36 protein-coding genes are annotated in these 43,563 nt (G+C 69.1%); 32 read left to right on the top strand and 4 right to left on the bottom strand.

Features of this window, described 5'->3' with window-relative positions; genetic code table 11:
• The 19 genes from HYV14_14645 to HYV14_14735 form a co-directional block, all read left to right on the top strand.
• Positions 1-343 (top strand): hypothetical protein (locus HYV14_14645; GenBank protein MBI2387228.1); only part of this gene is annotated, 343 nt, incomplete at its 5' end.
• A complete protein-coding gene (locus HYV14_14650) occupies positions 340-1,182 on the top strand; it encodes a hypothetical protein (GenBank protein ID MBI2387229.1) in 843 nt (280 codons plus the stop codon). The genes HYV14_14645 and HYV14_14650, both read left to right, overlap by 4 nt.
• 4 nt (positions 1,183-1,186) lie before the next feature.
• Positions 1,187-2,530 (top strand): aspartate aminotransferase family protein, encoded by a 1,344-nt coding sequence (locus HYV14_14655; protein MBI2387230.1) that lies wholly within the window; start codon positions 1,187-1,189, stop codon positions 2,528-2,530.
• 86 nt (positions 2,531-2,616) lie between these two features.
• Positions 2,617-3,513 (top strand): Gfo/Idh/MocA family oxidoreductase, encoded by an 897-nt coding sequence (locus tag HYV14_14660; GenBank protein MBI2387231.1) that lies wholly within the window; start codon positions 2,617-2,619, stop codon positions 3,511-3,513.
• A complete protein-coding gene (locus tag HYV14_14665; protein ID MBI2387232.1) occupies positions 3,506-4,690 on the top strand; it encodes a CDP-alcohol phosphatidyltransferase family protein in 1,185 nt (394 codons plus the stop codon). Before HYV14_14660 ends, HYV14_14665 begins: the two co-directional genes overlap by 8 nt.
• Complete coding sequence (locus HYV14_14670) at positions 4,656-6,047, top strand: inositol-3-phosphate synthase (GenBank protein ID MBI2387233.1); 1,392 nt, start codon at positions 4,656-4,658, stop codon at positions 6,045-6,047. The genes HYV14_14665 and HYV14_14670 overlap by 35 nt, the downstream gene beginning before the upstream one ends.
• Before the next feature lie 148 nt (positions 6,048-6,195).
• Complete coding sequence (bamA, locus tag HYV14_14675) at positions 6,196-8,736, top strand: outer membrane protein assembly factor BamA (GenBank protein ID MBI2387234.1); 2,541 nt, start codon at positions 6,196-6,198, stop codon at positions 8,734-8,736.
• Positions 8,736-9,728: an OmpH family outer membrane protein gene (locus HYV14_14680; protein ID MBI2387235.1), complete on the top strand. Its 993-nt coding sequence runs from the start codon at positions 8,736-8,738 to the stop codon at positions 9,726-9,728. The genes bamA and HYV14_14680 overlap by 1 nt, the downstream gene beginning before the upstream one ends.
• Positions 9,725-10,783, top strand: coding sequence for a UDP-3-O-(3-hydroxymyristoyl)glucosamine N-acyltransferase (gene lpxD / locus HYV14_14685; GenBank protein ID MBI2387236.1), 1,059 nt, complete (start codon positions 9,725-9,727; stop codon positions 10,781-10,783). The genes HYV14_14680 and lpxD overlap by 4 nt, the downstream gene beginning before the upstream one ends.
• A gap of 10 nt (positions 10,784-10,793) precedes the next feature.
• Positions 10,794-11,690, top strand: a complete 897-nt coding sequence (lpxC, locus tag HYV14_14690; GenBank protein ID MBI2387237.1) for a UDP-3-O-[3-hydroxymyristoyl] N-acetylglucosamine deacetylase — start codon at positions 10,794-10,796, stop codon at positions 11,688-11,690.
• A gap of 67 nt (positions 11,691-11,757) precedes the next feature.
• The gene (gene fabZ / locus HYV14_14695) at positions 11,758-12,177 is read left to right on the top strand and encodes a 3-hydroxyacyl-ACP dehydratase FabZ (GenBank protein ID MBI2387238.1); all 420 of its coding nucleotides are present in this window, start codon (positions 11,758-11,760) and stop codon (positions 12,175-12,177) included.
• 4 nt (positions 12,178-12,181) lie between these two features.
• Entirely contained in the window at positions 12,182-12,994 is an 813-nt protein-coding gene (gene lpxA / locus HYV14_14700) for an acyl-ACP--UDP-N-acetylglucosamine O-acyltransferase (protein ID MBI2387239.1), read from the top strand.
• A 3-nt stretch (positions 12,995-12,997) separates the two neighbouring features.
• A complete protein-coding gene (gene lpxI, locus HYV14_14705; protein MBI2387240.1) occupies positions 12,998-13,840 on the top strand; it encodes a UDP-2,3-diacylglucosamine diphosphatase LpxI in 843 nt (280 codons plus the stop codon).
• On the top strand, positions 13,837-14,880 hold the full coding sequence (locus tag HYV14_14710; protein MBI2387241.1) for a Gfo/Idh/MocA family oxidoreductase: 1,044 nt from the start codon (positions 13,837-13,839) through the stop codon (positions 14,878-14,880). The genes lpxI and HYV14_14710 overlap by 4 nt, the downstream gene beginning before the upstream one ends.
• A 17-nt stretch (positions 14,881-14,897) precedes the next feature.
• Complete coding sequence (gene lpxB, locus HYV14_14715; protein MBI2387242.1) at positions 14,898-15,986, top strand: lipid-A-disaccharide synthase; 1,089 nt, start codon at positions 14,898-14,900, stop codon at positions 15,984-15,986.
• Positions 15,983-17,725 carry an ABC transporter ATP-binding protein gene (locus HYV14_14720; protein ID MBI2387243.1) on the top strand — a complete coding sequence of 581 codons (1,743 nt, stop codon included), beginning with the start codon at positions 15,983-15,985 and terminating at the stop codon, positions 17,723-17,725. The genes lpxB and HYV14_14720 overlap by 4 nt, the downstream gene beginning before the upstream one ends.
• Positions 17,722-19,167, top strand: coding sequence for a bifunctional (p)ppGpp synthetase/guanosine-3',5'-bis(diphosphate) 3'-pyrophosphohydrolase (locus HYV14_14725; protein MBI2387244.1), 1,446 nt, complete (start codon positions 17,722-17,724; stop codon positions 19,165-19,167). Before HYV14_14720 ends, HYV14_14725 begins: the two co-directional genes overlap by 4 nt.
• Positions 19,164-19,631 carry a hypothetical protein gene (locus HYV14_14730; protein MBI2387245.1) on the top strand — a complete coding sequence of 156 codons (468 nt, stop codon included), beginning with the start codon at positions 19,164-19,166 and terminating at the stop codon, positions 19,629-19,631. The genes HYV14_14725 and HYV14_14730 overlap by 4 nt, the downstream gene beginning before the upstream one ends.
• On the top strand, positions 19,628-20,134 hold the full coding sequence (locus tag HYV14_14735) for a hypothetical protein (protein MBI2387246.1): 507 nt from the start codon (positions 19,628-19,630) through the stop codon (positions 20,132-20,134). The genes HYV14_14730 and HYV14_14735 overlap by 4 nt, the downstream gene beginning before the upstream one ends.
• A gap of 13 nt (positions 20,135-20,147) precedes the next feature.
• Here the strand turns inward: HYV14_14735 and HYV14_14740 are convergent, their stop codons facing one another.
• The 3 genes from HYV14_14740 to HYV14_14750 all read right to left on the bottom strand — a co-directional run bounded on the left by HYV14_14740 (position 20,148) and on the right by HYV14_14750 (position 22,467).
• Positions 20,148-20,639, bottom strand: a complete 492-nt coding sequence (locus HYV14_14740; protein MBI2387247.1) for a hypothetical protein — start codon at positions 20,637-20,639, stop codon at positions 20,148-20,150.
• Between the two features lie 74 nt (positions 20,640-20,713).
• Entirely contained in the window at positions 20,714-22,249 is a 1,536-nt protein-coding gene (locus HYV14_14745; protein MBI2387248.1) for a hypothetical protein, read from the bottom strand.
• A 17-nt stretch (positions 22,250-22,266) separates the two neighbouring features.
• A complete protein-coding gene (locus tag HYV14_14750; GenBank protein ID MBI2387249.1) occupies positions 22,267-22,467 on the bottom strand; it encodes a 50S ribosomal protein L28 in 201 nt (66 codons plus the stop codon).
• 40 nt (positions 22,468-22,507) lie between these two features.
• Here HYV14_14750 and recG point away from each other — a divergent pair, with 40 nt between their 5' ends.
• The 8 genes from recG to HYV14_14790 all read left to right on the top strand — a co-directional run bounded on the left by recG (position 22,508) and on the right by HYV14_14790 (position 33,767).
• Positions 22,508-24,598, top strand: a complete 2,091-nt coding sequence (gene recG, locus HYV14_14755; GenBank protein MBI2387250.1) for an ATP-dependent DNA helicase RecG — start codon at positions 22,508-22,510, stop codon at positions 24,596-24,598.
• An 88-nt stretch (positions 24,599-24,686) separates the two neighbouring features.
• Entirely contained in the window at positions 24,687-25,199 is a 513-nt protein-coding gene (locus HYV14_14760; GenBank protein ID MBI2387251.1) for a VOC family protein, read from the top strand.
• Between the two features lie 74 nt (positions 25,200-25,273).
• Positions 25,274-25,567: a hypothetical protein gene (locus HYV14_14765; GenBank protein MBI2387252.1), complete on the top strand. Its 294-nt coding sequence runs from the start codon at positions 25,274-25,276 to the stop codon at positions 25,565-25,567.
• Positions 25,568-25,637: 70 nt separating this feature from the next.
• Positions 25,638-27,554, top strand: a complete 1,917-nt coding sequence (locus HYV14_14770; protein MBI2387253.1) for a phosphatidylserine/phosphatidylglycerophosphate/cardiolipin synthase family protein — start codon at positions 25,638-25,640, stop codon at positions 27,552-27,554.
• A 98-nt stretch (positions 27,555-27,652) separates the two neighbouring features.
• On the top strand, positions 27,653-28,525 hold the full coding sequence (locus HYV14_14775) for a hypothetical protein (protein ID MBI2387254.1): 873 nt from the start codon (positions 27,653-27,655) through the stop codon (positions 28,523-28,525).
• Between the two features lie 239 nt (positions 28,526-28,764).
• Complete coding sequence (gene metH, locus HYV14_14780; protein ID MBI2387255.1) at positions 28,765-32,205, top strand: methionine synthase; 3,441 nt, start codon at positions 28,765-28,767, stop codon at positions 32,203-32,205.
• Positions 32,202-33,254 carry a hypothetical protein gene (locus tag HYV14_14785; GenBank protein MBI2387256.1) on the top strand — a complete coding sequence of 351 codons (1,053 nt, stop codon included), beginning with the start codon at positions 32,202-32,204 and terminating at the stop codon, positions 33,252-33,254. Before metH ends, HYV14_14785 begins: the two co-directional genes overlap by 4 nt.
• 33 nt (positions 33,255-33,287) lie before the next feature.
• Positions 33,288-33,767: a hypothetical protein gene (locus HYV14_14790; protein ID MBI2387257.1), complete on the top strand. Its 480-nt coding sequence runs from the start codon at positions 33,288-33,290 to the stop codon at positions 33,765-33,767.
• On the opposite strand, the gene HYV14_14795 is transcribed toward HYV14_14790, so the two are convergent.
• Positions 33,764-39,040 carry a hypothetical protein gene (locus tag HYV14_14795; protein MBI2387258.1) on the bottom strand — a complete coding sequence of 1,759 codons (5,277 nt, stop codon included), beginning with the start codon at positions 39,038-39,040 and terminating at the stop codon, positions 33,764-33,766. The genes HYV14_14790 and HYV14_14795 overlap by 4 nt on opposite strands.
• A 79-nt stretch (positions 39,041-39,119) precedes the next feature.
• On the opposite strand from HYV14_14795, the gene coaD reads away from it, so the two are divergent.
• From coaD to HYV14_14820, 5 genes are all read left to right on the top strand, one after another.
• A complete protein-coding gene (gene coaD, locus HYV14_14800) occupies positions 39,120-39,614 on the top strand; it encodes a pantetheine-phosphate adenylyltransferase (protein MBI2387259.1) in 495 nt (164 codons plus the stop codon).
• A gap of 10 nt (positions 39,615-39,624) precedes the next feature.
• On the top strand, positions 39,625-40,434 hold the full coding sequence (locus HYV14_14805; protein MBI2387260.1) for a protease complex subunit PrcB family protein: 810 nt from the start codon (positions 39,625-39,627) through the stop codon (positions 40,432-40,434).
• 76 nt (positions 40,435-40,510) lie between these two features.
• Entirely contained in the window at positions 40,511-41,806 is a 1,296-nt protein-coding gene (locus HYV14_14810; protein ID MBI2387261.1) for a zinc carboxypeptidase, read from the top strand.
• Complete coding sequence (locus HYV14_14815; GenBank protein MBI2387262.1) at positions 41,803-42,618, top strand: hypothetical protein; 816 nt, start codon at positions 41,803-41,805, stop codon at positions 42,616-42,618. Before HYV14_14810 ends, HYV14_14815 begins: the two co-directional genes overlap by 4 nt.
• 90 nt (positions 42,619-42,708) lie before the next feature.
• On the top strand, positions 42,709-43,563 hold an 855-nt coding region (locus tag HYV14_14820), incomplete at its 3' end, for a hypothetical protein (GenBank protein ID MBI2387263.1).

The following is a 43,563-nucleotide window of genomic DNA, read 5'->3' on the forward strand; positions in this document are numbered from 1 at the left end:
ATGCCGCACGGCGAAGGCGGCCGCCGGGCTGGCTTTAACATCACACGTCGACGACGAGAAACCCTTGTGGGCCGACACCGACGCGAAGGGCCGCGTAACGGCGCTGGGCGCTGACGCCAAGGATAAGAACGCCGTGACTTGCGGCCTTTATTACATGACTCAGAAGGCCGCGACGGCGATGCCTGAAGCCGAACGGCATTCTCGATTAAGGGATTTTTGGCAGGGACTCGTCGCCTCCGGCGAGGTCGTCATGGGCGTGACCCTTTCCAAATCCCTCGACGTCGACCGCCCCGAGGACATCGCCGCGGCCGAATCATTCCTCACCACGGAGACCAAGCGATGAAAGCTCTGGGCATCTTACGCGAGACGCAGAACTCCCCCGGCCGCGAGTCGGACGACGCGCTCATCCTCAAGGCCGTGATGGACCAGCTCTCGATCCTCAAGACCGAGGTCACGGTGATGACCCCCGAGGAGTTCGACCGCGCCGACGGCAAGGGCTACGACCTCATCGTGCCGATGTGCGAGACCTACCCCCGCCTGATGCGCCTCAAGAAGCTCGAGAGCGAGACCGGCGTCGTGACGGTCAACCCCGCCGACTCCGTCCTCGGCTGCTACCGCACGCGCATGCTCGAGTCCTTCGCGAACACGCCCGGCCTCTCCTACCCGCCCACGGTGGTGCGCCGGACGACGCCGGAGGCCAACCGGACCGCCCCGGATTTCGAGGCGGCGTCCGGCTGGTGGCTCAAGCGCGGCGACGTGCACAACACCTGCGCCTACGACGTGGTCTTCGCCAAGGACTGGGACGAGGCCGAGAAGATCCGCCGCGAGTTCGAGAGCCGCGAGATCAAGGATCTCGCGATCCAGCGCCATACCGACGGCGACCTCATCAAGTTCTACGGCGTCGGCCCCGGGCAGTGGTTCACCTGGTTCTACCACGACCCGTCCACCGCCCGCCGCCTGCCCTTCGAGCTCGAGGACCTCGCCGCCCAGGCCGAGCTCGCCGCGAAGGCCGTGAAGGTCGAGGTGTTCGGCGGAGACGCCATCGTGACTCCCGACGGAAAGATTTATATCATCGACATCAACAGCTGGCCGAGCTTCGCGCGCGTGCGCGCCGAAGCCGCGGTCCAGATCGCCCGCCGCCTGCGCCTTCGCCTGCGCCAGGTGGCCGGCAGGAAAGGTTAAGACCATGACGCCTCAAGCCCTGACGGACGCTCCCTATTCGGCCGGACCCAAGTCGAAGGCCCTGTTCCAGGAGGAGCAGGAGTACATCGCTCCCGGCCTGCAGACGATCGCGCTGTACGCCCAGCTCGCCATCGACGGCGGCAGGGGCGCCTCGCTGCGCGACGTGGACGGGAAGGAGTACCTCGATCTCGTCGCCGGCATCGGCGTGGCCTCCCTCGGCTACGGCCATCCGGACTGGGCCAAGGCCGTCGGCGAGCAGGCCGCGAAGACTGCGGTCGGCTCCTTCACCACGCCGCACCGCGTGAGCTTCCTGCGGACCTTGGCGAGCGTGACCCCCAAGGGCCTCACGCGCTGCCAGCTGTACTCCTCCGGCGCCGAGGCCGTCGAGGCCGCGCTGCGCCTCGCTAAGTCCCGAACGGGCAAGTTCGAGGTCGTGGGTTTCTGGGGCGGCTTCCACGGCAAGACCATGGGCGTGATGGGCCTGCTCAACGACGGCTTCAAGAACAACTACGGCGCGATGATGCCGGGCCTGCACCTGTCCCCCTATCCCGACAGCCGGAATTGCCCGTTCGGGACCAAGGGCGAGCACGACTGCGGCGCGCACTCCCTCGACTTCCTGCGGGAGAAGATCAAGCGCGAGACGACCGGCGCGGTGGCCGCGATCATCATCGAGCCGGTGCAGGGGACGAACGGCAACGTGATCCCGCCGAAGGGCTTCTTCAAGGGCGTGCAGGACATCGCCAAAGAGATCGGGGCGCTGTTCATCTCCGACGAGATGATCACGGGCTTCGGCCGCACGGGGAAGATGTTCGGGTGCGATCATGAGGGGGTCATCCCGGACATGATGACGATCGGGAAAGGCTTCGGGGGCGGGTTCCCGGTGTCGGGCGTGGTGACGAGCACCGAGATCGCGAACTCGAAACCTTGGTCGAATCCGTCGGGTTCATCCTCCAGCTACGGGGGCAACCCCCTGGCGTCCGCCGCCTGCGATACCACTCTCAAGATTATTCTGCGTGATAAGCTCGTCGAGAACGCCGCGACGGTAGGAGCGGCGATGCTCCAGCGCCTCAACGACATCAAGGCCAAGCAGCCTTTGATCGGCTCACTGAGAGGCCGTGGTTTGATGCTCGGAGTAGACCTCGTCAATCCGAAGGATAAAAAACCCCTCGACAAGAATATCTGTAAGGAGATTTTCGAGGAAGGCCTGAAGCGAGGCGTTTTGACGATGGCGTACAATCCTTCGCTCAGGATCAATCCTCCTCTGGTGATCACGGAAAAGCAAGCGTTGGACGGTCTCGATCTCATGGCCGAGGCGATGAATGTCGTCGCGAAGAGGCGAAGCCTCTGAGCAAGATCCAGTCCGTCGCTCTCGTCGGCTTCGGGGCCATCGCGGAAGGCGCCCACCTGTCGGCTCTGCGCTCGTGCAATGTCGTCGTGGATGCGGTCGCCGAGCCCTCGACATTGCGCCGCGAAGCGGCGCGCCGTTCGTTGCCGCACGCACGTATCTACGACTCCGTGGAGCAGCTCCTGTCGGCGGAGAGATCGCTCGACGCCCTCATCGTCTGCTCTCCGCCAAGCTATCACGGAAACGGAATTTTGTCTGGGATTCGCGCCGGCATCCACGTCCTCTGTGAAAAGCCCCTGACTTTGGACCCGGAAGTATTCGCCCAGATCCAAACGGAATCCGCTTCGCGGAACGTGTGTGTGTACTCCATCAACAACTGGGCCTACTCCCCGCAATGGGCCCGCCTTCTCGAGGTCGTTGCGTCGGGCCGCCTCGGCCCCATCCGCCATGCCGATATCCGCGTGCTTCGCACGCGTCCGTCGATCTCGGCTTCGCCGAACGACTGGCGCAGAGACCCGGCCATCTCCGGCGGGGGCATCTTCGTGGATCACGGCTGGCACAATCTCTATTTGATGCGGCGCCTTCTGGGGGCCGAGGCGTCTATCGTCGACGTCGTCCTTCAACCGAAGGGCTCGGTGGACGACGTTGCGACCGCGTTGTTCACCGCTCCTGGAGCCTCCGGCACCATGCACCTGTCCTGGCGCGCGGGCGAGCGCTCGAACTCCGCGTTCGTGACCGGCGAAAAAGGCTCCGCCGAGCTCCGCGACGACTCCCTGACCGTCAAGGCGAACGGCCTCGAGGAGACCACACGCTTCCCCGAGAAGCTCTCCGGCGGATCCGCGCACCCCGAATGGCTCGCCGAGATGTGGCCGGCCTTCGAGGCCGAGTGCGCCGGGGTCGGGCGAGGGAACAACCTCGCCGAGGCCGCCTTCTGCCTCGCGACCATCCGCGCGGCCTACGCGACGGAGGAGGCGACGCGTGCCTAACCCCCCGAACGTCTTCACGCGCGCGATCCTCTGGGCAGCCCATCCCAAGCTGCTGTGGCAGCGTTGCGGCGGCATGTCCGTGCTCGAACGCCAGCTGTTCACCGCGGCGCGCGCGGGCCTCGAGTCGGTGTTCGTGACGATCGCCGAGCCCGAGGAGGGCCAGCTCGCACTCCTTCGCCTGCCGCTCGGCCTCGAGGTGCGCTGGGTGACCAAGGGCGAGGCGGCGCTGAGCGAATGCGAGCCGCCCTATCTCGGCCTTTCCGCCGACCATTTCATCCGGGTCGACACCTTGGCCTTCATCGCCCGCCAGGAATTCCCGACCTCGGTCAGCTATGAGGACGCCTCCGCGCTGAGCGTCGTCCAGGTCGTGCTCGCCCGCGATGAGCATATCTCGCGCGTCAAGCAACCCCTGCCCGACGGGGCCTGCAAGCGCCTCGAGGCGCCGCTCAACCAGGGCGCGATCGTGGACTGGCTCATGGTCGCCGGCCCCAAGCCCCAGGACGGCTTCATGGCCCGCCACTTCGACCGCCACCTCTCGCTGGCCGCGAGCCGGGCGCTGCTCGACACCGGGGTCACGCCGAACCAGATGACCGTGTTCAGCACGACGCTGGGTCTGATCGGCGCCTCGTTCTTCCTCGGCGACACGCGCCTCCACTACGTGACCGGGGCCATGCTCGTCTGGCTGCACTCGGTGCTCGACGGCTGCGACGGCGAGCTCGCGCGCGTGCGCTTCCAGGAAACCCCCCTCGGCTCCGACCTCGACTTCTGGGGCGACAACCTCGTGCACCTGGCCTTGTTCACCTGCCTCGGCGTCGGCTTCTGGCTCGACGGGCACCGCCGCACCTTGGCGCTTGCGGCCGTCGCCGACGCGGGCGTGCTCGCCTCGGCCTGGACCGCGTGGCGGCACCGCCGCGCGCGCCGCGAGAACCGCGGCCCGGAGACCGGCGTCGTGGAGCAGGCCGGCGGCGACGGCTTCGAATCCAAGCTCTCCCGCATCGAGAACGCGCTCGCCCAGCGGGACTTCATCTACCTGCTCGTGATCCTCGCCTTCGTCGACATGGTCTACGAGTTCCTCTGGGCCGCGGCCATCGGCGGCTCGCTCTATTTCATAGTCATGCTGTATCTCAGGAGAGTCAACATCAATGAACAAGCACGACAGCCGCATCCAGCCCGCTAAGGGCAAGCTCGGCGTTCTGCTGCCGGGAATGGGGGCCGTGACCAGCACCTTCATCGCCGGCGTGGAGCTCGTCAAGAAGGGCCTCGGCACCCCCGTCGGCTCCGTCACGCAGATGCAGGCGATCCGCCTGGGCAAGCGCTACGAGAACCGCTCGCCGCTGATCAAGGATTTCGTGCCCCTGGCCTCCCTCGAGCAGCTCGTGTTCGGCGGCTGGGACTTCTTCACCGACGACATGTTCGTCGCGGCGACGAAGTGCGGCGTGCTCGACGCGGCCCAGCTCGCGCCGATCAAGAAGGAGCTCTCCGCGATCAAGCCGATGCCCGCGATCTACGATCCGGCCTACATCAAGAACATCAAGGCCCTCAACCCCAAGAAAGGGAAGACCAAGATGGACCTCGCCCAGCAGGTGATGGCCGACATCGAGAGCTTCAAGAAGAAGAACGGCTGCGACCGCGTGGTCATGCTCTGGTGCGGCTCGACCGAGCGCCTGCCCGAGCCCTCCAAGTGCCACGAGGACCTCGAGGCGCTCGAGCAGGGCCTGCGGGACAACGACCCCTCCATCCCGCCGTCGATGATCTATGCCTACGCCGCGATCAAGCTCGGCATGGCCTACGGCAACGGCGCCCCGAACCTCTCCGGAGATGTCCCGGCCTTAGTGGAGCTCGCCGGGCAGACGGGCTCGCCCATCTGCGGCAAGGACTTCAAGACCGGCCAGACCCTCATGAAGACCACGATCGCGCCGATGCTCAAGGCGCGCATGCTGGCGCTGACCGGCTGGTACTCGACGAACATCCTCGGCAACCGCGACGGCGAGGTGCTCGACGACCCGGGATCCTTCAAGACCAAGGAATTGAGCAAGATGTCCGTGCTCGACACCATCCTCGAGCCCGAGCTCTACCCCGAGCTGTACGGCAAGTTCCACCACAAGGTCCGCATCGACTATTACCCTCCCCGCGGCGACGCGAAGGAAGGCTGGGACAACATCGACATCCGCGGCTGGATGGACATGCCGATGCAGATCAAGATCAACTTCTTGTGCCGCGACTCGATCCTGGCGGCCCCGATCGTGCTCGACCTCGTCCTGTTCCTGGACCTGGCCAAGCGCTCCGGCCTCAAGGGCATCCAGGAATGGCTCTCGTTCTTCTTCAAGAGCCCGCAGTGCCGCGAGGACCTCAAGCCCGAGCACGACCTGTTCATCCAGCACCTCAAGCTCAAGAACACGCTGCGGGTGCTGATGGGCGAGGAAGTCCTCGACCACTCGGGCCTCGACTACTACGACCCGACCAAGACCGCCTCGGCCGCCCCGGCTCCCAAGCCGGCGCCGAAAAAGGCCAAGCTCGCCAAGGTCGGACGCTAAGCCGCGCGGCGGAGCGCAGCCGGGCGGAGGGAAACCTCCGCCCGGCTCTTTTTTTCGGAATACGGTTAAAAATGATTGTTTTAAAAGCATTTATTTGTCGCGTCTGAACGCCCCAAGCCGCTCCGATTTTGGTAGACTCTCGCGTCCGGTGAAAAGCCTCCTTATAAGTGTTATCGCCGCGGCCGCGCTGTCGTCATCGGCCTGGGGTCAGACGCCGTCCTCCGGGACGCCGCCCGCCTCCGAGCCGCCTTCGATCTCCACCGAAACCTCAGCCGCCGCGCCCACCCTCTCGACAGCCTCGGCTGTCGCGCCGGAGATCTCCACAGCCCCAGCCACGTCTTCGACGCTCCCCGGCCTGGCCACGGACTACGCGACCCCCGCCGTCGGTACGTCCACGGAATCCACCACGGCGGCCGAGCCCCCTCCCGGCGTCGTGCCCCGCCCCTGGGTGATCGGCGAGATCAAGGCCGAAGTCCTCAAGAACACCAAGCTCTCCACGATCCGCGGCGCCATCAAGGGCCGCAAAGGCGACCTGTACGACCGGCCCGACCTCGACAAGGACATCCAGTCCCTGCTCGGCCTGGGCCTGTTCGAGCGCGTCGGGGCCGAGGTCAGCCTGCTCGAGAAGCCCGTCCCCGAGCACTTCCGCAAGGCCGCGGGCGCCGACCGCCAGATCCTCCTCAACTTCATCGTCAAAGAGAAGCCGGTCATCAAGAAGATCTCCTTCGAGGGCAACAAGAAGCTCTCCCGCGGCACGCTCTCCGACCTCCTGACCCTCAAGACCAAGGACCCCTACGACCGAGTCAAGCTCGACGAGGACGAGGAGAAGCTGGTCTCGAAGTACCGCGAGAAGGGCTTCCTCGACGCCGCCGTCGATTACGAGGTCAAGACCGACACGGCCGCGTCCACCGTGGAGCTGGTCTTCAAGGTGGCCGAGGGACCGAAGTCGCGCATCGAGCTCGTCGAGCTCGGCGGCGTCGCCGCGTTCAAGCGCAAGGTCCTCCTGAAGCTGATGAAGAACGCCCGCAAGAAGGTCTTCTTCTCGAAGGACCTTCCCGACGACATCGCCAAGATCGAGGCGCACTACAAGAACAACGGCTTCCTCGACGTCGCCGTCTCCAGCCCCCTCGTCAGCCTCAGCGCCGACAAGACGCGCATCAACATCGCGCTCGGCGTGACCGAAGGCCGCTCCTACCGCTTCGGCAAGACGACCTTCACGGGACACCTGATCTACACCTCGAGCGAGGTGGCCAAGACCATCGAGTACCGCGAGGGCAAGGTCTTCAGCCAGGAGAAGTTCGAGGAGACGATCCGAGGCATACAGGAGCTGTACTCCGACCGCGGCCGCCTGCGCACGCGCATCAATCCCGTCAAGAACTTCAACACGAAGACCGACCGCATGGATGTGGTCTTCGAGATCGTCGAGGGCCCCATCTCCTACATCGGCCACGTGGACGTGGAGGGCAACAAGGCCACCAAGACCTTCGTCCTGCGCCGCGAGATCGTCATCAAGCCCGGCGACATGTTCCGCTCCTCGCGCGTGCGCCGCAGCATCGAGAAGATCCGCAACCTCGGGTTCATCGACGACGTGGACCTCGACCTCCAGCCGACGCCCTCCGACAACGACAAGGTCGACCTGACCTTCGACGTGGCCGAGGGCAAGCCCGGCGTCCTGACGGCCGGCGCGGCCTACTCCTCGGTGGACGGGCTGATCGGGACTTTGTCCCTCCAGCATCTCAACTTGTTCGGCCGCGCGCAGAAGGGCTCGATCCAGTGGTCTTTCGGGCGCCGCGTGCAGGACTACTCGATCAGCTGGACGACGCCCTGGGTCGGCGACAGCCCGACGAGCCTCGGCTTCGACGTCTACAACACCCGCCGCATCAACCCCTTCGACACCTCGCTGTCCGCCTACGTCGAGCGCCGCACCGGAGGCTCGATCCGCCTCGGGCCCCGGTTCGAGGAGGACAAGTACCAGCTGAACCTGAACTACGGCCTGGCGCGGATCTCGATCGAGAACGTGCAGGACCAGTTCCGGGGCACGCTCACCGAGGGCACGAGCATCCAGTCCTCGTTCGGCGCGGAGTTCTCCCGCGACACCCGGGACAGCATCTGGGACCCGGCGCGCGGCACCCGCCACGGCATCGGCGCCCAGCTGTCCGGCGGCCCGTTCCAGGGAGACATCCATTTCTTCAAGCCGAGCGTCACCAACCAGGGCCACCACACCTTGTTCACCGTCGAGGACTGGCCCTTCGTGATCTCGGCCTATCACCGCGGCGGCTACGTGACCCAGTTCGGCAAGACCGGCCAGGTGCCCGTCCAGGACCGCTACTTCATAGGCGGCCAGGACTCCCTGCGCGGGTACTCGCCCTCCGGCGAGGCCGGCTACCCGCAGGGCGGCAAGATCTACAGCGTGGCGAACGTCGAGTTCGGCTTCCCGCTCGCGCGCGAGCGCAAGAAGACGATCGTCAAGTTCGTCGTCTTCGCCGACGCGGGCGGCGCCTGGGACCGCGTGCGGGACGTCTCCGGCCGCATCGGCTCCGGCACGCGCGACATCAAGACCGACGTCGGCTTCGGCCTGCGCTTCGTCACCCCCGCCTTCCCGATCCGTCTCGATTACGGCTATGGCCTCAACCACCGCGGCGGCGAGCGTCTGTATCAAATCAACTTCGGCCTAGGACCCCTCTTCTAATGAAATCGACAAGGCTCTTCGTGTCTTTGTGTCTTTGTGGTTCATTCGTCCTGTCGTCCGTCCCGGCGCGCGCCATCGAGCTCTCGCTCGAGGAGAACCGCGGCGAGCGCGGCAGCGTGGGCTACGTGGACATGAGACGGCTGTTCACGGCCAGCCCCGACGCCGCCCGGGCGCGCGAGGGCCTCGAGGAGCTCGTCCGCCAGGCCGAGGAGCGCGTCAACTCGAAGAAGGGCGACCTGCTGCGCCTGCGCCAGGAGCTCAGCACGCTTAAGATCGAGCGCGAGGAGCTCGCGAAGTCCACGCCGACCGTCTCCGTCCCCGTGAAGCCCGCGGTCAAGCCGGCCCCGGCGCCCCTGCCCACGCCGGTCCCCGCCAAGCCGCTGTCGCCGACGCCGGCGCCGAAGCCCGTCGAGACCCCCGTCGCCCCCGTGACCGCCCTGCCGCCCACCGACGGGCCCGCCGCCTCGACGCAGGCTGCCCCGGCCCCGCTGACGATCAACCTCCCCGGGCTGACCGACGGCCCGCTCAACCTGGAGCGCCCCGGCGCCTCCCCTCTGAACCCGACGCGGGACCGCGGCACGCCCCAGCCGCCGCCCGAGCCGGCGCCCGTCGCCGTCGCGACGGCGCCCGCCCCCGCGCCCACGCCTGAGCCGGCGCCCGAGCCGGCACCCGAGCCCGTCCCCGCCGGGCCCACTTTCGCCCAGCGCCTGCTCGAGATGGACGGCCGGATCGTTGCTTTGCAGGGGGACATCGACCGACTCCAGTCCGAGCTGGACCGCGAGCGCCTGGGCGCCGAGCGCACCTTGCTCGACGCCGAGGGCCGCAAGACGGACCAGGTGCTCGCGCGCCTGTACCGCGCCATCTCCGAGGTCGCCCGGCGCGAAGGCGTCAGCGTGGTCGTGGACAAGTCCGCCACCCTCTACGGCCACCCCGCCGTCGACCTGACCGACAAGGTCTTGAAGCAGCTGCGAGGAGTCGTCCCGGCCCGATGAAAACCCTCCCCAAACCCCTGACCATAGCCGACGTCGCCTTCATCGTCGGCGGACAAGCCTCGGGCGACCTCTCCCACACCGTGACCGGCGTCGCCGACCTGGCCGACGCGAGCCCCGCCGACGCCGTTTTCCTCGAGAACCGGAAGTACACGGCCCTCGCCGGGACCGCTCCCGCGGGCTGCCTGTTCCTGACCCCCGACCTCAAGGACACGCCCTGCGCCGCCAAGGGCAAGGTGATCGTCGACGAGCCCCGGGCCGCCTTCGCGAAGCTCGTGCGCATGATCGACGAGCACGCCAAGACCAAGATCCTGCCCACCCACAGCCCCAAGTCCTCGATCCACGGCAAGGCCGTCCTCGGCCCCAACGTCTCCGTCGGCGACTTCGTCGTCATCGAGCGCGGCGCCGCGGTCGGCGAGAACACGGTCGTCATGCCGCAGGTGTACATCGGCGTCAACGCGAAGATCGGCCGCAACTGCCTGCTCTATCCCCAGGTCGTCATCCGCGACGAATGCGTCATCGGCGACGGCGTGATCATCCACCCCGGCGCGGTGATCGGGGCCGACGGCTTCGGCTTTTTGACGGATAAAAAAACCGGCCGCCACACCAAGATCCCCCAAATAGGCAACGTGGTCATCGAGGCGGGCTGCGAGATCGGCGCCAACGTGACGATCGACCGCGGCGCGGTCGGCTCGACCGTGGTCAAGGCCGGCACCCAGATCGACAACCTCGTGCAGATCGGGCACAACGCGAAGCTCGGCCGGGACTGCGTCGTCGTCTCGCAGACCGGCATCGCCGGCTCCACTCACGTCGGCAACAACGTCGTCCTCGCGGGCCAGGCCGGCGTCGCCGGCCACCTGACGATCGGCGACGGCGCGATCATCACCGCGCAGACGGGCGTGATGAGCGACGTCCCTCCGAAAACCGTCCTGTTCGGCTCGCCCGGCCGCCCGCACCGCGAGGCCTTCAAGCTCCAGGCGCTGTTCAGCCGCCTCCCCGAACTGTTCGACAAGGTCAAGGAACTCGAAAAGAAGCTCGGCGCGTCCGCCGGCAAATGAGGTCACCGCTATGATGAACAACGATTACCCGCTGCAGATCACGATCGCGAAGGAAGTCGAGCTCGAGGGAGTGGGCCTGCACACCGGCAATAAGTCCAAGATCTCCTTCCGGCCCGCGCCCGCCAATACCGGCATCCGCTTCTTCCGCTCCGACCTCGCGGGCACGCCGATGATCCCGGCCCGCCTCGACTTCGTGCTGACCACCGTGCGCGGCACCAACCTGGGGCTCGGCGACGCCAAGGTCCATACCGTCGAGCACGTGCTGTCGGCCTGCACGGGCCTGGGCATCGACAACATCGACATCCTGGTCACGGCCAACGAGCCGCCGATCATGGACGGCTCGGCCCTTCCTTTCATCGAGGCCCTCATCCGCGCCGGCCTGAGGACGCTCGACGCGCCGAAGCGCTGGCTGCACCTGCCGCACGAGGTGACCTACACGGCCAAGGACGGCGCGCGCTACCGGGCGACGCCCTCCGACAAGTTCGAGATCGTCGCGACCTTGATCCACGACCACCCGTTGATGCCCAAGATGACGATGTCGATGGCCGTCGAGCGGGAGAGCTACCTGGCCGAGGTCGCGCGCGCCCGCACGTTCTGCTTCGAGCATGAGGTCGCCTACCTCAAGAGCCAGGGCCTCGCCCAGGGCGGCACGCTCGAGAACGCCATCGTCATCGGCAAGGACCGCTTCCACACGAACGCCGAGGGGCTGCGCTTCCCCGACGAGTTCGTCCGCCAAAAGATGCTCGATCTCATCGGCGACCTGACCTTGATCGGCCGGCCGCTGTTCAAGATGAAAGTCGAGGCCGAGCGCCTCGGCCACGCGCACAACGTCGAGTTCGCCAAGCTGCTCGACGCCGCGGCGCGCAAGCTGCGCAAACCCAAGACGCCCGCCATGGAGGCCAAATAACATGAGCACCGAGACCGCCGCGACTCCTTCTCCCTTCGCCGCCCCCGCCGTCCGCTCCCTCGACACCATGGGCGTCAAGAAGGCGATCCCGCACCGGTATCCGTTTTTGCTGGTCGACAAGATCGACGTCGTCCAGGAAGACAAATACTGCATCGGCACCAAGATGGTGACGGCGAACGAACATTTCTTCGAGGGCCACTTCCCCGGGCAGCCCGTCATGCCGGGAGTGCTCATCATCGAGTCCATGGCGCAGACCGCCTGCGCGATGCTCCTCTCCAAGGGCGGCTTCGAGAACAAGATCGCCTTCTTCATGGGCATCGACGAGGCCAAGTTCCGCGCGCCCGTCCTCCCCGGCTGCGTGCTCAAGCACCATATCGAGATCCTGCGCCTGGGGCGCGCGGGCAAGTTCAAGGGCGAGGCCTACGTGGACGGCAAGCTCGCCGCGGAAGCGACGATGACGTTCGCCCTCGTCGACAAGGCGGCGTGATGCCATGGCCATCCACCCGACGGCCCTAGTCGACGCCAGCGCCAAGATCGACCCCTCCGCCGAGATCGGCCCTTACGCCATCATCGGACCGGAGACCGTGATCGGCCCGCGCACGAAGGTGGGCGCGCACGCGGTCGTGGAATACGCGACGCTCGGCGCCGACAACATCCTGCACCCCGGCTGCTACGTCGGCACGCCCCCGCAGGACCTCAAGTACGCGGGCGAGAAGACCCGCCTCGTGATGGGCGACAAGAACGTCGTCCGCGAGTGCGTGACCATCAACCGCGGCACCGCCCAGGGCGGCGGCCTGACGAAGATCGGCTCGAACTGCCTGTTCATGGCCTGCTCCCACGTCGCCCACGACTGCGTGGTCGGCAACGGCGTCATCATCGTCAACGCGGTGCTCCTCGCAGGCCACGTGCACATCGGGGACATGGCCGTGCTCGGCGGGATGTGCGCGATCCACCAGTTCACGCGCATCGGGCGCCTGGCGATGCTCGGCGGCGGGTCGATGAACGGCCAGGACGTCCTGCCCTTCGCCAACACCCAGGGCGACCGCGCGACGATGCGCGGCATCAACATGCTCGGCCTCAAGCGCGCGGGCGTGCCTCCCGAGTCGCGGACCGCGCTCAAGAACGCCTACAAGACCCTGTTCCTGTCCGGCCTGACCCAGGCCGACGCGCTGGCGCAGCTGAAGTCCGGCGGCAAGCCGGACCCGATCGTCCAGGAGTGGATCGACTTCATCGAGTCGGCCGGCAAGCGCGGCTACATGCGCCCGGCCGTGGGCGCCGCCGAGCTCGAAGAGGCCGCCGTCTAACGCATGGGAACGGAGCCGCTCGGACTCATCGCCGGCTCCGGCCGATTCCCGTTCCTCGTCGCCGAGGAAGCCAAGCGCCGCGGCGTGCCCGTCGTGGCCCTGGGCATACCCGGGGTCACCGACCCCGCGCTCGAGTCCGTGGCCGGGGGCCTCGCCTGGTTCAAGCTCGGCCAGATCGACGCGCCGATCAAGGCGCTCAAGGACCGGGGCGCCCGCAAGGTCGTCATGGCGGGCAAGGTCCAGCACGTGTCGCTGTTCGGCGGCGTGATGCCGGACTGGCGCGCGGCGAAGGTCCTGCTCGGCCTCAAGGACAAGCGAACGGACACCATCCTGAAGGCCGTCGTCGACGAGTTCGCCAAGGACGGCCTCGAGTTCATCTCGTCCGCCCATTATCTGGAACACCTGTTGGCGCCGGACGGGCCGCTGACCAAGAAGACGTTCTCGACGAAGCAACGGAGCGACGCTTCGCTCGGCTGGAAGGCCGCGAAGGCCGTCGCGGGCTTCGACATCGGCCAGACGGTGGTCGTTCAGGACGGGGCCGTGGTCGCCGTCGAGGGGATGGAAGGCACGGACGCCTGCGTCGAGCGCGCCGCGACGCTCGCCCGCACCTCGGGCCGCGAGCCTTCCCTCGTCGTCGTCAAGGTCGCCAAGCCCCGCCAAGATTTCCGTTTCGACCTGCCCGTCGTCGGCCTCGATTCGCTCGTCCATTTCAAGGCGCAGGGCGTGAAGGCCCTGGCCCTCGAGGCCGGCGCGACTCTCGTGTTCGACCGCGCCCGCTTCGCGCTCGACGCGGACGCCGCCGGCATCGCCGCGGCGGGCTTTCCCCCGGAGGGACCGATCTCATGACCGAATCGTCCAAGATACGCGTCGCCGTCGTCGGCGCGGGCAAGATGGGCACCCATCACGCGCGCGCGCTGTCGAAGCTCCCCGACGTCGAGCTCGCGGGGGTCTGCGACACCAACGTCTGGAAGGCGCAGCTCGCCGCCTGGCAGTCGAACACCGTCGCGGTGCGCGACTACAAGGACGTGCTGTCTCGCGTGGACGCGGTGATCGTGGCGGTGCCCACGCCCCTGCACTACGAGGTCGGCAAGGCCGTCCTCGAGGCCGGCGCGCACTGCCTCATCGAGAAGCCGCTGGCCTCCTCGGTGGACGAGGCCAAAGAGCTGCTCGCGCTGTCCGAGGCCAAGGAGCTGATCCTGCAGGTCGGCCACATCGAGCGCTTCAACCCCGCCGTGCTCGAGGCCGTCAAGCACATCCGCGACCCCCGATACATCACGGTGGAACGCCTCGGCCCCTACGACCCGCGCATGAGCCACATCGGCGTGGTCATGGACCTGATGATCCACGACCTCGACATCCTGCTGACCCTCGTGGGCTCCGAGGTCGAGAGCATCGAGGCCCTGGGCGCCAACCTCCTGTCCGGCCACGAGGACATCGCCAACGTGCGCGTGCGCTTCAAGACCGGCTGCGTGGCCGACCTGACGGCGAGCCGCATCTCGCTGGGCAAGAGCCGCAAGCTGCGGGCCTTCCAGAAGGACTCCTACATCTCCCTCGACTACGGCAACACCGCGCTCAAGGTCTACCGCAAGAAGACGCCGGTGATCAAGAGCCTCAAGGACGTCGAGTACCTGAGCCCGAAGCTGTCCTCGACCGACCCTCTGCGCAACGAGCACCAGCACTTCCTCGACTGCATCCGCCACAACCGCAAGCCCTGGCCGAGCGGCGAGCGCGGCGTCGAGGCCCTGAAGCTCGCCCTCCAGATCTCCGAGGAGCTCGAACGCTACGAGCTGTCGGGCCACGCCGGCTCGCGCTCCCTCATCCCCAGCTGGGCCCAGGACCTGGGCAAGATCGCCAAATCCGTCGGTAAAGACATATTACGCAGCTGACCCGCACGTTCCTCATCGTGGCGGGGGACCCTTCCGGGGACCTCCACGCCTCGAACCTGATCAAGGCGCTCAAGCGCCTGGATCCGTCCGTCCGCGTCGCCGCGGTCGGCGGCCCGCTGTGCCGCTCCGTCGCGGACGAGTTCCTCGAGGACCTCACCTCGAAGGGCGTCACCGGCTTCATCGAGCCCGCCCTCAAGATCCCCTTCCTCCTGAAGCTCGCCTCGCGCCTGAGCGCCTTCATCGAGCGGCGCCGTCCGGCCGCCCTGATCTGCGTGGACTACTACGGCTTCAACCGGCGCATCCTCCCGTACGCCAAGGCGGCCGGCGTCCCCGCCTTCTATTTCGTCAGCCCGCAGGTGTGGGCCTCCCGTCCGGGGCGGATCAAGGTGCTCAAGCGCCTGGTCGACAGGATGCTGGTCATCTTCCCGTTCGAGGAGAAGCTGTACCGCGACGCCGGCGTCCCCGCCGACTTCGTCGGCCACCCGCTGCTCGACCTGATCCCCGAGCCGAGGCCCCGGGAGGAGGGGACGAACCTCATCGGCCTCCTGCCCGGAAGCCGTTCCTCCGAGATCCGGCGGCATCTGCCCGTCTTCCTCGAGGCCTTCCGCCTGCTGCGCCTGAAGAACCGCTTCCTGGAGGCCCGCCTGTTCGCCGCCGCCTCGCAGGCCGACTCGGCGTACGGCCGGCTGCCCGACGGCGTCAAGCTCGTGCGCGAGCAGGATTATTCCCAGCGAGGACGTCTCGACCTGGCGATCTGCTCCTCGGGCACCGCGACGCTCGAGAACGCGCTGCTGGGCGTCCCCATGGTCGTCGTCTACAAGCTCTCCTGGCCGACCTACGCGATCGCCCGGGCCTTGGTGAAGGTCAAGCACATCGCCATGGCCAACCTGCTCGCGGGCAGGACCATCGTGCCCGAGCTGATCCAGCGCGACGCCACCGCGACGCGCGTCTTCCTCGAGGCGTCGGCCCTGCTCGACGATCCGGTCAAGGCCGCCGCGACGCGCGCCGAGCTGCTCAAGGTCCGCCGCTCGCTGGGAACCCCCGGCGCCGCCGACCGCGCCGCGGCCGCCGTCCTCGCCGGCGCGGCGAAGGAGGCCGCGCGATGAGCATCCGCCGCCGGCTGCTGCGCTACGTGAAGCCCTATCTCGGCCGCTTCGGCTGGGCCTGCGTCGCGATGATGGCCGTCTCGGCGGTCAACGGCCTGGGCATCCTCCTGCTCAAGCCGATCGTCGACGAGGTCTTCATCGCCAAGGACCTGCGCATGCTGGCGCTCGCCGTCGCCGGCGTGCCGCTGCTCGTGGCGCTGAAGGCCGCGGCCTCGTACGTCCAGAACTACCTGATGAGCTGGATCGGCCAGCGCGTGAGCCAGCAGATCCGCGAGGACCTGTTCCGGCACCTGCACCTCCTGCCGCTCGAGTACTACTCCGGCCTGCGCGGCTCGGACGTGCTGTCGCGCGTGACCGGGGACCTGACGCTCGCCCAGAGCGCGCTGACGACCTTGCCCGTCTACCTCATCCGCGACAGCCTGACCGTGCTGTTCCTCGTCGCGTCCCTGTTCCGGCTCGACTGGCGCTTCGCCGCGCTGACCATCCTCGGCTCCCCCCTGTCGCTGGCCGCGCTGCTGGTGCTCTCGCGCAAGATGCGGGAGTCCAGCCGCCAGTCGCAGATCGCCGTCGACCGCCTGCACCACCGCTTCCAGGAGAGCGTGCAGGGCATGATGACGGTGAAGGCCTTCAACTACGAGACCGGCGCCACGGAGAAGTTCCAGGAGGAGAACGAGTCCTTCTTCCAGCCGATGATGCGCTACCTGCGCGCCACCGCGCTGATGAACCCCCTGCTCGAGCTCGGCGCCTCGGTCATGGTCGCCGCCGTGATCTGGTTCGGCGGCCGCGAGGTGATCAGCGGGCGCATGACACCCGGCGCCTTCTTCGCCTTCATGGGCGCCATGCTCGCCGCCTACGCGCCGATCAAGAACCTCGCGCGCGTCAACGCCGAGGGCCAGCGCGCCTGGGCCTCGGCCGAGCGGCTGTTCCAGATCCTCGACGAGAAGACGGCGCTGCCCCGCAAGCGCATGCCGGCCTTCAAGCACCTCGCCTCCACCGTCCGCCTCGAGGGCGTCGGCTTCCGCTACCCCGGCGCGCGAGGCTGGGCCCTGCGCGGGCTCGACCTCGAGATCCCGAAGGGCGCACGCACGGCGATCGTCGGCCCGAACGGCTGCGGCAAGACGACGATCACCAAGCTCCTGCTGCGCCTGCACGACCCGCTCGAGGGGCGCATCACCTTCGACGGGGTCGACGCCCGCGAGCTCGACGCGTCCTCGATCCGCGCCCGCGTCGGGCTTGTCTCCGCCGACGCGGTGCTCTTCAACGACACCGTCTTCCAGAACCTGGCGCTCGGGCGCAAGGTCGTGACGCTCTCCGAGGTCGAGGCGGCGGTGAAGGCGGTCGGCGCCGAGGAGTTCGTGACCGCGCTGCCCGAGGGCTACCAGACGACGCTCGGCGACTGGGGCTTCTCGCTGTCCTTCGGCCAACGGCAGAAGCTGGCGATCGCGCGCATGCTCCTCAAGGACCCCGAGATCGTCGTCCTCGACGAGGCGACCGCGCATCTCGACGGCTCCTCCCGCGAGGAGGTCCTCTCCGTGCTCGGGACCGCGCTCGCCGGACGCACCGTCGTCACGATCGCCCACGACCTCGCCTCGGTCGCTCCGTCGGACAAGATCTTCGTGCTGAACAACGGGGGCCTGGCCGAGTCCGGCACCCACGCCGAGCTCATGGCGAACCGGGGCCTGTACCGCCGGTTGTTCGAGCTCCAAAGCGCCGCGCGCGACTCGGCCGAGGCCCCGTGATAGCGAAAGAAGAACTGCTCGCGAGATTCACCGCGTATTCCCCCCACGTGGACCCGACCGCGCTCGAGCTCGCCTGGGACTTCGCGGAGAAGGTGCACTCCCACCAGGCCCGCGCCTCCGGCGAGCACTACCTGACGCACTGCGTCGCCGTCGCCGAGTCGCTGATCGAGTGGCGCATGGACCTGCCCTCCGTCTGCGCGGGGCTGCTGCACGACACGATCGAGGACACCGCGACGACGGAGATGCAGCTGCGCGCCGAGTTCGGCGAGGAGATCGCGATGCTCGTCATGGGCGTCACCAAGCTCGACGCCCTCAAGTTCGAGTCGCGCGACGAGGCGCAGGCCGAGAACTGGCGCAAGATGCTGCTCGCCACCGCGCAGGACATCCGCGTCATCGTGGTCAAGCTCGCCGACCGCCTGCACAACATGAAGACGCTGAACTTCCTCAAGCGCGAGAAGCAGGAGCGCATCGCCGCCGAGACGATGGCCCTCTACGCCCCGCTCGCCCACCGCCTGGGCATGTTCAAGCTCAAGGGCGAGCTCGAGGACCTCGCCTTCCGGTACCTCTACCCCGAGGAGCACCTCGAGCTCTCGCAGAAGGTCGCCGCCCTCGTCGCCGGCAGCGAGAAGAACCTCACAGAGACCCGCGCCGCCATCGAGAAGGTGCTCGCCGGCACGAACATCCCCTGCCGCATCCTCGCCCGCAGCAAGACGCTGTGGTCGATCTACGGCAAGATGGGCCGGCAGCAGAAGCCGTTCGAGGAGATCCAGGACGCCCTCGGCGTGCGCCTGATCACCGACACCGTCGCCAACTGCTACGCGCTGCTCGGCATCATCCACACGAACTTCAAGCCCGTGGCGGGCTCCTTCACCGACTACATCTCGACGCCGAAGCTGAACCTGTACCGGTCGCTGCACACGACGATCGTCAGCCCGACCGGGGAGCTCGTCGAGATCCAGATCCGCACCGAGGAGATGCATCGCTCCTCCGAGTACGGCATCGCCGCGCACTGGCGCTACAAGACCGGCGAGTCGGCGCGCGACGCGCACATGGAGGAGAAGCTCAACTGGCTGCGGCAGTGGATGGAGTGGCTCCAGGACTTGAACTCCCCCCGCGAGTTCCTCGACTCCCTCAAGACCGACCTCGAGTTCGACCAGGTCTTCGTCTTCACGCCCGCCGGCGAGGTGAAGGTCCTGCCCGCGGGCGCCACCCCGCTCGACTTCGCTTTCGCCGTGCACACGCAGGTCGGCATGGCCTGCGTCGGGGCCCAGGTCAACAACAAGATGGTCAAGCTCGACATGGCGCTCAAATCCGGCGACATCTGCAAGATCATCACCAAGAAGGGCTCGATGCCGAAGAAGGACTGGCTCAACTACGTCAAGACCGCCCGCGCCCGCTCCAAGCTCCGCCACTACCTGAGGGAGCAGGGGATCGTCGCATGATGAAACGCGCTCTTCTCGCCGGGCTCATCCTGGCCGCCGCGGGCTGCTCCCGTCAGGCGGCCCAGAACTACCGCCGCTGCCTGAAGCTGCGCGTCGGCATGACGCGCGAGCAGGTGTTCGCCGCGATGGGACAGCCCGAGGAGACCTTCCCCTACGTCGAAGGCAAGTCCCTGCCGCACCTGAAGGGCCGCACCGCCTACGAATGGAGCACGCCGGCCTCGATGCCCGCGCCGAACCGCGTCTCCTTCGAGGACGCTACCGGCAAGGCCGAGAGCATCCGCTGCGGCGACGCCGTCATCACCGCCGCCGTGTTCATCGAGCCGCCCGCTCCCCCGGAGCCCGCGGTCTCGACGAGCGTGATCTACGGCGTGGACCCGTCCGCCGCCCCGGCCGCGCCGAAGCGCGCCCCGCGCGAGGGCGGCTCGTCGGGCGGACGCGCCTCCGGGAAGCCGCTGACCGAATGAGGACCGCCGCGCTCGTCGTCCTGGCCGCCGCCCTCGCCGCCTGCGGGAAGACCCCGGAGCCGCCCAAGGCGCCGACGCCCGCGGCCGTGGGCGCGGAGCTGGCGACGTTCCCCCAGCTCCTGGTCCCGATCTCGACTTCGACCTGGGCGAGCATGCAGGCGGCCGCCGCCCGCAACGATCCGGACCACGCCAACGCGAACCAGTACCCGCGGCCTTATGCCCACCACGCGGTGCGGATCGACGGCAGGGACGTCCCCGTCATCACGGCCTACACGGGCGTCTGGCTGGCGCCGGCCCCGGTCCCCCTCCAGCCGATGTCGGTCCAGCAGTACCTGCGCGCCTTCGGCGCGGACGCGGACACGGACCTGGCGAGCGTGATCGCCCCGAAAGGAACGATCTTTTTCACGCGCGAGCAGCTGCCGGACGTCATCGCCGCGGCCCGGGCCGCGGGCGCCACCTCCGAGGACCTGCCTTACGGCATCGTCCACGGCGTCGCCCGCTAGCGTCCGGAGGCGCCTACCATTCGTCCCCGTCGCCGGTCATGCGGGACAGACGGGTCTCGACCGCCTTCTCGCGCGAGGATTTCTTCTTCGCGATCTTCGCCTTCAGTTCGGCGACGTGCTTCTCCATCCTGGCGAGCATGGACGTCTCCAGGGAGAGCTTCGCGTCGAACAGCTCGCCGAGCGTCTTGCGCAGCTCGGTCTTCGCGACCGCTTTTTCCGCGTCCGTCCCGTCCCGCCAGTCTATCGAGAGCTCGCGCGCCTTGTTCTCGAGATCGCGCATCTTGTCGAGCTTCGCCTTCATCTCGGGGTCGCGCTCATGCCTTTCGCGCGGCCCGCCCTCATGCCTCTCGCGCGGGGCGCCTTCGCGCTCGTCATGATGCGCGCGCTTGCGGACCTCGATCGTCTGCTCGTCGCGGTCGCCATCGTCCTCCGCGCGGATCGCGGGCGAAAGCGCCGCCCAAACGACGGCCAGAGCGGCCGCCAACGCCAATCGGGAAAGTTTCATGCCGGGATGCCTCCTGATAAGACGTCTAAGAGTACCCCCGAAACGACCGGGCGTCAATGGCCGTTACGTCACAATCAGCGGGGAGCGGCGAGGCCGTGGCGCGCCTTTTCGGCCGCGACGGCGGCGGCCGGGGCCTCGCCCCGGGCCAGGGCGTCGGAGAGGGCCTCTTCGTCCCCCGGGCGGAGCCAACGGTACTCGTTGGCCGCCAGCCACGCGGCCGGAGCCTTCGCCCGGTCGACGAAGAGGAGGGCCTGGGCGTCCCACCAGACCAGCGCCCAGCGCTCGCGCGGCAGCAAGGTCAGGTACCAGGGCCGCCGCATCTCGCGGCGCGTCCCGTCGGGGTAGAGCCGCACGCCCGTGAAGCGGTCCGGGAAATTGCGCACGAGCAGGGCCTCGAGCCCCCGGCGCTCGGCGAACTCCGCCATGCGGCCCGGGCCGGTCAGCGCGTCCTGCAGCTCGCCGAGCTGGCCGTGGAAGAGATAGCGCCCGTCGCCGAACACCTTCCCCCCCGGGCCGAGGCGCCAGCCCAGATAGCCGCCCCATTCGTACATGTTGAACAGGCGCAGGCCGCCGAGGGCCGCGCGCTCGGAGGCGACGAAGTCGACGGCGCGGCGGGCGACGAACAGGTCCTGATACGGCCGGCCCCACTCGACGACGCGCAGGGACGCCGCGAACAGGACGGAGAGGACGGCGAGGGACGCGGCCGGCGGGAGCGCGGCGGCGATCAGCGGGACGGCGGCGGCGGGATAGTACACGCTGAAGCGGGAGGAGTACAGCGACGCCGCCCCGAGGGCCAGCGCGGTGCAGGCCAGGACCGGCTCGGTCCGCCGCGCGCGCCACGCCGCCCAGGCCCCGGCGGCGACCGTCGCGCCGAAGGGCCAATGGAACCGGTAGCGCAGCGAGAACGGGCCCCACTCGGCCACGCCGGCGCGCACGGGATCGAGGAGGTGCGTCGCGAACACCGCGAGCAGGGACAGGCCGTACGGGTTGAGCAGCACGCCGAGCGCGGCGCCGCACGCCTCCGCGCCGAGGCCGGCCGGGCGCTCCTTGCGGAACAGGCGCCGGGCCAGCGCCCACGCCGGATACAGCGCGAGGCCGAGGGCGAAGCCCGCGTGCAGGTTCGCCCAGAGCGCGAACGCGGCGAACCCGGCGAGGAAGGACGCCTTGCCCGAGGCGAGACGCCGCAGCTGCCAGGCGAAGAGGCCGGCGGAGATCAGGTCGGCGCGCAGGTCGGCCTTGGGAAGGATCGCTGCGGCCCAGACCGCCGCGCCCAACGCGCGCTCGAGAGCCGAGGCCTTACGGTCGCGCAGCAGCCCGTCGACGGGCAGGAACGCGAGGACGAGGAGCAGCGCCTTCGCCGTCCACAGGCCCCAGTCGCCGAGGAGGCCGAAGGGATAGAGCAGGAGCTGGAAGCCCCACTCGAAGTCGATCCAGGGCGCGCCCTCGCGCGTGAAGCTGAAGGGATCCGCGACGGGCGCCGCGCCGTTCGCCCAGATCCAGCGTCCCGCGGACAGGTGCCACCAGACGTCGGGGCTCAGCACAGGGAGGCATAAAACAATCAGGGCCAGGGCGTAGGCCCAGGCCCTGATCGAGGACCCTTCCTTGTGCATGCGAACGAGGAAGGGTATTATCGAGTCGGGCGAACCGCGCGGCCCGACTTGATGCAGTCCGTGCACACGTAAACCGTCTGCGTCTTGCCCTCGATCGCGACCTTCTGCCTCTGAAGGTTCGGGCGGAAGATGCGGCGGGTGGCCTTATGCGAATGGCTGTAGCTGTTGCCGGACTTGGGACCTTTTCCGCAACCGGGAATCTGACATTTGAATGACATTGTGCAAGGATACTAGCAAACCTCGACGGGCCCTCGCAAGGTGAGCGATCAGGGTCTCGGCGCGCCCATCCAGTACCTGAAGGGGGTCGGCCCCCGTCGGGCGGTGCTCTTCGAGCACCTGGGCGTCAGGACCCTGGGCGACCTGCTCACCCATTATCCCCGCCTCTGGCAGGACCGGCACGAGACGCAGGACCTGAAGGCGCCCCAAGGCGGCCTCATCGTGCTCCGCGGCCGCGTCCTGCGCGCCTCCAGGCACGGCGCCGGCCCGACCTTGGGCATCTACCGGGCGACCTTGGCCACCGCGCACGGCAAGGTCGAGTGCCTGTGGTTCAAGCACCTCTCGCGCAGCTATGACGCCTTCGCGTCGCTGAAGGCCGAGGCGTCCGAAGGCGCCGACCTCTGGGTCATCGGCCGCGCCGAGCCGGACCTCACCGGTGTGCGCGAGATCCGCGTCGACGAGCACTACCCGCTGTCCGACGAGCGCTGGCGGATGCACGCGGGCCGCATCACGCCGATCTACGCGTTGACCGAGGGCCTGACGCAGCGCTTCGTGCGCGAGGCCGCGCACAAGGCCCTCGAGCTCTCCGCCGACTCCGCGCGCGACGTCGTGCCCGCGGAGCTGACGGCCAAGCGCCAGCTGCTCGCCGCCTCGCAGGCCCTGCGCGGCATCCACTTCCCGCGCTCGGAGGCCGAGCTCGAGGCCGCGCGCGCGCGCCTCGCCTACGAGGAGCTCCTGCTGCTCGAGCTGGCCTGGATCCTCAAGCGCCGCCAGACGCGCGGCCTGCTCAAGCGGTTCTCCTACGAGGTCAAGCGGACCTTGCTGACGCCCTTCCGCGAGAAGGCGGGCTTCGAGTTCACGCGCGCCCAGAAGCGGGTCATCAACGAGATCTTCGATGACATGCGCAAGCCCTATCCGATGACGCGCCTGCTGCAGGGCGACGTCGGCTCGGGCAAGACGGTCGTCGCGCTGTCCGCCCTCCTTCTGGCCGTGGAGAACGGGGGCCAGGGCGCGCTGATGGCTCCCACGGAGATCCTCGCCGACCAGCACCGCGCCACCCTCGACCGGTTTTTGAAAGGCCTTCCGGTGAAAGTCGCGTCCTTGACCTCGCGGGTTCCCAAAAAAGAGCGCGAGAAGATATTGAAGGCGGTACAGGCGGGGGAGATCGACATACTCGTCGGCACCCACGCCCTGCTCGAGAGCGGCATCCAGTTCCCGAAGCTGCGCCTGGCCGTCATCGACGAGCAGCATCGTTTCGGAGTGCGCCAGCGCACGACCTTGCGCCAAAAAGGGAACCTGATCGATCTTCTCGTCATGACCGCGACGCCGATCCCGCGCACCTTGGCGCTGTCGCTCTACGGCGACCTCGAGGCCTCGACGATCGACGAGATGCCGCCGGGGCGCACCCCGATCAAGACCTTCTTCTCGCCGGAAGACGAGGCCTTCGAGGCCGTCCGCCGCGAGATCAAGGCGGGACGCCAGGCCTACGTGGTCTACCCGATCATCGAAGAGTCGGCGAACCAGGACCTGCAGTCGGCGAAGGCGGAATACGAACGGATCAAAACGACGATTTTTCCGGCGACGGAAGTGGGACTCATCCACGGCGCCTTATCGGGAAAGGCGAAAAGCGCGGTTATGAAGGATTTCTCCGCGGGAAAGACGAAGATACTCGTCGCGACCCAGGTCATCGAGGTCGGCATCGACGTGCCCAACGCGACGGTCATGGTCATCCAGAACGCCGACCGCTTCGGCCTGGCGAGCCTGCACCAGCTGCGCGGCCGCATCGGCCGCGGCGGCGCCGAGTCCTACTGCCACCTCGTCGGCGACCCGCGCACCGAGCACGCCCGCGCGCGCCTCGACATCATGACCGCCACCTCCGACGGGTTCAAGATCGGCGAGGAGGACCTCAAGCTGCGCGGGCCGGGCGAGCTGCTCGGCACCGCGCAGAGCGGCGAGCTCGCCCTCGCGGTCGCCGACCTGTTCAAGGACGCGGCGCTGCTCGCCTTCGCCCGCGCCGACGCCGACGAGGTGCTCCAGGCCGACCCCCGCCTGCAGGCCGCGGGCCACCGCGCCGTCCGCGAGCGCCTCATCGCCCTGTACCAGAGCCGCTGGAACTGGATCGACCTCGCCTAGCCGTCGCGATTCCTTGACGCGCCCTCCATGGCCGCAGGGCTCCGGTTCGGATAACCTGTCCCCGTCGCGCATCCCAGGAGGTCAATCGATGTCCAAGCACGCCCCCGCAGCCCCGCAGACTCCCAAGCACATCCCCGCCGGCTACAACACTCTCACGACCGCTCTCGTGTTCAAGGACGCGAGGAAGGCGATCGCGTTCTACAAGAAGGCGTTCGGCGCGCAGGAAAGGACCGTGCTCGACGGCCCGGACGGGACGGTCCTGCACGCCGAGCTCAAGATCGGCGATTCCGTCTTCATGCTCGGCGAGGAGAACCCCGCCTGGCCCGAGCACAAGTCCGCCGAATCGGGCGGCAACGCGGGCTGCTTCTCCCTGAACCTCTACGTCCCGAACACGGACGCCGCGTTCAAACAGGCCGTCGCCGCCGGCGCGACCGCCGTCGAGCCGCCGAAGGACGCGTTCTGGGGCGACCGCTACGGCCGCGTCGTCGACCCGTTCGGCTACACTTGGGGGATCCTCACGCACGTCAAGGACGTCCCTCCCGAGCAGATGCAGAAGGCCGCCCTGGAGTTCGCCGACCGGGCCCTCGCCGGCAAGGATTAGGGCGCGTTCACCGCAAGTTGGGTGGAAAACCTCCGTCGTTCCTGATACATCCTCAGGGACGACGGAGGTTGACCATGAACATACGATCGATGGTCGCGGCGGGCCTCGCGCTGATCGCCGTCTCCCCCCGGCTGATGCCGGCCGCGGAGGATGCCCTGAAGAAGAGCGCGCGCGCCGAGAAGAAAGCGGAGAAGGAGGCGTCCCGCCTGGAGCGGAAGTGCGCGCACGAGGAAGAGAAGGACCGCAAGCATCCGCGCCGCGACAACAAGTGGGACGAGCTCTGCGCGCCTCCACCTCCCCCTCCTCCCCCGGTGGTCGTGGAGCCCGAGCCCGCGCCGCCGCCCCAGCAGCCCGTGCCGCCGATGTAGGCTGAAAGGACCCCTGTTTTAGGGCCGAAAGACTCACGCCGCGCGGTCTCGATCCGAGTAGACTCTGCACATGAGAGACCGCGCGGCTTTGCTGACGGCGCTCCTCGTCCTGGGGCCCTCCGCCGCCCGGGCCGGCGTCGTCGCCGGCCTGAGGACGCTCCCCGGCGCGCCCGTCCCCGTGCTCACGCTCTCCGCGCCGCTCGTCCGGCCGACGGTCCTGCCCGTCGGATTGATGCCGTCGCTCGCCCCGGCCCTCGCCGTCCCGAGCCCGCTGCTCGCCGCGCCCGCGCTCGCGATGCCGGCGGTCCCCGTCGCCGCCGCTCCCGTCCCAGCGAGCGCCGTCCGCTCGCTGAACGCGATGGGGGAGGCACTCCCCGCGCTCCGGGCGCCCGCGCTCACCGAGATGTCCCTGCGCGTCTCGGCCGGGGCGGCCTTCGACGGCGCGGCCCCCGTCCCGGGCGCCGTCGACCCGGCGCCTGCCCCCGCGGTCGACGCCTTCGTCCGCGAGCTGCTCGTCGTGCTGATTAAGGCCGGCGGCGACCCGACGAAGGCCGAAAAAGAACTCATCGACGTCCTCGCCCGGGCCCACGCGGCGGGTCAGCTCGGCCCGGTCCTGCAGGCGCTCGTCGCCGACCCGCGCGTGATCCCGCACCTGCCGCCGATGCCGGCGGAGAAGCGCGCGCTGTACGCGGCCCAGTTCGCCTTCATGGTCGGCGCCGAGCTCGAGGGCGCGGGCCGCATCCCCGGCACCAAGCCCTTCGAGTCCTGGGACGACATGTCCCGGCGCCAGTCGGCCCGGATCTCCGGGAGCGCCTTCGCCCCGCGCGGCCCCGGCGAGGCGTCCCTGTTCTCGGAGCCCGGTTTCGTGAAGGAGTACGAGGCCCTGACCGGCGCCGCGTTCGCCGGCGGCAACTCGGCCGTGCCGCTCATCGACGGCCCCGCCTCCTTCAAGGTCCGCTTCGGCCTGATGCGCAAGGCGAAGAAGAGCATCCACATCCAAAGCTGGGCCTTCTACGACGACGCCACCGGCAACGCCGCCGCCGATCTGCTCATCGCGAAGAAGAAGGAAGGCCTCGACGTGAAGATCATGGTCGACGGCAAGACCACCGCCGCCCACGGCGCCGCCGTGCTGGCGCGCATGGCCGCGGCGGGCATCGAGATCGTGCTCTTCAACGACGCGGCCCGCAAGTACGACGGCCTTCACACGAAGATCCTGCTGGTCGACGGCGTGCACGCGATCGTCGGCGGCATGAACTTCGGCGACGACTACTCGCACATGGGCGCCGGCAAGAAGTGGCGCGACACCGACCTGTACTACCGCGGCCGCGTCGTCGGCCAGACCGCGCGCTTCATGGCCGCCCTGTGGAACGCGCAGGTCGCCGCGCAGGGCCTGCCGCACGGCTTGATGACCCCGCAGGCCGTCCGCCCCGCCTCCGGCAAGGCGCGAATGTCCTTCCTCGCCGACGACCCCGAGGGCGAGGCGACCATCATGCTCGCCTACCTGAAGGCCATCTCGGGCGCCTCCCGCGTCATCAACATCGAGAACGCCTATCTGATCACGATGCCCCAGCTGCGCGAGGCCCTGCTGGGGGCGCTGCGCCGCGGCGTGAAGGTCAACATCCTGACCAACTCCGCGGAGAGCATCGACGAGCCGATCGTCATCGCCCCCATCCTCGCGAGCCTGCCCGAGTTGACCGCCGCGGGCGCCGCGGTCGGCCTCAAGCGCGGCGACACCGTGCACAGCAAGTTCATGACCGTCGACGGCCTGTTCTCCATCGTCGGCTCCTTCAACCTGCACCCGCGCAGCATCCGCTACGAGTTCGAGCTGATCGTCGGCGCCCTCGACGCGCGCGTCGCGGCCCGCCTCGACGCCGCCTTCGCCGCCGACATGGCCGCCGCCCTGCCCGTGACCGACCCCGCCGCGCTGGCGATCCCCGATTCCCCCCTGAACCGGATCGTGCGGCGCTACCTGTACAACCAGCTGTAGAACGGCGGTTCAACCACAAAGACACGAAGAGTATTCGTCCTCTTCGTGACTTCGTGTCTTTGTGGTTCAATCCGTTCCCGTCTGTTATACTCATCCTCGTGCTCCGTCTTTTTTTCCTGCTTCTTCTTCCCGCGCCCGTCTTCGCGCTCGACATCGAGCGCGAGGAGTACGCGATCGTCGGCTGGAACAACGCCTGCTCGGTGGCGGTCGAGCGCTACGCCTATCCCGTCCTCGGCCAGGCCATCCACGGCGAGCCGATCACCTCGCGCATCGGGACCCTGGCCATCGTCACCTCCCGGCCCGTCGTCGAGACGCGCTGGGTGTACGAGGCCGACGGCGCCAACACCCACGACAAGATCGCCATCGCCGCCTTCCGCCGGAAGCTGCGCAAGGCCGGCTTCGACCGCCGCGGCTTCGACGAGACCATCCGCGACGCCGTGACGGTCGAGTCGCCGGGCTCGGCCGAGGTGATCCTGTCCACGGCCATCCTCGAGGCGCGCCCCGACTTCTGGCCCGACACGAACGAATGGCGCCTGGGGCACGCCCACTACAACCCCCTGGGCACCTGCGCGCTCCTCGTCTACGAGAAGATCGGCGAGCGGGACCGCTACAAGTTCATCCTGACGCGCATCTACAACGCGAACGCCCGCCCCGAGCGCGGCCGGGCCCACACCACGAACGGGCGCCTGCTGTTCAACTCCGGAGACCTGGCCGGCGCGCTGGCCGAGAGCGAGATCGGCGCCCGGACCGCCCCCGAGGTGGGGGGCACCCGCTACCAGCACGCCGCGATGCTGGCGCTCAACGGACGCCTCGACGACTCGATGCGCGAGCTGCTCGCCGCGGCCAAGCTCGACGACCGCTTCGCCGCCAAGGCCGCCAAGGACGAGGATTTCGACTCCCTGCGCAACCGCCAGGATTTCCAGGAGCTCATCCTCAAGCGGGAGCGCCCGCCCGACCCAGGCGCCCCCTGACGCCCTCTGGCGCCGGGGGCCCCGAAGCGCTATAATGACTTCGTCGCAGGCGAGGATTTGTGCCCGATTGCCCCGTGCCTCAACGGGAGCTAAAAAGGCCCCAGAAAACCACGCTCGCGGCGTGGTTTTTCGATTTAAGAGGGACATTGAGCCAGGGACGACACCTTTTCACCGATCGCGGCCGCGAGGACGAGCTCCGGGAGCTCCTCCACCGCCGCCTGCTCGTGCTCGACGGCGCCATGGGCACCATGCTCCAGGCCCGCGACCTCAAGGCCGCCGACTTCGGCGGCGAGGCCCTCGAGGGCTGCAACGAGAACCTGGTCCTCACCCGCCCCGACGTGATCCAGTCCGTCCACGAGGCGTACTTCGCCGCCGGCGCGGACGTCATCGAGACCAACACCTTCGGCTCGATCAGGCACGTGCTGGCTGAATACGGCCTGCAGGACAAGGCCCGCGAGATCAACAAGAAGGCCTGCGAGCTCGGCCGCGCGGCCGCCGCGAAGCACGCGACGAAGGACAAGCCCCGCTTCGTCGCCGGCTCGCTCGGCCCCGGCACCAAGTCGATCTCGGTCACCGGCGGCATCACCTACGACGAGGTCCTCGCCGGCTACCGCGAGGCGGCGGCGGGCCTGCTCGAGGGCGGCGCCGACCTGATCCTGCTCGAGACCCAGCAGGACACGATCAACATCAAGGCCTCGATCAACGGCGTGCAAACGGCTTTCCGCGACGCCGATCGCTCGATCCCGGTCATCCTCTCCGTCTCCATCGAGACGATGGGCACGATGCTGGGCGGCCAGGACATCGCCGCCTTGGCCGACGCCGTCTCCCACTTCGACCTCCTCGCCATCGGCATGAACTGCGCCACCGGCCCGGACTTCATGACCGATCATCTTCGCACGCTGTCTTCCCTCACGCGGGCTTTCACGATCTGTTACCCGAACGCCGGCCTGCCCGACGAGAACGGTGTTTACAACGAGAGCCCCGCGATGGTCGCCAAGAAGGTCGCGCGCTTCGCCGACGAGGGCTGGGTCAACCTGGTCGGCGGCTGCTGCGGCACGACGCCGGAGCACATCCGCCTGATGGCCGAGGCCGTCGCGGGCAAGCCGCCCCGCCGCGCTCACAAGCCCCGGCGCTCCTCGGTGTCCGGCATGGAGTCGCTCTCCCTCGACGAGGACCGCCGCCCGCTGATCGTCGGCGAGCGCACCAACGTCATCGGGTCGCGCAAGTTCAAGGAGCTGATCGTGTCCGGCGACCTCGAGTCCGCCGCCGAGCTCGCCCGCCATCAGGTCCGCGCCGGCGCCCACGTCATCGACGTCTGCCTGGCCAACCCCGACCGCGACGAGAAGGACGACCTGATCGCGTTCTTCGAGAAGGCGGTCAAGAAGGTGAAGGTCCCCTTCATGATCGACTCGACCGACGCCAAGGTCATGGAGGAGGCCCTCAAGCGCGCGCCCGGCAAGTGCATCCTCAACTCGATCAACCTCGAGGACGGCGAGGAGCGCTTCGAGGCCGTCATCCCCCTCGTCCACCGGTTCGGCGCCGCCCTCGTCGTGGGCACCATCGACGAGGACAAGGTCATGGGCATGGGCCTGACGCGGGAGCGCAAGCTCGCCATCGCCAAGCGCTCGTTCGACCTTCTCACCACGAAGTACGGGATCGCGCCCGAGGACATCATCTTCGACCCCCTCGTCTTCCCCGCCGGCACCGGCGACAAGAACTACTGGGGCTCCGCGGTCGAGACGATCGAGGGCATCAAGCTGATCAAGGCGGCCATGCCGCGATGCAAGACCGTCTTGGGCATCTCCAACGTGTCCTTCGGTCTTCCGGCCGCCGGCCGCGAGGTCCTCAATTCCGTTTTCCTGCATCACTGCGTCGAGGCGGGTCTCGACCTCGCCATCGTCAACGCCGAGAAGCTCGCCCGGTACTCCCAGATCCCTGACGTCGAGAAGAAGCTCGCCTGGGACGTGTTGTCCTGGACCGGCCCCGGCGACCCCAAGCATCCCGCCGGCTTCGACGCCGTCGCGGCCTTCTCCGAGCATTTTCGCCTGATCAAGACCGTCGAGAAGAGCCCCTCGCAGCGCCTCCTGCTCCCCATCGGCGAGCGCGTGCCGAAGAACGTCGTCGAGGGCTCCCAGGAGGGACTGAAGGCCGACCTCGACGAGCTGCTCAAGACGCTGAAGCCCCTCGAGATCATCAACGGCCCGCTGATGAAGGGCATGGACGAGGTCGGCCGCCTGTTCGGCGCCAACACGATGATCGTCGCCGAGGTCCTGCAGTCGGCCGAGGTGATGAAGGCCGCCGTCGCCCACCTCGAGCCGCACATGACCGTCGCCGATTCCGCCACGCGCGCGACCATCCTGCTCGCCACCGTGAAGGGCGACGTGCACGACATCGGCAAGAACCTCGTGCACATCATTCTTAAGAACAACGGGTATAAGGTCGTGGATCTGGGCATCAAGGTCGCCCCCGAGCAGCTGCTCGAAGCCGTGAAGAAACATTCACCCGACGCCATCGGCCTCTCCGGTCTTCTCGTCAAGTCCGCGCAGATGATGGTCGTCACCGCCGACGACCTGACGGCGGCCGGGATACGCCTTCCCATCCTCGTCGGCGGCGCGGCGCTCTCCCCGCGCTTCGCGGCCAAGCGCATCGCGCCCTCTTACGACGGCCCCGTTTTCTACGCCAAGGACGCGATGACGGGTCTCTCGCTCGCCAACGACTACTTCGGCGAAAAGAAAGAGGCGCTTCTCGCCAAGAACAAGGAGATCCAGGAATACCTGCGCGCCGAGACGATCGCCCCCGCCGCCGCCGAGGTCGCGGGCCCCGCGGCGCCCAGGATCGAGATCGTCCACGAGACGCCGCCCGTCCCGCCCGACCTCAAGCTCCACGCGCTCTCCGACTTCCCCGTCGACGAGATATTCCGATACATCAATCCGATCATGCTGTACGGCAAGCATCTCGGCCTGCGCGGGAACCTCGAGCAGCACCTCAAGGACAAGAACCCGAAGGCCGTCGAGCTTCATAAAAGAGTCCAGGCGCTGCAGGACGAGATCATGGCCAGGGGCCTCATCAAGCCCAGGGCCGTGTTCAAGTTCTTCGCCGTCGAGGCCGCGGGCGACCGCATGAACCTCTTCGAATCGCCTTCGGCGATTTCTCCTTTAGACGGCTTCGACTTCCCGCGCCAGCCCGCCGGCGACCGCCTGTGCCTGGCCGACTTCATCAAGCCCGCGGGCGGCGACGGGCGAGACTACGCGGCGATGTTCGTCGTCACCTGCGGCGCCGGCATCCGCGAGCTGTCCGACAAATACCGGGACGAGGGCGAGTACCTCAAGAGCCACGCCCTGCAGTCGATCGCCATCGAGGCCGCCGAGGGCTTCGCCGAGCTGCTCCACGAGCGGATCCGCCGCATGTGGGGCATCGGCGATCCCGCCGGCCAGAGCATCCGCGAGAAGTTCCAGGGCAAGTACCGCGGCATCCGCGTCAGCTTCGGCTACCCCGCCTGCCCGAACCTCGAGGACCAGGCCATCCTCTTCAAGCTCCTCGACCCCGAGACCAACTGCGGGGTCCAGCTCACCGAGGGCTTCATGATGGAGCCCGAGGCCACCGTCTCCGCCCTCGTCTTCCACCACCCGAAGGCGCGCTACTTCTCCGTCGGCCAAAGCGAGGCCGCCGCCGCCTCATGATCGCGGCGCTCGGGCTCGCGCTCGCGCTGAATGCCTCCGCCCGGACGCCGCAAGCCGTCGTCGCCCGGACCATGGCCCGCGCCGAGAAGCTGGTCGCGGCGCAGAAGGGAAAAGACGCCTGGGAGCGGCGCGACCTGGATCGTCAGGCCGAAGACCTCTACAAGGACATCAAGCCGCTGGGCTGGAAAGCGGCGCCCGCCTTGGCCGCCGCCGTCGCCGACCTCAAGCGCCCGGCTAAGGTACGCCTGTTCGCCGTCTCCTTCCTCGCGTTGATCCGAGATCCCGCCGCCTTCCCTCCGCTCGAGGACATCCTCCTGAACCCGGAGCAGGACCTGACGGTGCGCGCGCTCGCCGCGCAAAGCCTCCCCGGCCAGGGCGCGCCGGACGCCGCCGTGAGCAGGACGCTGTGCGCGGCGCTCGCGCAGAAGGAGCTGCCGCGCGAGGTGCTCGACGACGTCTTGATGTCGCTCGGCCGCTACGGCTGCCGCGAGCCCGCGGCGCTCGTTCGCCTGGCGCGCTCGTCCGGCCCGCGCCCCGGCCCGAAGGACCTCCCCGTGGTCGCCGCCGCGCTCGGCGCGCTGGGCCGCTCCCGCGGCGCCGTCTCCGGCCTGGCCTTGCTCGAACTCATCAGCTGGTTCCCCGCCCGCGGCGACGCGCGCGCCGCCGCGATCAAGGCGCTCGACGCGCGCCGCGCGGAGGTCGCCGACTGGCTCGCCCCCGAGACCTTGCCCGTCGTCGCCGAGGCCCTGCGCTCCGAGAGCGAGCGCTGGGACACGATGATCCCCCTCGTCCGCCTCGCCGCGGTCCTCGGCCCCGACGCCGGGCCGGCGCTGGCGCGCCTGTCGGATCATCCCGACGCCGAGGTGCTGGCCGCGGCCGCCGAGGCGATGGTCCTCTTCAAGCGCGTCGAGGCGATCCCCGCGCTCGAGGCCGTGATCGCGGGCGCGCTGCGCGACCCGCGGTTCTCCCCCAAAGAGGGACGCCCCGACCCCGCGGTCTCGCTGGCTCGGATCGAGAAGGCCGTCGACGCCCTGCGCCGCGCGCGCTGACTGTTTCCGGAAACAGTTCGCTATACTTTTCCCGTGCCCGACTACTTCCCCCTCGTCAAAGGCGCCGTGCGCGAGTACGCGACGGAGAACTCCTCCGGAGCCGGCACCTACGTCGTCGAGGTCCTCGACGTCGAGACCAAAGGCGGCGTCACGACCGCCAAGGTCCGCCGCACCGTCAAGCTCCCCAAGGAGCCGGAGGTCGTCGCCGAGGTGACCGTGACCTGCGACGCCGCCGGCGTGCGCGCGGGGACGGACATCGAGTTCAACGCCCCGGTCAAGGTCGGCACCGAGTGGGTCAGCTCTCCGCGCCGGAACTGGATCGAGTCGCTCGACGCGGCCGTCGAGACGCCGGCCGGGAAGTTCACGGGCTGCCTGCGCGTGGCCTACCTCATCGCCGAGGGCGACGGCGGCTCCGGCGAGCGCTTCTACGCGCCGGGCGTGGGGCTCGTGAAGGTCGTCGACAACGACGAAGGCGAGCCGCTGAGCTTCTCGCTCGTCAAGAAGACGCCCTAGGGCTTCGCCGGCTCCTTCGCCGCGCCCGCGGGTATGCGCTCCACGAAGGCGTCGAGCGCGTCGCCGATCTCCGTCGCCGCGGCCAGGTACGCGGCCTCGTCGCCGCCGTAGGGGTCGGCGATGTCGCCGCCGCGCTGGGCGTATTCCGCGAGCGAGAACACCTTGCCCTTGGCCTCGGGATGGCGGGCGAGAACCGCCTGCGCCTGCGCGGCGGTCATGGTGAGGATGAGGTTGGTCCCGGCGACGTCGGCGGCGGTCAGCGTCTGGGCGCGGTGGCCGGAGGCGTCCACGCCTTGCGCTTCGAGCGTGGCCTGCGCCTTGGCGTTCATGCCCTCGCCGGCCGCGGCGACCGAGAGGCCGCGGGAGACGACCTCGATGTCGGGGCGCCCGCGGCGGGAGAGCTTCTCGCGCGCCAGGTGCGCGGCCATCGGCGAGCGGCAGGTGTTGCCGGTGCAGACGAACATCAGGCGCTTGGGCTTGGGCGCCTGCGCCGGCTTCATCTCCGAGCCCTGCGGCGGCGCGGGCACGGGCGCCTGCTTCTCCGCGCCGTTGCTCGTCACCGAGCGCGACTGCAGGATGTAGAGCCTGTTGTCCTCGTCGAAGCCGAACTCGATGTCGAGGGCGTAGCCGAAGTGGCGCTCGAGCGCCACCGACACGTCGGAGAGCAGCTTGAGCTTCTCCGGAGTCATCGAGCGGCGGCGGCGCCACTCGGGGGGCATCTTCTCCTCGGCGGTGCCCTTGCCGGTCTTGCCGCGCACGACCGCGAGCTTCTTGTCGGCGACCATCGGGGGCAGGATCTCGAGGCCGGTCTTCTTGGAGAGAACGTACTGGTCGGGCGCCACGCGGCCGGAGACGACGCCCTCGCCCAGGCCGAAGGCGCCGTTGACGATGACGCGCCCCGAGCTGCCGGAGACCGGGTCCTGCGTGAAGGCCACGCCGGAGACGACGGAGTCGACCATCGCCTGGACGACGACCGCCTGGGCGAGGTTGGCCGTCGACAGCCCGCGCGTCTCGCGGTAGAGCAGGGCGCGGGGGTTCCACAGGGAGGCCCACACGTCCTTGACGTGCTCGAGCAGCTCGGCGGGATCGACGTAGAGGTGCGTGTCGCCGGCGCCGGCGAAGGCGGCCTCGGCGCCGTCCTCGTCGACGGCCGAGGAGCGCACGGCGAGGAAGACCTTGCCCAGGCGCTGGGCGGCGAGGCCCTCGAGGATCTCCTTGCCCACGCCGGACTGGGCGGAGAGCGACGCGCCGAGGATGAGCCTGCGCGCCCGCTCCGAGCGCTGCTCGGGCGTCAGGCGCGCGTCGGAGCCCAGGGCCTCGAGGCGCTCGGCGATGCCGGATTCCTTTAGGAAGCGGCGGTAGGCGTGGACGGTGAGCGCGATGCCGGGCGGGACCTCGCCGCCGGCGGCGCGCACGACGGAGGCGATCTCGCCGAGCTTGGCCGCCTTGCCGCCGACCCAGGGCACGTCGACGTCGAGGATGGCGGCCAGCGGAAGCACGGCGGGAGCGGAGGACTCCATGTCGGCGCGGCGCGAGGCCTCCAGGCGCCTGGCCTGGTCCTCCCATTTGCGGATCATGTCGGGGCTCATGCCGCGGCGGCGGGCCTTGGCGATGGCGGACTTGATGCGCGGCAGGGCCTCGACGGTGGCGGCCGGGAACAGGCGCGCGTGGGTCTGCAGCTCGCTCATCTCCTCGGCGAGCAGGCGCTCGTGGCGCTCCTTGGCCTCCCCCTTCAACCCGGCGAGCGCGATCTCGTGGGCGGCGAGCTCGGACTTCGGGCGGCCGAGCTCGACGGCGACGGCGCGCAGGCCGCGCGCGCGGGCCTCGGCCTCGCGCCAGACGCGCTCGACGGACTCGGTGGACAGCGACTCGGCGACGATCTCGCGGCGCTCCTTGAGGTCCGCGCCGGCGTCGGCGAGCTCGGCGGAGAAGCGCGCCTCGAGCGTGGCCTGCGCGAGCCTGCCGACGACGTCCTCCGGGCCGGGGATGACGGACAGCGCGTGGGCCAGCGCCTTGACCGCGCGCGGGTCGACGAGCGCGCGGGAGAACAGGCCGGAGAGGACCTCGCGGATCAGGACCGCCTTCTGCTCGTGCTGCAGGGCCTGCGCGGCCTGGCGGTGGCGCAGCCACTGCGCCAGCGGAGCGGAGTCCCCCGAGGCGTCGAAGCGCTCGAGGACGCCGGCGGCGTCGAGCAGGGCGGCGCTGGCCCCCGGCGGGAACACCTCGACGACGCCGGTCGCGGGGTCCAGGCGCACCACCTCGCCCTCGAGCAGGGCGACGGCGGGCGCGGGCCTGGCCGGACGGGCGATCAGCTCGCCGGCGCGGACCGGGGCGCCGAGGTCGAAGGTGCTCAAGGACGCCGCGCCGTCCTTCCAATCGACGCCGGGCAGGATCGCGGCCGGTATGCCCATCTCGCGCGTCGTGATCGCGGCGTGGCTGAGCAGGCCGCCCGAGGTCGTGATCACCGCCTTCGAGGCGCGGATCGCGTCGAGGTCGTCGGGCGTGGTGTAGGGGGCCACGAAGATGAAGCCGCCCGCGGCCGCCTTCGCCTTGTCGTAGGTCACGCGCGCGAGCAAGGTCCGCCCGTGACCCGGGCTCGCCGCCATGCCCTGGAAGCTGCGTCCGAAGGTCGAGCGCGAAGGCGCCGGCGCGCGCAGCAGCCGCAGGAAATGACCGGTGCCGGGAGGGCTGTCGGAAGGCTTGAACTTCGCGACGGGATGGCCCTGGGCCCGGAGCGCGTCGAACAGGGCGTCGGGCGTGACGCCGCGCGGCCGCTCTCCCGGCTCGAGCGTGTGCACCTCGGCGCGCGCCAGGCCGATCTGGCCGCCCTTCGGGTCGCGCAGGGCGTACACCGTCACCCAGCCGTTCGGGTCGAGGCGGCGCTGGGCCCGCTCGACCGTCAGCGCGCCGAGCGAGCCGATCGTCTCGTATTGAAACAGCGACGGGTCGAGCGAGGAGACGACCTCCGCCATGCGCGCCCCGGCGACGCCGCCGGCGTCGAAATCGTCGGCGAGCCGGCCGAGGGGGTCGTACCCGGAGTTGCGCACGAGGCGCCCGTCGACGCCCAGGCGCAGCTGTCCCCGGGCGATGGCGGCCTCGATGGGCTCGTTGACGAAGCGGTCGATCGTGCGCTGGCCGAGGCGCTCCTCGGCGGGTATGGCCGGCAGCCCCAGGGCCGCGAGGTTCTTGTCGAGCGCGGCGCGCAGGATCGCGCGCGGGCGCTTCTCGGTCTCGTACTTCTTCCAGCCCTCGACCATCGCGTTGTGGTCGTCGTGCACGTAGAACGGCAGGGTCCCTTCGCCGAGCACCGTGTCCACCCAGTCGTCGATGCGCGCGCCGACCTCCTCGCTCGTCTTGGCGCCCTGCACGAGCATCGGCAGGGCGAAGTCCACGCCGACCGTCGCGTGCAGGGCCTGCACGACGAGGGCGAAGGTGTCGGTCATCTCGTCGACGGTCTGCGAGGCGTGGTCCTTGTCGATCACCGCGGTCAGGAAGCCGTTCTTCTGGTCGACATGGAAGCCGGCTTTATGAAGCAGCCTCCCGACGTAATAGAGCCGGGTCTGGTTGTCGTAGCCGGTGCCCCACTCCTGGTAGCGCACGCGGATCATGCCGCCCTCGTCGGGCTGCAGGAAGCTCGCGTAGATCTCGGCGGAGTGCGCGCCGAGCTTGAAGTGGCCCCAGAACTGGTGGTCCTGCATGATCAGCGAGCCCTTCGGCGTGTCCTTGGAGCGCGTCATCGCCGCGAGCAGGGCCTTGAAGCCGGGCGAGACGACGCGGCCGTCCTTGACCAGCGGGTGCTCGGAGAGGTCGACGAGGGAGACGGACTTCTCGTCGGCCCACGAGCCCAGGCGCACGGTCAGGTTCGCCGGCGAGGCGGTGTTGGACTTGCCGACGGCCTCGAGCGCCTGCTGGTGGAGGTAGTTGAGGTACTTGTGCAGCGCGCGCTTGTCGATCGGCATCACCAGCGCGACCGCGGCGGGCGGCAGGAGGTCGGAATCGGAGAGGCCGCGCACCGCCGCCTCGATCTGGGCGCCGAGGCGCCGGACCTCGAGCTTGACGCCGAGGGCGTCCGCGGCGCGCGCGTCGTCGCCCTCGCCGAGCGCCGCGTAGGCCTCGGCCATCGCCGTCACGTGCGCGTGCACCGCGCGCGCGGTCTTGACCGTCATCTTCGACGAGCTCTGCGCGATCAGCTCGAGCGCGGCGAAGTTCGCCTCGATGAGGGAGTTGAAGCTCGCGAAGCGCGCGCGCAGGGCCTTGGTCTCCTCCGCGTCCTGCCCGCGCTCGAGGCGGACGCTGACCGCCTCGTCGGCGGACTTCGTCACCGTCAGCCCCGCGGCGGCGGGCGGGGCGTACAGCATCCGGTAGCCGAGGGCCTCGAAGCGCGCGCCGCGCCCGGTGCGGACGAGGAGCTTGTCGCCGGGCAAGGTCTTGAGCCAGGGCGCCGTCTTCGGCGGCAGGACCGTGAGCGTAGCCGCCTCGGGCTCCGGCTCGCTCTTGACGAACGCCGACTTGACGTCCCCCCACGCCTCGGACGCCGCCTCGGCGACCGAGCCCCAGGCGCCTTTGAGCCAGTTCTTCGCCGTCCCGCCTTTCGGAGCGGGCGGCGCCATCTTGAAGGCGGCCTTCGCCGCGCCCTTTTCCGCCGGAGCCAGGCCCGAGGGCTTCCCCGAGGCCGCGGGAGCGGCCGCGGCGAGCATCCCGGCCGCCTCGCCGCCGGCCTCGTCCTCGGCGCCGTCGTAGAGTCTCTTGAGGTCGGCGGCCGACGCCTTCGCCCCGCCGACGAGCTTCCCCTCGAGCTCGCCGGCCGACGCGGGAGAGTGGGCGGGGGAGTCGATCGCCGGCGGCAGGGGCTTGGCGACGAACGTCTTCATCGGGGTCGCGGCCTTGGCGGGCGCCGCCTGCGGCGCGAGCGAGGCGGCGGGGTCGTCGGGGTCGGCCCACGACGCCGGCTTGGACGGGTCGTGGCCGATATAACCCGCCGGAGGATTGAGCTCGCTCGGCTTGGCCGCCGCGGCCGCGGGCGCGGCCAACGGCGCGGCCAGAGGCGCGGGCGCCGCGGCGCCGAGCGTGGGCGCGAGGCCGAGGCCCAAGGCCGGCACGGCCGACACGCCGCCGGGGCCCGCCGCGGGGCCGCCGACGGTGCCGGCCTGGCCGCCTTGGCCCGTGCCGGTATTGCCCGATTTGGGCAGATTGACGTCCACCGCGAGCGCGGGACGCGCCAGCAGGGCGGATAAGAGGAAGGCCAGGGCTCCCCGGAGGGGTTTCGGGGCCATGCCCCGAGTGTAGCCCCCCTTTTTCCTCCGCGCCAGGGGGTACGTTGACAGGGGGGCCCCGGGCCGTTATACTGCCGGGATGAGCCGAATCGCGGTCTATCCCGGAAGTTTCGATCCCCTCACGCGCGGGCATCTCGACATCATCCAGCGCGCCTCCAAGATATTCGACCACGTCATCGTCGCCGTGTCGAACAACGCGTCCAAGCGGAACACGTTCTCCGTCTCCGAGCGCATCGAGATGGTCGAGGAGTCCATCCGCAACCTCCCCAACGTGGACTGCGACACCATCTCGGGACTGCTCGTCGACTACATGAAGCACAAGAAGGCGCGCGTCCTCATCCGCGGCCTGCGCGTCGTCTCCGACATGGACTACGAGTTCCAGCTCGCCTCCTTCAACCGCCGCCTCAACAAGGACGTCGAGACCGTCTTCCTGATGCCCGACGACCAGTACACCTACCTGGCCTCCTCGATGGTGCGCGAGATCGCGCGCCTGGGCGCCGGCACCGAGCAATTCGTCCCGTCCTTCGTGGCGCGGCGGCGCAAGCTGAAATTTGGCGGCCCCAAGGTCAAATAGCCTCCTGACGTTGGCCGCGGCGCTGCTGCTCGGCGCCGCGTGCAAGCGCGCGCCCGCCCCGGCCCCCGCCGAGACGCCGGACCTCGCCCCGCCCGAGCCGTCCTCGTCGCTGATCGCGACCCCGCTCGACTCGGCCACGACCGGCTTCACCAACGAGATGCAGGCCGCCAACCTGACCCGGGAGACCTCCGACCTGGGCATCCAGCACATCAGCAAGCACATCGAGGAGGGCCAAGGAGAGGCGGAGCGCCGCGGCCCCCCGCCGCCGCTGTCCGAGGTGGAGAAGAAGGAGCGCATGGCCCAGCTCAAGGAGATGCGCGAGGAGTTCACGCGCATGCGCCGCGGCATCGACGCCCAGCGCGACAAGACCGTGGCCCTGCCCGGCTCGACGGCCGCCATCATCAAGGGCCGCGAGTCCGGCGGCATCCTCGGCGCCGTCGAGGACGGCCCCGGGGTGTGGAGCGGCGCCTACGGCGGGGCCGTCGAGACCGGCGAGCGCGTCGTCGAGAACGCCGCGGCCTGGGCCGAGCTGTGGGGGCGCCTCTCGCGCGAGACCCCGCCGGACGTCGATTTCTCGAAGACCCGCGTCGCGGCCGTGTTCGTCGGCCCGCGCCCGACCTCGGGCTACCGCGCCAAGCTGATCGGCATCGAGGTCGAGGCGACGCGCTACCTCGTCCGTTGGTACGAGGAAGGCCCCGGCCAGGGCGAGACCGTCGCGGACGGGGCCACGGCCCCCTTCCTGCTCGTCTCGGTGCCGAAGGACGACAAGGCCATCCGCTGGGATAAGAAGCGCCGGGCCGAAGGGCCCAAAAGAAACTAGGCCTTTAGTCCTTTTTTAGCTTGACTCGCTTTCCGGGCCGCGCTTATAATGGGGGCTGTCCCGATTGGAGCCCCCGATGAGAACACTCGCCGCCATGCTCGTGCTGTGCGCCGGAAGCGCCCTCGCCCTGCCCGACCCGTTCGACGGGAAAGGCGCCAAGGCGCCGACCGTCGTGACGGTCAAGGCTCCCGCCTCCGCCATCGGAGAGGCCGACTCCCGCGTCTGGGTCGAGCTCGAGGCCCCGGGCAAGGCCGAGCGTCAGGCCGCGGTCGACGCCGGCGTCAGCGTCGAGGAGATCAAGCCCGGCTCGGCCGCCGGCTTCGCCACGCCCAAGGCCCTCGAGCGCGCCAAGGCCGCCGGCCTCAAGGTCCGCACGACGGTCACGCTGCGCCAGCGCTTCGGCGCCCTCGACTTCCCCGAGAAGGACGCGGTCTACCACAACTATAAGGAACTCGAGGCGGACATGCGCTCGCTGGCCGCGCGCGCGCCGGACGTGGCCTCGGTGATCTCGATCGGCAAGTCCACCCGCGGCCGCGACCTGTGGGCCGTGCGCCTGACCAAGGGCGCCACGGGGACGCAGCGCAGCAAGAAGCCCGGCATCGTCTTCATGGGCACGCACCACGCGCGCGAGCACCTCTCGACCGAGGTCCCTCTCCTGATCGCCAAGCACCTCGTCGACAACCGCGCCGACGCGGAGATCGCGCGCCTGCTCGACACCCGCGACGTCTACTTCATCCCCATGGTCAACCCCGACGGCGTCGAGTACGACATCGAGGGCGGCAAGTACCACATGCACCGCAAGAACATGGCGAAGAACGCCGACGGCTCGACCGGCGTGGACCTCAACCGCAACTACGCCTGGGGCTGGGGCGGCGGCGGGGCCTCCCCGAACCCCGACGACGACACATACCGCGGCCCGTCCGCGTTCTCGGAGCCCGAGAGCAGGGCCGTGAAGGCGTTCGTCGAGGCCCGCCCGAACCTCAAGGTCATGCTGTCCTACCACACCTTCTCCGAGCTGATCCTCTACCCATGGGGCGGCTCCGACGAGCAGATCCCCGATAAGAAGGCGCTGGCGGCGTTCAAGAACATGGCCGGCGAGATGGCCAAGATGACCGGCTACACCCCCGAGCAGTCGAGCGACCTGTACGTCGCGACTGGGGATACTTGCGATTGGGCCTGGGGCGAGAAGGGTATCTTCGCCTTCACCTTCGAGCTGACGCCGAAGTCCATGTGGGACGGCGGCTTCTACCCCGGCGCGGGCGTCGTGCAGCGGGTGCTCCAGGCGAACATCCGCCCCGCCCTCTACCTCATCGACCTGTCCGACGATCCTTATCGCGCCGCCAAGGACGCGGCGGGGATCACCGCCCGATGAAGACCCTTCACGCGCTCCTCGCGGCGGCGGTCCTGGCGTCCCCGGCCTCGGCGCGGTCGCTCGAGGCCCTGCGATTCTCGGCCGACACCGCGCTCATCCAGGCTTTCCCGGAGGCCATCAACCCCGACCTTCAGGAGCCGCTCGAGCCGGTCCTGCAGCAGCCGCTGCAGCCCATGCTCCTCGCCCCCTCGCGCGCTCCCGGCGCCGTCGTGGGCGCGGTCACCCTGTCCAAGCTGAAGTCCGCCAACCGCCGCGTCGTCGCGCGCCAGTTCGGCGCGCGCACGCTCGACCTCGGCATCGCCTCCGACGCCTCGTTCGCGAACAAGCACTTCACCTTCTCGGACGCGAAGGCGACCTCGCTCGCCCCGCTGGGCGACATGAACCGCCTGCGCGGCGAGGGGATCAACGCGCGCGTCGACGCCAAGACCGTGTACAACTTCAAGGTCATCGTGAACATCTTCAGCCCCGTGCGCGGCAGCACGCTGAAGATGACCCCGGTCCAGGGCACCGCCGGCCCCGCCCACGACATGAAGACCGGCGCCCTGCTCGACGCGATCAAGGCCAAATCCTTCGTCTTCAAGGCCAAGGGGGTCGAGCTCTTGCTCTCCTACGACGCCGACGTCCTCCCCGACGGCTCCGGCTTCGCGAACACGAACAGCTTCCTGTTCACCAAGGAGGACGGCCTCTCCTCGAAGGCCTGGCCCCTCAACGAGTCCAAGCTCCCCCTCGACACGCCCGCGGCCGTCGATCTCGGCGGCCTCAAGCTGACCTTGACCCGCACCTCCGCCGGCGAGCTCGTCATCCGCGAATAACGACCGGTGTCAGGCCTGTCGATGTTGCATAACTTTATGCAACATCGACAGGCCTGACACCATTTTCCATTTTTGTATCATCAAGCCACTATGAAACAGCTCCTACTGCTCGTCGTCCTGTCGTCCGTCGCGTCGGCGGCCGCGCCGTTCGTGCCCGCCCCGACCTTGCGCTACGCGCCGCAGCCGCAGGAGCTGCTGGACGACTGCCGCGGGGCCAAGAAGCGCGCCGAGTCGGCGCTCGAGGCCGTCGCGCGCATGCCCGCGAGCGTCCGCACGTTCGACAACACTCCCTGGGCCCTCGACCAGATCGGCGCGGACCTGTCCGACCAGACCGCGTCCGACACCTTCCTCAAGTACGTCTCGGTCTCCTCGGCGACGCGCGAGGCGGGCAACGAGTGCGAGACTCTGCTCGGACAATTCTCCGTCGACATGTACTCCCGCGAGGACCTATACCGAGCCCTGAAGGAGTACGCGGGCAAGGGCGAGACCCTGACCGGCGAGTCCAAGCGCCTCGTCGACAAGGAGCTGCTCGACTTCAAGCGCTCCGGCCTCGAGCTGCCGAAGGAGAAGCGCCAGGAGGTCGTCGACCTGCGCAAGAAGCTCGTCGAGCTCGAGGCGACGTTCGGCAAGAACATCAACGAGTACAAGGACTTCGCCTTGTTCGACCTGTCCGAGCTCGACGGCCTGCCCGAGGACTTCGTCGCGCGCCTCGAGAAGGTCGACGGCAAATACAAGGTGGGTCTCGACTACCCCGACTACTTCCCGTTCATGGAGAACTCCACGAACCCGGCCGCGCGCCGCGTCATGGAGGGCAAGTTCAACGACCGCGCCACGCGCCAGAACCTGCCGGTGCTCAAGGAGGTCCTCGCCCTGCGCCTGAAGGCCGCGCGCCTGCTCGGCTACCCGACCCACGCGAGCTTCGTCCTCGAGGACCGCATGGCGAAG

The organism is Elusimicrobiota bacterium (assembly GCA_016182905.1).
Taxonomy (GTDB): Bacteria; Elusimicrobiota; Elusimicrobia; order UBA1565; family UBA9628; genus GWA2-66-18.

Coding starts and splice junctions, on each gene's coding strand:
- HYV14_14710 (MBI2387241.1), top strand. CDS start 13,837: ATGACCGAATCGTCCAAGATACGCGTCGCCGTCGTCGGCGCGGGCAAG.
- HYV14_14765 (MBI2387252.1), top strand. CDS start 25,274: ATGAACATACGATCGATGGTCGCGGCGGGCCTCGCGCTGATCGCCGTC.
- metH (MBI2387255.1), top strand. CDS start 28,765: ATGGGCACCATGCTCCAGGCCCGCGACCTCAAGGCCGCCGACTTCGGC.
- HYV14_14770 (MBI2387253.1), top strand. CDS start 25,638: ATGAGAGACCGCGCGGCTTTGCTGACGGCGCTCCTCGTCCTGGGGCCC.
- HYV14_14795 (MBI2387258.1), bottom strand. CDS start 39,040: ATGGCCCCGAAACCCCTCCGGGGAGCCCTGGCCTTCCTCTTATCCGCC.
- HYV14_14785 (MBI2387256.1), top strand. CDS start 32,202: ATGATCGCGGCGCTCGGGCTCGCGCTCGCGCTGAATGCCTCCGCCCGG.
- HYV14_14730 (MBI2387245.1), top strand. CDS start 19,164: ATGATGAAACGCGCTCTTCTCGCCGGGCTCATCCTGGCCGCCGCGGGC.
- HYV14_14680 (MBI2387235.1), top strand. CDS start 8,736: ATGAAATCGACAAGGCTCTTCGTGTCTTTGTGTCTTTGTGGTTCATTC.
- HYV14_14740 (MBI2387247.1), bottom strand. CDS start 20,639: ATGAAACTTTCCCGATTGGCGTTGGCGGCCGCTCTGGCCGTCGTTTGG.
- lpxC (MBI2387237.1), top strand. CDS start 10,794: ATGATGAACAACGATTACCCGCTGCAGATCACGATCGCGAAGGAAGTC.
- HYV14_14655 (MBI2387230.1), top strand. CDS start 1,187: ATGACGCCTCAAGCCCTGACGGACGCTCCCTATTCGGCCGGACCCAAG.
- HYV14_14760 (MBI2387251.1), top strand. CDS start 24,687: ATGTCCAAGCACGCCCCCGCAGCCCCGCAGACTCCCAAGCACATCCCC.
- HYV14_14670 (MBI2387233.1), top strand. CDS start 4,656: ATGAACAAGCACGACAGCCGCATCCAGCCCGCTAAGGGCAAGCTCGGC.
- HYV14_14650 (MBI2387229.1), top strand. CDS start 340: ATGAAAGCTCTGGGCATCTTACGCGAGACGCAGAACTCCCCCGGCCGC.
- HYV14_14815 (MBI2387262.1), top strand. CDS start 41,803: ATGAAGACCCTTCACGCGCTCCTCGCGGCGGCGGTCCTGGCGTCCCCG.
- lpxD (MBI2387236.1), top strand. CDS start 9,725: ATGAAAACCCTCCCCAAACCCCTGACCATAGCCGACGTCGCCTTCATC.
- lpxI (MBI2387240.1), top strand. CDS start 12,998: ATGGGAACGGAGCCGCTCGGACTCATCGCCGGCTCCGGCCGATTCCCG.
- HYV14_14735 (MBI2387246.1), top strand. CDS start 19,628: ATGAGGACCGCCGCGCTCGTCGTCCTGGCCGCCGCCCTCGCCGCCTGC.
- coaD (MBI2387259.1), top strand. CDS start 39,120: ATGAGCCGAATCGCGGTCTATCCCGGAAGTTTCGATCCCCTCACGCGC.
- fabZ (MBI2387238.1), top strand. CDS start 11,758: ATGGGCGTCAAGAAGGCGATCCCGCACCGGTATCCGTTTTTGCTGGTC.
- HYV14_14745 (MBI2387248.1), bottom strand. CDS start 22,249: ATGCACAAGGAAGGGTCCTCGATCAGGGCCTGGGCCTACGCCCTGGCC.
- HYV14_14750 (MBI2387249.1), bottom strand. CDS start 22,467: ATGTCATTCAAATGTCAGATTCCCGGTTGCGGAAAAGGTCCCAAGTCC.
- HYV14_14810 (MBI2387261.1), top strand. CDS start 40,511: ATGAGAACACTCGCCGCCATGCTCGTGCTGTGCGCCGGAAGCGCCCTC.
- lpxA (MBI2387239.1), top strand. CDS start 12,182: ATGGCCATCCACCCGACGGCCCTAGTCGACGCCAGCGCCAAGATCGAC.
- HYV14_14720 (MBI2387243.1), top strand. CDS start 15,983: ATGAGCATCCGCCGCCGGCTGCTGCGCTACGTGAAGCCCTATCTCGGC.